48 protein-coding genes and 4 pseudogenes (2 of these 52 cut by a window edge) are annotated in these 57,671 nt (G+C 69.6%); 31 read left to right on the top strand and 21 right to left on the bottom strand.

Annotated features, from left to right (window positions below):
* Both PV734_RS16620 and PV734_RS16615 read right to left on the bottom strand, forming a co-directional pair.
* On the bottom strand, positions 1-631 hold the 5' portion of the coding sequence (locus tag PV734_RS16620) for a CBS domain-containing protein (RefSeq protein WP_319095701.1). Its footprint begins 35 nt before the window's first position; only the first 631 of its 666 coding nucleotides appear in the window; the start codon lies at positions 629-631; the stop codon falls past the left edge of the window.
* A 25-nt stretch (positions 632-656) separates the two neighbouring features.
* A complete protein-coding gene (locus tag PV734_RS16615) occupies positions 657-899 on the bottom strand; it encodes a hypothetical protein (RefSeq protein WP_319095702.1) in 243 nt (80 codons plus the stop codon).
* 392 nt (positions 900-1,291) lie between these two features.
* Between PV734_RS16615 and PV734_RS16610 the strand changes: the two genes are divergently transcribed.
* The 6 genes and pseudogenes from PV734_RS16610 to PV734_RS16585 all read left to right on the top strand — a co-directional run.
* Entirely contained in the window at positions 1,292-2,728 is a 1,437-nt protein-coding gene (locus PV734_RS16610; protein ID WP_319095703.1) for an MBL fold metallo-hydrolase, read from the top strand.
* A gap of 923 nt (positions 2,729-3,651) precedes the next feature.
* Positions 3,652-5,142 (top strand): APC family permease, encoded by a 1,491-nt coding sequence (locus tag PV734_RS16605; RefSeq protein WP_319290071.1) that lies wholly within the window; start codon positions 3,652-3,654, stop codon positions 5,140-5,142.
* Positions 5,143-5,174: 32 nt separating this feature from the next.
* Complete coding sequence (locus PV734_RS16600; RefSeq protein ID WP_319290069.1) at positions 5,175-6,389, top strand: arginine deiminase; 1,215 nt, start codon at positions 5,175-5,177, stop codon at positions 6,387-6,389.
* Positions 6,390-6,416: 27 nt separating this feature from the next.
* Positions 6,417-7,418 (top strand): ornithine carbamoyltransferase, encoded by a 1,002-nt coding sequence (gene argF / locus PV734_RS16595; protein WP_319290067.1) that lies wholly within the window; start codon positions 6,417-6,419, stop codon positions 7,416-7,418.
* A 4-nt stretch (positions 7,419-7,422) separates the two neighbouring features.
* Positions 7,423-8,348, top strand: a pseudogene (locus PV734_RS16590) (carbamate kinase).
* Positions 8,349-8,690: 342 nt separating this feature from the next.
* Positions 8,691-9,101: pseudogene (locus PV734_RS16585) on the top strand (universal stress protein); the annotation flags it as partial.
* 6 nt (positions 9,102-9,107) lie between these two features.
* Here the strand turns inward: PV734_RS16585 and PV734_RS16580 are convergent.
* From PV734_RS16580 to ppdK, 5 genes are all read right to left on the bottom strand, one after another.
* A complete protein-coding gene (locus tag PV734_RS16580; RefSeq protein WP_319290066.1) occupies positions 9,108-9,572 on the bottom strand; it encodes a pyridoxamine 5'-phosphate oxidase family protein in 465 nt (154 codons plus the stop codon).
* A 288-nt stretch (positions 9,573-9,860) separates the two neighbouring features.
* Positions 9,861-11,432, bottom strand: a complete 1,572-nt coding sequence (locus tag PV734_RS16575; protein ID WP_319290065.1) for an oleate hydratase — start codon at positions 11,430-11,432, stop codon at positions 9,861-9,863.
* A gap of 337 nt (positions 11,433-11,769) precedes the next feature.
* Positions 11,770-12,498 carry a CBS domain-containing protein gene (locus tag PV734_RS16570; protein ID WP_319290064.1) on the bottom strand — a complete coding sequence of 243 codons (729 nt, stop codon included), beginning with the start codon at positions 12,496-12,498 and terminating at the stop codon, positions 11,770-11,772.
* Between the two features lie 98 nt (positions 12,499-12,596).
* A complete protein-coding gene (locus tag PV734_RS16565; RefSeq protein WP_319095713.1) occupies positions 12,597-13,010 on the bottom strand; it encodes a hypothetical protein in 414 nt (137 codons plus the stop codon).
* Between the two features lie 115 nt (positions 13,011-13,125).
* Complete coding sequence (gene ppdK / locus PV734_RS16560) at positions 13,126-15,822, bottom strand: pyruvate, phosphate dikinase (protein WP_319290062.1); 2,697 nt, start codon at positions 15,820-15,822, stop codon at positions 13,126-13,128.
* A 224-nt stretch (positions 15,823-16,046) separates the two neighbouring features.
* Between ppdK and PV734_RS16555 the strand changes: the two genes are divergently transcribed.
* The 3 genes from PV734_RS16555 to PV734_RS16545 all read left to right on the top strand — a co-directional run bounded on the left by PV734_RS16555 (position 16,047) and on the right by PV734_RS16545 (position 19,851).
* The gene (locus PV734_RS16555) at positions 16,047-16,742 is read left to right on the top strand and encodes a response regulator transcription factor (RefSeq protein ID WP_319095715.1); all 696 of its coding nucleotides are present in this window, start codon (positions 16,047-16,049) and stop codon (positions 16,740-16,742) included.
* Positions 16,743-16,891: 149 nt separating this feature from the next.
* Positions 16,892-17,920 (top strand): type I glyceraldehyde-3-phosphate dehydrogenase, encoded by a 1,029-nt coding sequence (gene gap / locus PV734_RS16550; protein ID WP_319290060.1) that lies wholly within the window; start codon positions 16,892-16,894, stop codon positions 17,918-17,920.
* Positions 17,921-18,051: 131 nt separating this feature from the next.
* On the top strand, positions 18,052-19,851 hold the full coding sequence (locus PV734_RS16545; RefSeq protein ID WP_319290058.1) for a GAF domain-containing protein: 1,800 nt from the start codon (positions 18,052-18,054) through the stop codon (positions 19,849-19,851).
* Positions 19,852-20,140: 289 nt separating this feature from the next.
* Here the strand turns inward: PV734_RS16545 and PV734_RS16540 are convergent.
* Positions 20,141-20,593: pseudogene (locus tag PV734_RS16540) on the bottom strand (transposase); the annotation flags it as partial.
* Between the two features lie 345 nt (positions 20,594-20,938).
* Between PV734_RS16540 and PV734_RS16535 the strand changes: the two are divergent.
* Positions 20,939-21,730 carry a GntR family transcriptional regulator gene (locus PV734_RS16535; protein ID WP_319095718.1) on the top strand — a complete coding sequence of 264 codons (792 nt, stop codon included), beginning with the start codon at positions 20,939-20,941 and terminating at the stop codon, positions 21,728-21,730.
* Positions 21,731-21,953: 223 nt separating this feature from the next.
* Here PV734_RS16535 and PV734_RS16530 read toward each other — a convergent pair whose 3' ends face one another.
* Positions 21,954-22,313 (bottom strand): nuclear transport factor 2 family protein, encoded by a 360-nt coding sequence (locus tag PV734_RS16530; RefSeq protein ID WP_319095719.1) that lies wholly within the window; start codon positions 22,311-22,313, stop codon positions 21,954-21,956.
* An 11-nt stretch (positions 22,314-22,324) separates the two neighbouring features.
* Positions 22,325-22,672 (bottom strand): AtaL-like protein, encoded by a 348-nt coding sequence (locus tag PV734_RS16525; RefSeq protein ID WP_319095720.1) that lies wholly within the window; start codon positions 22,670-22,672, stop codon positions 22,325-22,327.
* Positions 22,673-22,827: 155 nt separating this feature from the next.
* On the opposite strand from PV734_RS16525, the gene PV734_RS16520 reads away from it, so the two are divergent.
* The 3 genes from PV734_RS16520 to PV734_RS16510 are packed head-to-tail and all read left to right on the top strand — an operon-like array spanning position 22,828 to position 25,051.
* Complete coding sequence (locus PV734_RS16520; RefSeq protein WP_319290056.1) at positions 22,828-23,187, top strand: SDR family NAD(P)-dependent oxidoreductase; 360 nt, start codon at positions 22,828-22,830, stop codon at positions 23,185-23,187.
* Complete coding sequence (locus PV734_RS16515) at positions 23,187-23,531, top strand: hypothetical protein (RefSeq protein WP_319290054.1); 345 nt, start codon at positions 23,187-23,189, stop codon at positions 23,529-23,531. The genes PV734_RS16520 and PV734_RS16515 overlap by 1 nt, the downstream gene beginning before the upstream one ends.
* Positions 23,532-23,554: 23 nt before the next feature.
* A complete protein-coding gene (locus PV734_RS16510) occupies positions 23,555-25,051 on the top strand; it encodes a sugar porter family MFS transporter (RefSeq protein WP_415924220.1) in 1,497 nt (498 codons plus the stop codon).
* A 420-nt stretch (positions 25,052-25,471) separates the two neighbouring features.
* Here the strand turns inward: PV734_RS16510 and PV734_RS16505 are convergent, their stop codons facing one another.
* The 3 genes from PV734_RS16505 to PV734_RS16495 all read right to left on the bottom strand — a co-directional run bounded on the left by PV734_RS16505 (position 25,472) and on the right by PV734_RS16495 (position 28,021).
* A complete protein-coding gene (locus tag PV734_RS16505; RefSeq protein WP_319095738.1) occupies positions 25,472-26,215 on the bottom strand; it encodes an amino acid ABC transporter ATP-binding protein in 744 nt (247 codons plus the stop codon).
* Between the two features lie 115 nt (positions 26,216-26,330).
* On the bottom strand, positions 26,331-27,203 hold the full coding sequence (locus PV734_RS16500; RefSeq protein ID WP_319290052.1) for an amino acid ABC transporter permease: 873 nt from the start codon (positions 27,201-27,203) through the stop codon (positions 26,331-26,333).
* Positions 27,204-27,304: 101 nt separating this feature from the next.
* Positions 27,305-28,021: an ABC transporter substrate-binding protein gene (locus PV734_RS16495; protein ID WP_319290050.1), complete on the bottom strand. Its 717-nt coding sequence runs from the start codon at positions 28,019-28,021 to the stop codon at positions 27,305-27,307.
* Between the two features lie 408 nt (positions 28,022-28,429).
* Between PV734_RS16495 and PV734_RS16490 the strand changes: the two genes are divergently transcribed.
* Entirely contained in the window at positions 28,430-30,049 is a 1,620-nt protein-coding gene (locus PV734_RS16490; protein ID WP_319290048.1) for a gamma-glutamyltransferase family protein, read from the top strand.
* A 53-nt stretch (positions 30,050-30,102) separates the two neighbouring features.
* A complete protein-coding gene (locus PV734_RS16485; RefSeq protein WP_319095724.1) occupies positions 30,103-30,801 on the top strand; it encodes a TetR/AcrR family transcriptional regulator in 699 nt (232 codons plus the stop codon).
* Between the two features lie 98 nt (positions 30,802-30,899).
* Here the strand turns inward: PV734_RS16485 and PV734_RS16480 are convergent, their stop codons facing one another.
* Complete coding sequence (locus tag PV734_RS16480; RefSeq protein WP_319290047.1) at positions 30,900-34,058, bottom strand: DUF1349 domain-containing protein; 3,159 nt, start codon at positions 34,056-34,058, stop codon at positions 30,900-30,902.
* 233 nt (positions 34,059-34,291) lie between these two features.
* Complete coding sequence (locus PV734_RS16475) at positions 34,292-35,059, bottom strand: FadR/GntR family transcriptional regulator (RefSeq protein WP_319095726.1); 768 nt, start codon at positions 35,057-35,059, stop codon at positions 34,292-34,294.
* Between the two features lie 128 nt (positions 35,060-35,187).
* Here PV734_RS16475 and PV734_RS16470 point away from each other — a divergent pair, with 128 nt between their 5' ends.
* The 14 genes from PV734_RS16470 to PV734_RS16405 all read left to right on the top strand — a co-directional run bounded on the left by PV734_RS16470 (position 35,188) and on the right by PV734_RS16405 (position 50,542).
* On the top strand, positions 35,188-36,303 hold the full coding sequence (locus PV734_RS16470; protein WP_319290045.1) for an enolase C-terminal domain-like protein: 1,116 nt from the start codon (positions 35,188-35,190) through the stop codon (positions 36,301-36,303).
* A 95-nt stretch (positions 36,304-36,398) separates the two neighbouring features.
* Positions 36,399-37,763: an ABC transporter substrate-binding protein gene (locus tag PV734_RS16465; RefSeq protein ID WP_319290043.1), complete on the top strand. Its 1,365-nt coding sequence runs from the start codon at positions 36,399-36,401 to the stop codon at positions 37,761-37,763.
* A gap of 12 nt (positions 37,764-37,775) precedes the next feature.
* Complete coding sequence (locus PV734_RS16460) at positions 37,776-38,696, top strand: sugar ABC transporter permease (RefSeq protein ID WP_319097665.1); 921 nt, start codon at positions 37,776-37,778, stop codon at positions 38,694-38,696.
* Positions 38,697-38,818: 122 nt separating this feature from the next.
* A complete protein-coding gene (locus PV734_RS16455) occupies positions 38,819-39,703 on the top strand; it encodes a carbohydrate ABC transporter permease (protein ID WP_319097664.1) in 885 nt (294 codons plus the stop codon).
* 175 nt (positions 39,704-39,878) lie between these two features.
* A complete protein-coding gene (locus PV734_RS16450) occupies positions 39,879-40,217 on the top strand; it encodes an L-rhamnose mutarotase (protein ID WP_319097663.1) in 339 nt (112 codons plus the stop codon).
* A 128-nt stretch (positions 40,218-40,345) separates the two neighbouring features.
* The gene (locus tag PV734_RS16445; protein WP_319290041.1) at positions 40,346-43,348 is read left to right on the top strand and encodes a right-handed parallel beta-helix repeat-containing protein; all 3,003 of its coding nucleotides are present in this window, start codon (positions 40,346-40,348) and stop codon (positions 43,346-43,348) included.
* 70 nt (positions 43,349-43,418) lie between these two features.
* Positions 43,419-44,270 carry a fumarylacetoacetate hydrolase family protein gene (locus PV734_RS16440; RefSeq protein ID WP_319290039.1) on the top strand — a complete coding sequence of 284 codons (852 nt, stop codon included), beginning with the start codon at positions 43,419-43,421 and terminating at the stop codon, positions 44,268-44,270.
* Positions 44,271-44,299: 29 nt separating this feature from the next.
* A complete protein-coding gene (locus PV734_RS16435; protein WP_319097660.1) occupies positions 44,300-45,067 on the top strand; it encodes an SDR family oxidoreductase in 768 nt (255 codons plus the stop codon).
* Positions 45,064-46,071 carry an aldo/keto reductase gene (locus tag PV734_RS16430; protein WP_319097659.1) on the top strand — a complete coding sequence of 336 codons (1,008 nt, stop codon included), beginning with the start codon at positions 45,064-45,066 and terminating at the stop codon, positions 46,069-46,071. Before PV734_RS16435 ends, PV734_RS16430 begins: the two co-directional genes overlap by 4 nt.
* A gap of 5 nt (positions 46,072-46,076) precedes the next feature.
* Complete coding sequence (locus PV734_RS16425; RefSeq protein WP_319290037.1) at positions 46,077-46,997, top strand: amidohydrolase family protein; 921 nt, start codon at positions 46,077-46,079, stop codon at positions 46,995-46,997.
* Positions 46,988-47,728, top strand: a complete 741-nt coding sequence (locus PV734_RS16420; protein ID WP_319097658.1) for a (Fe-S)-binding protein — start codon at positions 46,988-46,990, stop codon at positions 47,726-47,728. Before PV734_RS16425 ends, PV734_RS16420 begins: the two co-directional genes overlap by 10 nt.
* Positions 47,725-49,209 carry a LutB/LldF family L-lactate oxidation iron-sulfur protein gene (locus tag PV734_RS16415; protein ID WP_319290035.1) on the top strand — a complete coding sequence of 495 codons (1,485 nt, stop codon included), beginning with the start codon at positions 47,725-47,727 and terminating at the stop codon, positions 49,207-49,209. Before PV734_RS16420 ends, PV734_RS16415 begins: the two co-directional genes overlap by 4 nt.
* Positions 49,206-49,841: a LutC/YkgG family protein gene (locus PV734_RS16410; RefSeq protein ID WP_319097655.1), complete on the top strand. Its 636-nt coding sequence runs from the start codon at positions 49,206-49,208 to the stop codon at positions 49,839-49,841. Before PV734_RS16415 ends, PV734_RS16410 begins: the two co-directional genes overlap by 4 nt.
* Before the next feature lie 155 nt (positions 49,842-49,996).
* Positions 49,997-50,542 (top strand): YceI family protein, encoded by a 546-nt coding sequence (locus tag PV734_RS16405; protein WP_319097653.1) that lies wholly within the window; start codon positions 49,997-49,999, stop codon positions 50,540-50,542.
* Positions 50,543-50,804: 262 nt separating this feature from the next.
* On the opposite strand, the gene PV734_RS16400 is transcribed toward PV734_RS16405, so the two are convergent.
* The 6 genes and pseudogenes from PV734_RS16400 to PV734_RS16375 form a co-directional block, all read right to left on the bottom strand.
* Positions 50,805-51,791, bottom strand: a complete 987-nt coding sequence (locus PV734_RS16400; RefSeq protein WP_319097652.1) for an AMP-binding protein — start codon at positions 51,789-51,791, stop codon at positions 50,805-50,807.
* Positions 51,792-52,002: 211 nt separating this feature from the next.
* Positions 52,003-52,353: pseudogene (locus PV734_RS16395) on the bottom strand (FAD-dependent monooxygenase); the annotation flags it as partial.
* Between the two features lie 16 nt (positions 52,354-52,369).
* Positions 52,370-53,092, bottom strand: coding sequence for a maleylpyruvate isomerase family mycothiol-dependent enzyme (locus PV734_RS16390; protein WP_319290033.1), 723 nt, complete (start codon positions 53,090-53,092; stop codon positions 52,370-52,372).
* The gene (locus PV734_RS16385; RefSeq protein WP_319097650.1) at positions 53,089-53,613 is read right to left on the bottom strand and encodes a fumarylacetoacetate hydrolase family protein; all 525 of its coding nucleotides are present in this window, start codon (positions 53,611-53,613) and stop codon (positions 53,089-53,091) included. The genes PV734_RS16390 and PV734_RS16385 overlap by 4 nt, the downstream gene beginning before the upstream one ends.
* 204 nt (positions 53,614-53,817) lie before the next feature.
* Positions 53,818-54,930: an alcohol dehydrogenase catalytic domain-containing protein gene (locus tag PV734_RS16380; protein ID WP_319290031.1), complete on the bottom strand. Its 1,113-nt coding sequence runs from the start codon at positions 54,928-54,930 to the stop codon at positions 53,818-53,820.
* Positions 54,927-55,823: a fumarylacetoacetate hydrolase family protein gene (locus PV734_RS16375; protein ID WP_319097647.1), complete on the bottom strand. Its 897-nt coding sequence runs from the start codon at positions 55,821-55,823 to the stop codon at positions 54,927-54,929. Before PV734_RS16375 ends, PV734_RS16380 begins: the two co-directional genes overlap by 4 nt.
* Positions 55,824-55,947: 124 nt before the next feature.
* Between PV734_RS16375 and PV734_RS16370 the strand changes: the two genes are divergently transcribed.
* Positions 55,948-56,730 (top strand): GntR family transcriptional regulator, encoded by a 783-nt coding sequence (locus PV734_RS16370; RefSeq protein ID WP_319097646.1) that lies wholly within the window; start codon positions 55,948-55,950, stop codon positions 56,728-56,730.
* Between the two features lie 130 nt (positions 56,731-56,860).
* On the top strand, positions 56,861-57,671 hold the 5' portion of the coding sequence (locus tag PV734_RS16365) for a VOC family protein (RefSeq protein ID WP_319097645.1). 104 nt of this gene lie beyond the right edge of the window; 811 of the gene's 915 nt are visible here — the first part of the coding sequence; its start codon is at positions 56,861-56,863; its stop codon lies off the right edge, out of view.

The raw sequence follows: 57,671 nt of genomic DNA, 5'->3' as shown, positions 1-57,671 counted from the left end.
GGTCGCACTGGACGTCGACCACGCCCTCGACGGAGCGTACGAGGCGGGCGGCCACCGGTACGAGCGAGGTGTCCCTGATCCGCCCGGTGAGTGTGACGACTCCCTCGGCGACCTCGACCCGGATGGGTTCGACGGGGGCCGGGAACAGGGACGTGACGATCTCTCGGCGGACCTCCTCGGCGATGTCGTCGTCTTCCCGCAGGAAGACCTTCAGGAGATCGGCCCGGCTGACGACGCCTTCGAGCAGGCCCTCGGCGTTGACGACGGGCAGTCGCTTGACCTTGCGCTGCGCCATGATGCGGGCGGCCTGGGCGAGGGTGGCGTCGGCGTGGACGGTGACGGCCGGGGCGTTCATCAGGTCCGCCGCGGTCAGCCCGCCCGCCTTGGCCAGGTCGGAGAGGCGGCTCAGCTGGGTGAACCGGTCGGGGTCGCTGTCGCGGAACTCCTCCTTGGGCAGCAGATCCGCCTCGGAGACGACGCCGATCACCCGGCCCTCTCCCTCCAGGACGGGAAGGGCGCTGACCTTCCACTGCTCCATGAGCTTCACGATGTCCTTGAACGAGGCGTCGCGTCCGACGGCGACGACGGTGTGCGTCATCACGTCGCTCACGCTGCGCGGGCTGCTGCTCATGGTGTCCGTACCTTCCTTCTCGGGTTCAGATGCGTTCGACGGCCAGGTCGAGGAAGAGCGGGCGGTGGACGTACACGTCGATGATCCGCAGCGCGGTGCGCTCGGCGGCTATCAGGAACGCACCCTGACAACGCTCCTGATAGCCGCTGAACTGGTAGCGGCCCCCTGGTCGGCACCCGTTCCCGGATCGCGACGGTGCGCAGATCGCAGGGGCGAACGCAGCGGAAGGCGTACGACGGCCGCACCGGACGTTCCTCAACCGGACCATCGATCCCGTCCCTGTCGAGGACGCTGCTCGTGCGGATGTCTGCCATCGCTCCCCTCCGGAATGCCGTAGGGCTGCTGATCCCAGCCTGTGCCCTGGCGGCGTGCGGGACCACGGGCCGCCCGGACCCGATCGAGGGTCTTTCGGCCCATGCCGTCCCGCTCGTGTCCTCGCAGGCTGGAGGCACACGGTTGGTTCGCGCTCTCTCGGCGGGGCCGTGGCACGACAGGGCGGAAAGGACGCCACCCACTTCTCGCGGATCCTGATTGCGCGGTGCGCGGCTGCCGGCCGCTTCTCCGCGCCTCCTACGGGTCCTTTCCGCCACCTCCAGCACACCACAGGGGCCGCGAGGCCACCAGGGCCGACGGGCCCCGACTCTCGAGGAGACGGACGCCATGACAACAGCGGAAGCACACCCGACGGAGCGCCCGCCGGCGCGTCCCCGGCCCGCGCTGCTCACCTTCCTGGGCGGCGTGGGCACGGTCACCGGCAGCAAGTTCCTCGTCGAGAGCGACCATGCCCGCGTACTCGTCGACTGCGGCCTCTTCCAGGGCCTCGCCGACCTGCGAAGGCGCAACTGGCGGCGGCTGCCCTGCGACGCCTCGGACATCCACGCGGTGGTGGTCACCCACGCCCACCTCGACCACTGCGGATACCTGCCCCGGCTGGTGCGTCAAGGCTTCCGGGGCCGGATCGTGACCACCGAATACACCGCCCGGCTCATGGAGATCGTGCTGCGGGACAGCGCCAAACTGCAGACCGAGGCCGCCCGGCACGCCAACGACCACGGCTGGTCCAAACACCGGCCCGCGCAGCCGTTGTACGACGACTCCGACGTCGACCGCACCATGAAGCTGGTGGACGCCGTGCCGACCGGCACCACGACCGACCTGGCCACCGGCACCACGCTCACCCTGCACCCGGCCGGCCACATCCTCGGGTCGGCCTGGGCGCGGCTCACCCTGGAGGACGGGCACACGCTGGCCGTCAGCGGTGACCTCGGCCGCCCAGGGCACCCTCTGCTGCGCCCGCCCGAGCCGTTCTCCGGGGCGGACGTGCTGCTCATGGAGTCGACGTACGGCAACCGGCGCCACGAGGAACAGGCCGGGCGGACCCACTTCGCGGACGTGCTGACCCGTACGCTCGCCCGCGGCGGCAGCGTCGTCATCCCGGCCTTCGCTCTCGACCGCACCGAGGTCGTTCTGCACGAGCTCGCCGAACTCCGCCGCGAGGGCCGCCTCCCGGCCGCGGTGCCGGTGTACGTCGACAGCCCCATGGCGCTGGCCGCCCTCGACGTCTACCGGGACGCCGTTCTCGGCCGGGCACCCGAACTTCGCCCCGAGGTCACGGCCGCCGGCACGGCCGCGCTGAGCCCCGAGCCGTTCCTCGCCGTACGGTCCGTCCAGGAGTCCGTCGACATCAGCCGCGCGGGCGGACCCGCCGTCATCGTCTCGGCATCCGGCATGGCCACCGGGGGCCGCGTCCTGCACCACCTGCGACGCCTGCTGCCCGACCCGCGCAACGCCGTCGTCGTCGTGGGCTTCGCGGCGCGGGGGACCCGGGCCCGCGATCTCGTCGACGGTGCCAAGGCGCTCAAGATGTTCGGCGAGTACGTCCCCGTACGCGCCACGGTCGCCGACGTACCGCACTTCTCGGCCCACGCCGACGCCGCTCAGATCATCGAATGGCTGCGCGGTGCTTCCGCCCCGACGACCACCTACCTGGTGCACGGCGAGCCCGACGCGGCGGACGCCCTGTGCGACCGCGTCGACCGGACGCTGGGCTGGACCGCCGTCGTACCGCGCTCGGGCGAACACGTACTCGTCCGGTAAGGGCGCGACAGGGGCCACGTCTCAGTAGGGAAGAGGCCGTCCGGAGGGCGTCCTGAGGTCTGGGGGCGCCGGTTCGCGCGGTGTCCGGGGACGCCTGGACATCTGTATCCGCTTCATGGTCGTCGCCTCCTGGACGGTGCTCCGCAGGTCTGCCAGTCGCTCCGGCTTCCTGTGCACGACGACAGCCTCCGCCTCGGCCGCGTACCGTACGGCCACGCCCTGCCCAGGCGCCCGGTGGCGGAGGTGCTCAAGCCGAGCGGCTCGCAGGGCCGTTCGGCGGGATGAACGGGGTTGTTCGTCCTCTGGGCGTGGGCGTGGGCGGCCGGCACCGGGCACGGACCACCGGACGGAGTGCGGTGTGTGTCTCCGGTGGTCGCGCATCCCGACGACGAGTCGTCCGGGCCGGGCGGCCTGCTGGTCCTGACGCCCATTACGACGTGCGGATCTTCGAGCGGGTCGCGGTGACCGAAGCGGGCCGACCGACCGCTGTTCGCATCTTGTCGGAGCCGAGCGAAGCCGGCCTGAACGAGGTCCTGAAGGCGGGGCGCACGGTCGAGGCCGACGGCATCGCCGCGCCGATCAGGACGCTGTCCGGACCCACGGCCCCGGACGTGGTCCAGGTACACAGCGACCTGCTCGTGGCCTCGGAGCGGCACCAGGCGGCTTTCGAGCGCCGAGCCTTCGACGAACAGCCGAACACGGGACCGCGGAACGGCCGTTCTCGATTCCGGTCAAGCTGCGAAGGAGCGCTCGGCGACGTCAATCAGCGGGTGACCACTCTGAGCCGGGGCTGCTCGGACCTCCTGGACCGGGACCTTCGGCACCCCTGCGGGCCGTGTGGCCGCTGCCCCTGACCCGGCGTGGCGCAGAAGCATTGTCGGCGGATCGCACCACCCGTACCGAACCGCACAAGGAGCACAACCATGTCCAGGACCACGACCAGTGGGGAGCGAGCGGCGCCCAAGGCCTCACTCGGTCTGCCCGCCGCGTCCTCGCTCGTGATCGGCACCATCATCGGGACCGGTATCTTCGCCCTTCCATCCGCACTCGCTCCGTACGGACCCGTCTCCCTTGTCGCCTTCGGCGTCGTGACATTGGGTGCGCTGGCGCTCGCGTTGACCTTCGGGTCCCTGTCGAAGCGGGTGCCGGCGAGCGGCGGTCCGTACGTCTACGCCCGGGAGGCGTTCGGCGAGTTCGCGGGATTCCTCAACGCGTGGTCGTACTGGATCACCGCGTGGGCCGGCAACGCGGCGATCGCCGTGGCGTGGGTCGGGTACGTCGAGGTGTTCGTCAACACGGGTCACAAGCCGTGGATCTCCATGAGCATCGCCCTCGGCGGGCTCTGGGCGGCGGCCGCGATCAACCTCACCGGAGTCCGCAACATGGGCGCGTTCCAGGTGATCACCACGGTGCTGAAGTTCGTGCCGCTCGTTTTCATGGCCACCATCGGGCTGCTGTTCATCGACCCGGACAACTTCGGCGCCTTCAACTCCAGTGGCCAGTCGGCGCTGGGTGCCATCTCGGCCGCGGCTGCCATCGCGCTGTTCAGCTACCTCGGTCTGGAGGCCGCGTCGGTGGTCGCCGGCCGGGTACGCGATCCCGAGCGGAACGTGCCACGAGCCACCGTGTACGGCACCCTCCTGTGCGCCGTCATCTACATCCTGGGCACGCTCGCGGTCTTCGGGACCGTCTCGCACGGGGCGCTGGGCGACACCGTCGCGCCGTTCACCGACGCCGCGAACAACATCGTCGGCGGCACCTGGGCGGGAGACGTCGTGGCCGTCGCCGCGATCATCTCGGGCATCGGCGCCCTCAACGGCTGGACCATGCTGTGCGCCGAGATGCCCTACGCCGCCGCCCGCGACGGGCTCTTCCCCGACGCCTTCGCGAAGCTTCGCGGACAGAGCGGCGTCCCGGTCTTCGGCATCATCGCCTCCACCGCGCTGGCCTCGCTGATCACGGTGTTCAGCTACACCCGCTTCGACGACGTCTTCACGAAGATCGTGCTGCTGAGCGTGTTCACCGCGGTGGTCCCGTACCTGTTCTCCGCCGCCGCCCAGCTGTACTGGCTGCTGGTGCGCGGACGGGAGACCCTCAGCCCGCGGCGCCTGGCCCGTGACGTCATCGTCGCCGCGCTGGCCCTGGCCTTCTCCTACTGGTCGATCCAGGGCAGCGGCTACCAGACCGTCTACTACGGACTGTTCGTGCTGCTGCTCGGCGTGCCGGTCTACGTGTGGTTGAAGCGGGACCAGGGCGAGTACGGCGACACGAGCGCGGTGATTCCCGCCGTAAGCGCCCCGCGTGAGGAGCGCGCCCCCGAGACTCCGGCGCCGCCCAAGCGGCTGACGCGCGGACCGGGCACCAAACGCGTAAGCGGCACGCACAAGCACGACACCCACCGCCGCCAGGACTGACCACCGTCGACCTCAACAGAGGAAGCAACGCCATGAACACGTTCCACGTCGACTCCGAAGTGGGCCGCCTGCGCCAGGTGATCCTGCATCGCCCCGGCATCGAACTCTCCCGCCTCACCCCGCGCAATGTCGACGCCCTCCTCTTCGACGACATCCTGTGGGCCAAGCGCGCCCGTGAGGAACACGACGCCTTCGCCCAGGTGCTGCGCGACCACGGCACCCGTGTCCACTACTTCGCCGACCTGCTCGCCCAGACCCTCGACGGCGACGAAGCCCGCGACTGGCTGCTCGACCGGGTGATCACCCCGGCCACCGTCGGGCCCGCACTGGTCGACCCGGTGCGCGAACTGTGCGCCGAGCTCGACGGGGAGACCCTCGCCGGACACCTGACAGGCGGACTCCTCAAGAGCGACCTGCCGTTGGCCACCCCGCACAGCCTGGTCTGGAACGCGCTGGACGCCGAGGACTTCGCCCTCGCCCCGTTGCCCAACCACCTCTTCCCACGCGACAACTCCTGCTGGGTGTACGACCGTCTGTCGGTCAACCCGATGGCCAAGACCGCCCGGCGGCGCGAGAGCCTGCACGCCGAGGCCATCTACCGCTTCCACCCGATGTTCGGCGACGCCGCCGCGGAACCCCTCCTCGACGGTGCGGTGGGCACCCTCGAAGGCGGTGACGTGCACGTCCTGGGCAACGGCGCCGTCATGGTCGGTATGGGCGAGCGCACCACCGCGCAGGCGGTGGAGAACCTGGCTTCCCGGCTGTTCGCCACGGGCACGGCACAGCGGCTCATCGCCGTCCAACTGCCCGCCACCCGTGCCTACATGCACCTCGACACGGTGCTGACCATGGTCGACCGGGACGCCTTCACCATCTACCCCGGCCTCGCCGACTCACTGCGCTCATGGACGCTGCTGCCCAGCACGGCCCGCGAGACCGGCTTCGACGTCACTCCCGACTCCGACCTGGCGACCGCCCTGGCCGAGGCCCTGGACCTGGACAAGGTGCGGATGCTGTCCGCGCCGCAGGACATCCGGGGCGCCGAGCGCGAACAGTGGGACGACGGAAGCAACTTCCTCGCCGTCGCCCCGGGTGTCGTCGTCGGCTACGAGCGCAACGTCACCACCAACACCTACCTCCGCAAGCAGGGCATCGAGATCGTCACCATCGCCGGCGCCGAACTCGGCCGTGGACGCGGCGGCCCACGCTGCATGAGCTGCCCCATCGAGCGCGACCCGGCCGCCTGACCGCCCTACCCGGCAAGGGGAACCATCATGACCGTCGACCTGCGAGGCCGCTCCTACCTGAGCGAACTCGACTTCACCGCCCCCGAGATCCACTATCTCCTCGACCTGGCAGCCACCCTCAAGGCGGCCAGGCGCGCAGGCACCGAGCAGCCCCGGCTGACCGGAAAGCACCTCGCACTCATCTTCGAGAAGACCTCCACCCGCACCCGCTGCGCCTTCGAGGTCGCCGCCGCCGACCAAGGCGCCGCGACCACCTACCTGGGCCCCGGCGACACCCACATCGGCGCCAAGGAGTCCATCGCCGACACCGCCCGCGTACTCGGTCGCATGTTCGACGCCATCGAGTACCGGGGCTCGGCCCAGTCGCTGGTCACCGATCTCGCCGCCTACTCCGGCATACCCGTCTACAACGGCTTGACCGACACCGCGCACCCCACCCAGAGTCTGTGCGACGTCCTCACCATGCGCGAACACAGCCGCAAGCCGCTGCCCGACATCGCCTACTGCTACCTCGGAGACGCCCGCAACAACATGGGCAACTCGCTGCTGACCATGGGCGCCCTGCTCGGCATGGACGTCCGCATCGCGGCCCCCGCCCGGCTGTGGCCCGACCCCGAACTGATCACCACCTGCCGGGACCTGGCCGAGCGCAGCGGCGCCCGGATCACGATCACCGAGGACATCGAGACCGCCGTACACGGTGCCGACTTCCTGCACACCGACGTCTGGGTCTCCATGGGCGAGCCCGCCGACACCTGGCGCGAGCGGATCGAGCTGTTGCTGCCGTACCAGGTCAACGACAAGACGCTGGCCGCCACCGGTAACCCGGACGTCCGGTTCATGCACTGCCTGCCGGCCCTGCACGACCGCAGTACCCGCCTCGGCCAGGACCTCTTCGAGGCCTATGGCCTGGACGGACTCGAAGTCACCGACGACGTCTTCGCCTCACCCGCGTCGCTGGTCTTCGAGCAGGCGGAGAACCGGCTGCACACCATCAAGGCCGTACTCGTCGCCACCTTGGAGGACTGAAGCCATGCGCATAGTCGTCGCCCTGGGCGGCAATGCCCTGCTCCACAGGGGCGAACGTCCCGACGCCGCCGTCCAGCAGGCCAACATCGACCGCGTCGCCACCGCGCTGGCTGCCCTGGCCCGCGAGCACGAAATCGTCATCACGCACGGCAACGGCCCCCAGATCGGTCTGCTCGCCGTGGAGAGCGCGGCCGATCCCGACCTCAGCGTCCCCTACCCGCTGTACCTGCTCGGTGCCCAGACCCAGGGCATGATCGGCTCGCTGCTGGCCTGCACCCTGCATGACGTCCTGCCGGGCCGCCGCATCGCCACCCTCGTCACCCACACCCTTGTCCGGGCCGACGATCCCGCGTTCGCACGGCCCACCAAGTTCGTCGGCCAGGTCTACCCCCGAGACGTGGCCCGCTCCCTCGCCCACCAGCGAGGCTGGCACATCGCGCAGGACACCACCACCGGCTGGCGCCGCGTCGTGCCCTCACCCGTGCGGAACGGATCGTGGAGACCGACACCGTCCATGAGCTGCTGAACAGCGGCACGTTGGTGATCTGCGCGGGCGGCGGGGGCGTCCCCGTCACCGCGGACAACGACACCGGCGCGCTGACGGGAGTGGAGGCCGTCATCGACAAGGACCTCACGGCCGCCCTGCTGGCCGAGGACCTGAAGGCCGACTTCCTGCTCATCCTCACCGACGTCCCTTGCGTGTACGAGGACTACGGGACAGCCGCTCAGCAACCCGTCCTCGACGCCACCCCCGCCGAGCTGCGCCGCCGGGGCTTCCCGGACGGCTCTATGGGGCCCAAGGCCGAGGCCGCCGCCCGGTTCGTCGAACGCACCGGAGGCCTGGCCGCCATCGGCGCCCTGGACGCGGCGTACGAGATCGTGCACGGCAGGTCGGGCACGTTGATCCGCCCGGAACTCACGGGCGGCTGAAGACCCGGAAGGGAAGGAGCGACCGGGTCGTCCGGTGTTCCCCGCGACGACCACGAACCACAGACACGCGAACCGCAGGACATGCATGATCCGAGGTACGGAACTCTCCCGCCACAGGGACCGCCTGGTCCGCACTCAGGGACCTACGGTCCCTCGTGCCGCAGGCGCGGGGGACACGAGAGTGGGAGCACATTCCCGAAGGAGGCCCACTCATGTCCCGTACCGTCACCGTTGGTCTGGACGGCTCGAACGAAAGCCTCGCCGCGGCCTGGGGGTACCACCCACGCCTTTCAGACAGTGGGGGAGGGCCGCGTGTGAGGCCGCGCTGTACGAGATTCCCCTCCGTACCGTGACGTGGTGCTGGGGCTGGACCTGCGCGCTCCCGACGACGACGTTCTGGAATTCGCGTTCGACGCCGCGTCCAGGCGCGCCACCAGGCTGCGTGTGATCCACGGCTGGGGCGCCGAGACCTCCCCCTCCGCTCCTGCGGATGACGCCGGCCCGGCCCAGGACGGGCCGACATCGGAAGGCGTGCTCCGCCCCTGGCAGGACAAGTTCCCGGGCGTCGAGGTGACGGAGGAGGCCGTGGTCGGGGACGCCGGTGCGCACCTGGTGGACGTCTCGCGTGACGCGTCACTGATCGTCGTCGGGCGCCGCAGCCGAGAGGGCTCGCTCGGCTCGCACGTCGGTCCGGTGGCCCGCACGGTCCTCCAGCACGCGGTCGCACCGGTCGCGGTGGTGCCGCACGACTGACGCCGCTCAGGGGAACGGGGGCGGGGCGTGGTCCGTGAGACGGAGCCCGGTGATCAGATCGGGGTGGATGCGGATGGCGTGATCCATCCGCTGCGTCACCCAGGGGCGCAACAAGGCCCGGTAGCGGGCCAGTTCCCGCGGATCGGTGACCAGCCACGCATAGCCGGTGACGACCACGCTCCACCCGGTGTGTGTGCCGGGGTCGATGTCGTCGGCCTCGTAGGCGACGACGGCCCCCGCACCCCCGGGCTGCCGGGCGTACCGGGCCAGCGCGGCGTCACCGTGGGTTCGGATGACGATGTCGCCGTCGACCAGGACGTGGTTGACCGGGCGGACGGTCGGCAGCGCGTGCCGGGTGAAGACGACCCGCCCCAAGGACACACTGCCCAGCAGCCGCAGCGCTTCGTCCCCGTCCAACTCGACACTCGTGTGCGCTCCTGAGGAGCTCGACGGGTCGTTGTCGTCGGCCATGGCAGGTTTCCGTATCGATGGGTCACTCACAGTTCACTGTCTCCCAGAGCCACGCGTGGGCCTGATCGGGTCATTCGAGCCGCGCGGGAGCATCTCGCACCAGGGCCGTTCGGCCTCGGTCGGCGTCCGGTGGTCCCTGCTTCGCGCGGCTGAGGGCGTATCAACCTGTACGGAGCGGCACCGCGGGGGATCGGTGCCGCTCCTGTCTTCACTGTCTCTCGGACCACGCTGTTCCCGTGGGTGCCGATGGTCCCGACCGGGGACCGGTCGTCCCTCGAACCGGGTGGTCTACCGGCGGTGCATGGTCTCCAGGGCGGAGGCCAGTACGTGGGGGTCGTGGTGGCCCTTGTAGACCTCCGGCGGCTGCTTGCGCAGCTTCAGGAGCTGCGCGACCGCCGTCCAGGCGGTGCGTACGGAGTACTCGACGGTGAAGACGACATCGTCGGGCACCTCCGCGAACTGGCCGATGAAGGCGAGGTTCACCGATCCCTCGGGGACGACCCGGGGCCGGTCGTCGCGGCGACGGGCCAGGAACTGGCTGGTGATGTACGGCATCACACAGGGCACGACGGTGGACGTCTCCAGGATCCGGGCTGCTGTCCGCTCGTCGAACGGGAGATGGTGCAGGACCTCTTCGAGGATCTCGCGGCCGGAGCACATGGTCATCGGCTTGGGCGTGTGGTTGCCGGTGCGGCCGGGGAACAGGCCGTAGCCCCACCAGACGGACACGTCCTCCGGCTGGTCGCGGTAGACGGGCTGCCGGTTGGCGACGATGCTGAGCAGCCAGTTGGAGTCGGTGAAGGTCATCAGACCGCCCTTGCCGGCCGGACGGCCGCTGAACTCCTCGAGAGCATCGAGGAACGCGGAGCCCTTCGTGGTGACCGTGAACGACTCCCAGAGAGACTCCTTGACGTGCTTGTCGAAGACGGCGGGATCACCGAAGTCGTCACGTCCGCGGGCCAGCCGGTGCCACAGCAGCCAGGCGTCCGAGCGGTGCGGGGCCGGTGGCGGCGCGGAGGTGTGCGAGCCGAGGCCGGAGGCGTCCGTCATGGAGCCGTTCGTGACGAGGACCAGGTCCTCGGGCGCGACGGTGATCTCCTCGTCGAAACCGTCCCGGTTCAGGTAGATGGTCTCGACCGTGCCGTGCCCGACGCCCGGGGCGAACCCGAGGTCGGTGACGTGGCAGCCGGTGCGCACGGTGACGCCTTGCTCGCGGAGCCAGGCGGTCAGGGGGCGGACGATGGAGTCGTACTGGTTGTAGCGGGTCCGGTGGATGCCCGACATGGAGGCGAACTCGGAGAACAGGTGGACGAAGCGCCTCAGGTAGCGGCGGAACTCGATGGCGCTGTGCCAGGGCTGGAAGGCGAACGTGGTGCACCACATGAACCAGAAGTTGGTGGTGAAGAAGTGTTCGCCGAAGCAGTCGGTGATCTTCTTGCCGTCCAGGTGTCCTTCCGGGGTGGCCAGGCAGCGGACCAGTTCCAGCCGGTCGCGTTCGGAGAACCCCATGGAGGTCACGTCGACGATCTTGCCGTTCCCGTCGACGAGCCGGGCGATGTCGTCCCAGGCGAAGTCCTCGTGTCCGGCCAGGATCTCCTCGGTCACGGAGACGGCCGGGTCGTCGAGGGTGGGGATGCCGGACAGCAGGTCGTAGGTGCAGCGGAACTCGGCCTCGAACATGCGCCCGCCGCGCATGGTGTAGCCGGTGTCCGGCGTGCCGCCCGCGTCCAGACTGCCGCCAAGGGTCCGCTGTTCCTCGAAGAGGTGGATGTCGGAACCCTTGAAGCCGCCGTCCCGGATCAGGAACGTGGCCGCGGCCAGCGCCGCGATTCCGCTGCCCACCAGATATGCCTTCGCCATCACACAACTCCTCGTGCTCGCCAGTCGATCGGTAACCGCGCATCCACGGTTTCCTGTGGGGCGGGGTCCTGTCTGTGGGCCGTTGGGCCGCCTCGCCGGTCCGGACGGCCCTCTGCGCGGGACCCGGCGGTTGTCCGTGTACCTCCGGCATGAGGGCGCGCGACCGCGCGGGAACACGGTGACGCTGCCCGGGAGTTCGATGTCGCTCAGCTCCGTCGGACCCGTCGGACGCCGGTCATGTGGTTGTGCGGACTACGGCTGAGCTGACCCCGGGTCCCGGTCAGGGCGGGCCGAGCGGCCCCCGGGCCGAACTGCTTGTACGGCGGGCCGGTGCGCGTCAATGCCCGGTGATCCCCCGGGAGGGGCCCTTCTCGGCCGGACGGTCGCCGTCGAGGCGGAAGGTCAGGCCGCTGAACACCCCGACGACCCCGCCCACCTGCCAGGTCGACCGGACGGCGTGAGCGATGTCGGTACGGTGTTCCAGGCGCCCTTCGAGCGTGACCAGGCCGTCGCGTACCGAGACGACGACGGCGTCGGGCGGCAGGCCGGGAGCGGCGCCCAGGATCTCGTCGGTCACCTGCCGGCGGATGTCCTCGTCCGTGCGCAGGAAGACCCGTAGCAGGTCCCGGCGGGTGGCGATGCCGATGAGCCGGTCCTCCTCGTCCACCACGGGAAGCCGCTCGATTCCGTGGCGCTCCATCACCCGCGCGGCGTCCGGGACGGGTTGCTCCGGATGCACCGTGATCGCGGGTGTGGACATCAGTTCGCCGGCGGTGCTGGCAAGCGCCCCGGGAGCCGCTCGGTGCCCCGGACGTCGCAGGCGCGGCAGCCGGTAACTGCGGTCCCGGCGTCCACCGGCCCGGGCCGCCTGACCGCGCACCAGGTCGGTCCCGGAGACCACCCCGATCACTTTGTCGTCGTGGTCGACGACAGGCAGCCCGCTGATCCGATGGGCGTCCAGCAGTCGGACCACGTCCTTGAACGGGGTCTCGCGGTGCGCCTGAACGACCTCGTCGGTCATCACATCGCCCACTGTGTGGATCTTCACGGTGTGTTCCTCCGTCATCGGCGGGAGAAGGGGCGGAGTCCTTGCCGGATGCGCCGGGTGACGGGGCTTCGCCCGCACTCACCCGGCGCATCCGGGTCCATGGCGCCCCGGCCTCTTCAGCCGTCCGTCGCTTCGGTCTGTGTCGGCCCGACGGGCGGCCCGCCCCGCCACGGCGGCGGTGTGGCCGACCTGCGGGCCGCGTCTCCACGGTGCGCGACCTGGTCGGCCTGGCTGCGCAGCCGCTCCTGCAGCCGGTCGGCAAGCTCGTGCGCGCTCGCTTCCCGGGCGTGCACCACCACGAGGGTGCTCCCCACGGTGATCTCGGCCCCGGCGGACCACGGCTGATCGCTGTGGTGCGCCTGGGCCCTGGTGATCCGCACCTCGCCGCTGACGGCCGGAAGTCCCGGCCGGCCCAGAGCCGCGTCGACCTTGGCACGGACGTAGGCGAGGGCTTCCTCGTCCACGTCGCCCTCGGCCCGTACGAGCACCGTGTCGGTGGTGACGCGGGTTCCGGTGTCCCTTGCGGTCATGTGCTCCACTCCTTCGGGTCTTTCTGATCGTTTGGGCTGTGGCTCCAGACTGCTCTGCGCGCCCGCCTCGGCCCAGGGCCGCCCGGCCCCGGATCAGGGACCGGACGGGCTTGCCTCACCTGCTGTCGCTGCCCTCGGACCCCGTCAGCGCCGCCCGTCCGGCCTCCAGACGGGCGACCGGGACGCGGAACGGCGAGCAGGAGACGTAGTCGAGTCCCGCGGCGTGGAAGAAGTGGACGGAGTCGGGGTCCCCGCCGTGTTCACCGCAGACGCCGATCTTCAGGTCGGGGCGGGTGGCGCGGCCTTCGGCGACCGCGATGCCGACCAGTCGGCCGACGCCCGCACGGTCGATCGTCTCGAAGGGGGAGGTGGCGAAGATGCCCTTGTCGAGGTAGGCGGAGAAGAAGGCGGCCTCGACGTCGTCGCGGGAGAAGCCCCAGGTGGTCTGGGTGAGGTCGTTGGTGCCGAAGGAGAAGAACTCCGCCTCCTCGGCGATGCGGCCGGCGGTGAGGGCGGCCCGTGGCAGCTCGATCATCGTGCCGACCGGGCAGTGCACGGGGACGCCGGTCTCCTCGGCCACCTGGGCCAGGACGTGTTCCACCACCTCGCGTTCGATGCGCAGTTCCTCGACGGCGCCGACCAGCGGCACCATGATCTCCGCCTCGGGGGAGCCTCCGGCCCGGACGCGTTCGACGACCGCCTCCGCGATCGCCCGTACCTGCATGGCGACCAGACCGGGGATCACCAGGCCGAGGCGTACGCCGCGCAGGCCGAGCATCGGGTTCTCCTCGTGCATACGGCTGACAGCCGCGAGGAGTTCGGTGTCGTGCGGGTCGGGCGCGGCACCCTGGGCGTCGGCGGTGGCGATACGGACAGCGAGGTCGGTGCGGTCGGGCAGGAACTCGTGCAGTGGCGGGTCGAGGAGACGGATGGTGACGGGCAGGCCGTCCATCGCCTCAAGGATCCCGGTGAAGTCCTGGCGCTGGAGCGGGAGCAGGGCGTCGAGTGCACGCTCTCGGGCGGCGTCCGTGTCGGCCAGGATCATCTCCTCGACCAGCTTGCGGCGTTCGCCGAGGAACATGTGCTCCGTGCGGCACAGGCCGATGCCCTGGGCACCGAACCGCCGGGCCCGCGCGGCGTCCTCGGGGGTGTCCGCGTTGGCGCGCACCTCCAACCGCCGTACGCCGTCGGCCTGTTGGAGAGCGCGGGCCACCGCGTCGACCACACGGGCGGAGTGCTCCCCGCGCTCACCGGTCTCCAGGTGGCGGATGACCGCGGAGTCGACCAGCGCCGCCGCACCGGCGTACACGGCACCGGTGGAGCCGTCCACCGAGATGACTGTGCCCTCCTCGACGACGGTGCCGTCACGGGTGGTGAAGCGGCGGGCGTCGATGTCCACGGTGATTTCCTCGGCACCGCAGACGCAGACCTCGCCCATGCCTCGGGCGACGACGGCCGCGTGGCTGGTCTTGCCTCCGCGGCTGGTCAGCACGGCCTGGGCGGCGACCATGCCGGGCAGATCGTCGGGAGTCGTCTCCTGGCGGACCAGGACGACCTTCTCGCCGGCCGCGGCGCGCCGTACGGCCTCGGCGGAGTCGAACACGGCCGCGCCGACGGCGGCACCGGGCGAGGCCGGCAGGCCGTGGGCGAGCGCGTCGCCGGTCGCGGAGGCGTCGAAGCGGGGGAACATCAGCCGGGCGAGCTGCTCCCCGCTCACCCGCGCCAAAGCCTCGTCCGGGGTGACGATCCCCTCGTCGATCAGTTCGGCGGCGATGGCGAACGCGGCCTCGGCGGTGCGCTTGCCGACCCGGGTCTGCAGCATCCACAAAGTGCCGCGCTCGATGGTGAACTCGATGTCGCACAGGTCCCGGTAGTGCCGCTCCAGTGTCCGCATGTGCTCGCGCAGCTGCCCGTACGACGTCGGGTCCAGCCGCTCCAGCTCGGCCAGCGGCACGGTGTTGCGGATGCCGGCGACGACGTCCTCGCCCTGTGCGTCGGCCAGGTAGTCGCCGTACAGGCCGGGACGGCCGGTGGCCGGGTCCCGGGTGAAGGCGACACCGCTCCCGGAGTCGTGGCCCAGGTTGCCGAAGACCATGCGCTGCACGGTGACCGCGGTGCCCAGGTCGTCGGGGATGTGCTCGCGGCGCCGGTAGAGGCGGGCGCGTTCGCCGTTCCACGACTGGAAGACGGCGAGGACGGCACGGCGCAACTGTTCGGCGGGGGACTGCGGGAAGGCCTCGCCCGTCTCGTCGACGATGAGGTTCTTGTATTCCTCGACGAGTTCGGCGAGGTCGCTCGCGTCCAGGTGCAGGTCGTCCGTGACGCCCCGGGTTTCCTTCAGCGCTCCCATGGCCCGCTCGAACAGGGCGGAGTCGACACCCATCACCGTATTACCGAACATCTGCACGAGTCGGCGGTAGGAGTCCCAGGCGAAGCGTTCGTTCCCGGAGACCTTGGCCAGGCCCAGGACGGATTCGTCGTTCAGGCCGATGTCGAGGACCGTCTCCATCATGCCGGGCATGGAGAAGCGGGCGCCGGAGCGGACGGAGAGCAACAGCGGGTTGTCGGGCTGCCCCAGCAGCCGTCCGGCAGCTGATTCCAGCCCGGTGAGATGCCGGGAGATCTCCTGGGACATGCCGTCCGGTTCCGCACCGGTGGTCAGGAATGCCCGGCAGGCCTCCGTGGTGATGACGAACCCCGGCGGGACGGGGAGGCCCAGCCGGGTCATCTCGGCCAGGTTCGCGCCCTTGCCGCCGAGCAGGCCGGCCAGGTCACGGCCGCCCTCGTGGAAGTCGTACACGTAACGGACCATGACGCCGTGCTCCTCAGCTTCGTACGATGGCTGCGTGGGCTTCCTGCCCTTTCCACCGTCGGTCGGGCGCCGACCGGGCGGCAGGTGCCTGCAGTCCCGACCTGGTCCGGAATCAGGGCCGACAGGCCCTGGTCCTTCGGCCCCGGGTCGAGAATGATCTCGGGTGGTGAGGCTGGTTCCGCGATGGACGGGCATCGGCACGGACACATGACGAGGAGCGACTGATGGCGGACAGTGAGCGGCCTGGCACCGACGACGGCGCGATCCGGGTCTTCCTGCTGGACGACCACGAGGTGGTACGGCGCGGAGTGCGCGACCTGCTGAACGACGAGCCGGACATCACCGTGGTCGGTGAGGCCGGCACCGTCGAGCAGGCCCTGGTGCGTGTCCCCGCGCTGCGTCCGCAGGTGGCCGTCCTGGACGTCCGTCTGCCCGACGGCGACGGAGTGACCGTCTGCCGGGAACTGCGCTCGCGCATGCCGGAGCTGGCCTGCCTGATGCTGACCTCGTTCGACGACGAGGAGGCGCTCCTCGACTCGATCATGGCGGGGGCGTCCGGGTACGTGCTGAAGCAGATCCAGGGCTCCGACCTGGTGTCCGCGGTGCGCACGGTGGCCCGGGGCCAGTCCCTCCTCGACGCGAGCGCCACCACCAAGCTGATGACCCGTCTCCGCGAGGGCCAGCAGCCGGCGGAGGCCCCGGAGGCGCTGCCGGGCCTGACCGACCGGGAGCGGGAGATCCTGGCTCTGATCGGTGAGGGACTGACCAACCGTCAGATCGGGCAACGGCTGTTCCTCGCCGAGAAGACGGTGAAGAATCACATCTCGCGCCTGCTGGCGAAGCTCGGCGTGGAGCGTCGCGTCCAGGCCGCCGTCATCGCCACCCAGGCCGAGGACCGGCTCAAGCACGAAGGCCACTGAGCCCCCTCCGGCTCATGGCCACGGCGAGCCGCCCGGCCCGAAGGTCCCTCAGTTCGTCCCCGTAAGGCCCAAGTGCCGTCCGGTGCGCCACCAGCAGGCTGTGCAGCGCACCCGGACTTCACCGGGCACCGATCGGGAGGACGACGGACATGACCGTGCGCGTGGGAATCAACGGCTTCGGGCGCATCGGGCGCAACTACCTGCGCTGTGTGCTGGAGCGCGCGGAGACAGCGGCCGGCACCCCGGTCGAGGTGGTGGCGGTCAACGACCTCACCTCCCCGGCCGCGCTCGCCCATCTCCTGGAGTACGACTCGACCTACGGCAGGCTGCACCGCACGGTCGAGCATGACGACACCTCGATCACGGTCGACGGCCACCGCGTCGCCGTGACCGCCGAACGCGACCCCGCCGCCCTGGACTGGACCGGCCTCGGCGTGGACGTCGTCATCGAGTCCACCGGACGTTTCCGCGGCCGCGAGGACGCCGGACTGCACTTGAAAGGCGGCGCCCGCAAGGTGCTGCTGTCCGTACCGGGCAAGGGAGTCGACGCCACCATCGTGATGGGCGTCAACGAGGGCACGTACAACCCGGAGAGCGACCACGTCGTCTCGAACGCCTCGTGCACCACCAACTGCGTGGCGCCGATGGTGAAGGTCCTCGACGACGCCTTCGGTATCGACAAGGGTCTGATGACCACCATCCACGGCTACACCAACGACCAGGTCGTCCTGGACGGCCCGCACAAGGACCTCCGACGTGGCCGGAGCGCCGCCGTGAACATCATCCCGACCAGCACCGGGGCGGCCCGCGCCGTGGGCCTGGTCCTGCCGGAGCTGGCCGGCACCCTCGACGGCATCGCTGTCCGCGTCCCCGTCGAGGACGGCTCCCTCACCGACCTGACCCTCGTACTGGACCGGGAGGTGACCGCCGACGAGATCAACACCGTGTTCCGGACGGCCGCCGACGGACCACTGAAGGGCATTCTGCGGGTGTCCGACGCCCCGATCGTCTCCCGTGACGTCATCGGCGACCCCGCTTCCTGCGTCTTCGACGCCCCGCTCACCCAGGCCCACGGAAACCTCGTGAAGGTGTTCGGCTGGTACGACAACGAGTGGGGGTACACCAACCGGCTCCTCGACCTCACTGAGTACGTGGTCGACCGCCTTCCTCAGCGATGACTGTCAGCGACAGCTCGGGCCCCGACTGTTGTATGTGATCCAGTACCGCCCTCTCCGACGGACCGATACGGTGTCACCCAGAGCGCTGCGGCCGGTTGCCGGCGCGTTGTAGGGGACCTGGAGGAACGTCGGTGGGAAGCCCCAAGCAGCCCAGGGAAGCCCGCGTCAAGCTCCCTCAGTTGAGGCTGGACGAGCTGCTGGAGGAACTCCAGGCCCGTCTGGACGCTGCTCGCGGCACCCGCGACCGAGTGCACAGCCTGCTGGAGGCAGTGCTCTCGGTCGGGCGTGAACTGGACCTCGAACAGGCGCTGCGCAGCATCGTGGAGGCCGCGGCGGTGCTGGTCGAGGCTCAGTACGCGGCCCTGGGCGTGATCGGACCGGACGGCAGACGGCTGTCGGAGTTCCTGACCGTCGGCTTCACCGAGCAGCAGATCGCGGCGATCGGGCCCTACCCGGAGGGCCACGGCATCCTCGGCGAGGTGATCCGTCACCCCGAGCCCCTGCGCCTGACGAAGATCTCCGAACACCCCAACTCCTACGGCTTCCCGCCCCACCACCCGCCGATGAACTCCTTCGTCGGAGTGCCGATCCGGGTGCGGGAGCAGGTTTTCGGCAACCTCTACCTGACCGAGAAACGGGACGGCGCGCAGTTCGACGAGGAGGACGAGTCGGTCCTGTCGACGCTGGCCGTCGCGGCCGGCGTGGCGATCGACAACGCCCGCCTGTACGAGGAGTCGAGGCTGCGTGAGCGCTGGCTGCAGGCGAGCGCCGAGATCACCCACACCCTGATGTCGGGCAGTGACCGCGGCGAGGTCCTCGCCCTCATCGCGGAACGGGCCCGGGAGATCACCGGTGCCTCCCTCGCGGTGGTCGCCGTACCGATGGAGGGCACCGACTCCCTCACCGTGGAACTGGCCATCGGGGAGGCGGCGGAGGCACATCGCGGGCTGGTCCTGCCCGTGGACGACAGCCTGATCGGCAAGGCATTCTCCGGCGCCGCCCCCGTCACCAGCCCGGATGTCTCCCGTGACGAGCCGGTGGCTTTTCCGGGCGAGAGCACCGAAGACACCGAAGACACCGAGGGCGCAGAAGGCCAGGGGAGTGTTCCGGCCGGAGGTCCCGCGCGGTACACCGGGCTCGGCCCGGCCGTTGCCGTGCCCATCGGTACCACCGGCGGGGTACGAGGCATCGTCCTGCTGGTCCGCGAGGCGGGCCGCACGGTCTTCACCGAGAAGGAGACCGAACCGCTCCAGGGCTTCGCCGCCCAGGCCGCGGTCGCGATGGAGCTGGCGGAACGCCGCGCCGACGCCGCGCAGATCGCCGTGCTCCAGGACCGCGACCGGATCGCCCGCGACCTCCACGACCTGGCGATCCAGCGACTGTTCGCCACCGGGATGACGCTGCAGAGCGCAGGCCGCTTCATCGACCACGCGGAGGCCTCGGAGCGGGTGCTGAGGGCGGTGGACGACCTGGACGAGACCATCAAGATCATCAGGTCGACGATCTTCGGACTACGGGCGCGCGACGGAGTCTCCGAACCGGGCCTGCGCGCCCGGGTGGTACGCGCGGTCGGCGAGGCCGCGCCGGTGCTGGGGTTCGCGCCCGGACTGCGCATGGACGGCCTCCTGGACACCCATGTGCCCAAGGAGACCGCCGAGCACGTCGTGGCGGTGCTGTCCGAGGCGCTGACCAACGTCGCCCGTCACGCCCGCGCAGACCGGGTCGGGGTCGCCCTGGAGACCGACGGCCGTGAGGTGCGGCTGACGGTGACCGACAACGGGGTGGGGATTCCGGCCGACGGTCGGCGCAGCGGCCTGAGCAACATGGCCGAGCGGGCCCAGCAGCTGGGCGGAGAGCTGGAGTTGAGCAGTCCGGCGAGCGGGGGCTGTGCCTTGGTGTGGCGAGTGCCGGTAGCGGAGGGTGAGAGGTAGGGGCGCGTCGCTGCCGGCGAAGTGCGAGATCTTGCCCGGCGGGACCCCTTGCAGCCATGCACCGGTCGGCCCGAGCGCGTCCAGGCCGGCAAGATGCGCCAGGCGGACCTTGAACTTGCCGATCGTGGCGGCCCTCGCCGGGTCCTTCAGCCGGTCGACCCGGCCGCGCCGGCTGGACGGGTCCACCACCAGCAGCCCGCGCTTCTTGTACCGCTCCTCGTCGAAGCCCGGTGGCCGTCCGCCGCTTGACCTTTTGCGCCTGGCTGTCGGTCTTCTCGGGAATCGTGTGCCGGATGCCCCGTTGCCGCAGATAGCCGCGGCAGGGCCCGTTGCTGTACGCCTTGTCGGCCGCGACGCCGTCCGGCGTCTTGCGCGGCCGGCCCGGCCCGAGCTTCGGGACGCGGATCTTCTCCAGAACCGGCTTGAACTGCGTGCAGTCCGCCCGCTGACCTGGTGTGACGACCAGGGACAGCGGGCGGCAGCGGCCGTCCGCACTCAGGTGGAGCCTGGTGGTGAACCCGCCGCGCGAGCGGCCCAGACCCTCACCTCCCGCACCACCTCCACCAGGTGGGCGTGCAGGCTCTGCCACGGCGTTTGCAGCGCGGAGTGCGACCCGCTCAAGTGGGCTCGGTGCTGGGGCAACAGGTCGACGAGCGGACCCGTCGAGCGCTTTCCGAGCACGTTGAAGAAGTCCTCGGTGTGCGAGCAGACGTGCAGCGGCAGGCTGGCGGGTCTCGGTCATGCCCTCCAGGACGGACTGTGCCCGCTGCTGACCCGCGCTCGCCACCACTCGCGCGACTGGCGCCTGCGGGGGCGGAGCTCCGTAGGCTGTTCGATCACGATCCGGGCGACGTCTGTGCGCACGGACTCTACGGCCGGACCCTGGAGCGCCACGGTCGGCAGCGGGCCCGTTCCCCGTCTCCGGGTGGTGGACGTCGTCCGACGGCGCGGTTCAAAGGCAGGAGGCGTGTGAGGTGGATACAGTCACCGAGCCGGAGTGGACCTGATGGCGGCCCATGGGCAGGTCATCGCCCGGGATCTTGCCCTTCCCCGTACTGGCTGCATACACCTTGGGTAGACTCCCGGCGTGAGCAGGAGTGATTCTCTCGAGGACCAAGTGTCCGGCGACGGCGACGGCGACGTCTCGTCCGTACCACGGGACGCTGTCCCGGCAGCGGCTGTGGGCGGACGCCGTCTCGCCCTGGACATGCATGAGCGGCTACGCACCATGATCCTCAGCGGCGAACTCCCTCCGGGCTCGGTGCTGCTCCAGGCCGAGATGGCCCGGAAGCTGGGCGTCAGCCGTACGCCGATGCGTGAGGCGTTCCGGCTGCTTCAAGAGGAAGGGCTCATCGACGCGAGCCCGGACCAGCGGGCCCGGGTCAGAGGAGTGGACCCCGCGGACCTTGACGGGGTGTACGGCGCGCGCATCATGCTGGAGACGCTCGCCGTCAGCATGACAGCCAAGCTGCTCACCCCTGCGGACGTCGAGCGCATGGGGGAAGTCCTGCGGCGGATGCAGGAACTGGCGGGCAACGACAGGCCGGAGGAGTGGTACGCCGCGCACAAGGAGTTCCACGGCATCGCGACCCGCGGGGTGGGGCCGCATCTGCAGCGCATGCTCGTGTCACTGGCCGAACAGAGCGAGCGCTACATCCGGCTGGCCCAACTCGGGGTGCCCGGATCATGGGCCCGCGCGCACAGGGATCACGAGGCGCTGTTGGAGGCAGTGCGTACGGGCAGCCCGGCGGAGGCCGCGAGCGTCATCGCCCGCCATCTCGCCCGCACCGCTCTGAGCGTGTTGGCGGACGTCGCTCCGGAGTACGAGCCCACGGCTACGCGGACCGCGCTGGGTATCGCCGGCGGCACTCAGCCCTGACGACTGGCACGCCCGCCCGGCGATATGTCCCTGTTCGTGGCGAGTCGCAGCGAGGTGGAGGTGCCGCAGTGGTCCGCGTGCCCCGTGCCGGACGACGCGCCGCAACCTGTTGTTGTCGCGGAACCAGGCCCGGGCTTCGACGGTCGCTCGGGCAGCCGGCTCCCCCGATCCCCTCACCTTCACCGTCGACGTCTGGTGGTCGCCGGAACTGGTTCTGCCGAGGTCAGGCGTAGACCGGGGCGAGGTCGAAGTAGACCCGGTAGTCGTCGATGAGCCCGGACTCGTCGACGCGCCAGATGCTGACGACGGGAACGGTGACCGTGCCGCCGTCCGACCGGTGGTAGTCGACGGAGAGTTCGACGATCGTGTCGGAGCCGTCGGCCCACTCGTGCAGCACCGTGTGTTCGAGGCCCTTGATGGTGGTGAAGAACCCGTTCACCCCGGCCTCTATGGCTTCGGGCCCCGTCATGGGCTCGTTGTTGGCGAACCGCAGACGACCCTGGGGCGCGAACAGCCGACTGAAGCCCGCCGCGTCGGTGGTGTCGACCAGGGCGAAGACTCTGCTGGTCAAATCACTGGCCATGGCCGATCCACTCATTCCGAGGTGTTGGAGGCGACGCGGTCGCGTACCGCCTTCAGAGTCGTCCGCACCGCGTCCAGGTAGTCCGCCTCCATGCGGTCGGCGAACTCCTTCTCCACCGGGCTGCCCGGCTCGACACCGTCCACCACGATGCGGAACGTGAAGGTCAGCTCCGGCTGACCGGTGTCACCGAGCTCGATCTCGTTGTCGATCGTGCCGCGGGCCGTGCCGTGTGTGCGCACGAAGTGCACGCGCTGCTCGGGGTAGAACGTGACGACCTCGCGCACCGGTCGGCCGACGTGCACGATGTCGCGCACCAGACCGCCGTCGAACCGCTCGGTCACCGTGCTCACTTCGATCATGGTGCTCCTCCACGGATCCGGTATCCGTCGACCATCGCTGCGTGCCCCGTCATCGAGGGCGTGCGATTTATTGAAGTGTGCACACTATGGCTGGTTGGGTAAAGAGGCTGACGCGAACTGCCCCGGCTGTATAGATCATCTGGTATCTGTTGTGTATGCAGTTAGAGAGAGGCGCCACGTCCAGGGCGACCGGTCCCGCCGTCATGGTCGTCGCCGGTGGCACCGGCAACATCGGCGAAGGCATCGTCCGGGCCGGGCTGCGCTCAGGCGCCACCGTCGTCGTACCGTCCCGCGGACCGTCGCGCCTCGACGACCTGCGCCGTTACGTCGCGGAGTTCGGTGTGGACGACACGAAGCTCGATACGCGCGTCACAGACGTGGGCGACTTCCGTCAGGCGTACGAACTGCTCGCTCAGGTCACGGCCGACCACGGTCGAGTGGATCTGACGGTCGGCTCGCTCGGCGGTTACTGGTCGGGTCCCGCACTGCTGCAGACCGAGGAGGGCTGTCGCTGATGGCGGCCCAGGGGCACGGCACCCACGTCCTGATCGCCGGGCCGGGAAACCTGCTGTTCAACCGGCACGCCGGCCTCGTCACCATCGCGGGACACGCACAGCTCGCCATGGCCCAGATCCTCGACGCGGAGGCGCGCGAGCATGCGGTGCGCTCCTATCAGCTCTTCGTCGGACATGTTCAGGACCGTCAACGAGGCGGGGGCGGCGGCCCTGGCGTGGTGACCCCGGACCGGATCGGCGAGCGGGTGCCGGCTCTGTACACACAGCAGCCGGAAGGAACCGTGCACACGTTGACCGCCCGTGCCATCGCCGGATTCCCCTTCCCCGCAGAGGCAGGTGACTGACTTGGGCGCACTGCCCAAATCCGCTGCCGAACCGCCCTGTTGTCACACCGGCTCCTGAACGGAAGGCCACCACCATGAGCAAGAGCACCGACCCCGACCCGCTCGCCGGTACGGCCGCCCCCTCACCCGGCGAGCTCGGGCGCATCGTCTTCATCGCGGCTGTGGCCGCGATCGGCGGCTTCCTGTTCGGCTACGACAGTGCTGTCATCAACGGCGCGGTGATCGGTATCCAGCACCACTTCGACGTGTCCTCCACGGAGACGGGCACGGTCGTGGCCGGCGCGCTGCTCGGCTCCGCCGTGGGAGCCGCCGTGGCGGGCCGGTTCGCCGACCGGCTGGGTCGGCTGCGGGTGATGCACACGGCCGCGGCCCTCTTCGCCGTCACCTCCGTCGGCTCCGCGCTCGCGCGGTCCGTCTGGGACCTGGGCGGCTGGCGCGTCCTGGGCGGCGTCGCCATCGGCCTGGCCTCGCTCATCGGCCCCACCTATATCGCCGAGATCGCCCCCGCCGCCTACCGAGGCCGCCTCGCCTCGTTCCAGCAAGGAGCCATCGTCCTCGGCATCACCGCCTCCCAGCTCGTCAACTGGGGCATAGCCAAGGGCGCCGGCGGACGTAGCGAGAGCTCCTTGGGCCCCCTCGACGCCTGGCAGTGGATGCTCCTGGCCGCCGTCGTACCCGCGGTGCTCTACTACGTCCTCACCTCGCGCATCCCGGAGTCCCCATACTACCTCGTCGCCCGCGGCCGCACCGACGAGGCCCGACGGGCCGTGGTCGAGGTCCACGGTGCGGCGGCGGACGCACAGGACGTCGAGACCCGTCTCACGGAGATCGAACACGCGCTGCGCCACACACACAAGCCCCGAACAAAGGACCTGTTCGGCGGCTCCTTCGGGCTGCTGCCGATCGTGTGGGCGGGCATCGGGCTCGCCGTCTTCCAGCAGCTCGTCGGCATCAACGTCATCTTCTACTACTCGTCCATCCTTTGGCAGTCGGTCGGCATCGACCAGTCCGGCTCGCTGCTGATCAGTCTCTCCACCTCGATCGTCAACATCGTCGGCACCGTGGTGGCGATGCTGTTCATCGACCGTGTCGGACGCAGACCGCTCGCCCTGATCGGCTCGGCGGGCATGGCCGTGTCCCTCGCCCTGGCGTCCTGGTCCTTCTCGTACAAGACCGGCTCGGGCGACGGCATCTCCATCCCCGACACTCAGGGCACGGTGGCACTCGTGGCGGCCCACACCTTCGTCTTCTTCTTCGCCGTCTCGTGGGGCGTCATCCTGTGGGTCATGGTCGGCGAGATGTTCCCGTTCCGGATCCGGGCCGCCGCGATGTCCGTGGCGACGGCCTTCAACTGGCTCACCAACTGGGCAGTCACCGAGAGCTTCCCGCGCATGGCGGAGTGGAACCTGTCGGCCACGTACGCCTGTTACGCCGCCTTCGCGCTGCTGTCCGGCGTCTTCGTGCTGACCGTGATCAGCGAGACCAAGGGCAGGCAGTTGGAGGACACGGCCGCGGTGTGAGGGAGGACGGATTCGAGCGGGCCTTGCCGCCGGAGACAGCTCATCGAGGTACTCCACGGCTGCTGTTCGACGAGGTACGTGAGGGCGGGCCCCCCACACCTACGGTTCGCCCTTGAGTGCCGCGATGCGACCGCCGTGCGGCAACAAGGCCGCCGAAGTGGATGGTTCTCACCTTCGGCCGCCCACTCGGAGCCGGGAGCGGTACGTGGTTCTCAACCGGGGGAGGCCCGTCGTGTGTGCCTGCCTTGTTCACGACTGCTCGGCGCCGGGCCCGCTGTTGTGGGGACGCCGCGTTCCGGCGCGTCAACAGCGGGCCCGGGCACGACCGGGCAGTGGGTGTTCGGCGACCGGCGTTCACCGGCACGAACACGCCGGTCACGACTTCTCGGCCGCCGATCCGGCGGGACTGCCCCTCGTCACTCAATGGTCCCCGTCGATGCGCCGAAGGAACGCGCGCGTGCGCTGGTGGCCGGGGTCGGTCATGAGCTTTGCGGGTGTCCCCTCCTCCAGTACGACCCCCTGGTCGAACATGACGAGCCGGTCCGCGGCCGACCGTGCGAAACCCATCTCATGGGTGACGACGATCATGGTCAGCCCGTCCTCGACCAGCTCCTTCATCACGGTGACGACCTCGCCGACCATCTCCGGGTCGAGCGCGCTCGTGGGCTCGTCGAACAGCATCAGCTCCGGCTTCATGGCGAGGGCGCGCGCGATGGCGACCCGCTGCTGCTGGCCTCCGGAGAGGACGGACGGCCGCGAGGACGCCTTGTGCGCGAGGCCGACCCTGGCCAGCAGGGCGTGCGCCTGTTCTCTCGCCTCGGCCTTCGGCACGCCCAGGACCTTCACGGGGGCGGCGGCCACGTTGTCCAGGGCTGTGAGGTGCGGGAAGAGGTTGAAGCGCTGGAAGACGAAGCCGATGTTGCGCCGGCGTTCCGCGATCGTCCTCGGTCGCTCCTCGATCAGTCGGTCCTGACCGTCCTTGTATCCGACCCGGCGTCCGTGGACGAGGATCTCTCCCTCGTCGATGCTCTCCAGATGGTTGAGGCACCTCAGGAACGTCGTCTTCCCCGAGCCGGACGGTCCGACGACGACCACCACCTCGCGGGCCCGGACGTCCATGGAGACACCGTTCAGTACCCGTACGGCACCGAAAGCCTTGACCATCCCGCGCGCCGACAGCACCGCCGACGGATCCGCGGGGCCGGTCGGGCCCGTGCGCCCGTCGGCGGCACGGTCGTGCGCGTCGTTCGCCGCCGCTGTACTCCCGATCGGTTCCACGTCAGTTCGCTTCCCTGCTTGTGAGTGCGTGTTCCTTGCCGACGAGCTCTTTCGCGGCGTGCCCGGAACCGCCGCCCCTGCCACCACCGCCGACGAGTCGCTCCCGTAGCGAGGGGCCGGGCGGCGGGACGGAACCGGGGTCCGCGAGTCTGCGCTCGATGAACCGCTGGACGAACGACCAGACCGTCGTCAGGGCGAGGTAGTAGCACGCGACGACGGCGAAGATCTCGAACGTCTTGAAGGTCGCCGAGTTGATCGACTGAGCCGTCAGGAACATCTCCTGGAGTCCGATGACCGACAGCAGAGACGTCGATTTCATCATCAGGTTGAACTCGTTGCCCAGCGGAGGAACGATGATCCGCAGCGCCTGAGGCAGCAGTACCACCCGCATGGTCAGTGACGGGGTCATACCGAGCGCCTGTGCCGCCTCCGTCTGCCCCCGGTCGATGGCGTCGAGCGCCGCGCGGATGATCTCGGCCATGTAGGCCGCCTCGTTCACCGCGAGTGTCAGGACGGCCGCCTGTACGACGCCGAGAAGGACGAGGCCACCCAACTGGATGTCGCTGAAGCGGTAGACGCCCGCCGCGGCGAGGCCGTTGTAGACGAGGACCAGCTGGACCAGCAGGGGTGTGCCCCGGATCAGCCAGACGTACGTCCTACCGCCCCAGCGCAGTACGGCGAAGCGGCTGCGCTGGGCGAGCGCGATGACGAGACCCAGCACTACACCGAGCAACTGTGCGACGACCGAGATGTAGACAGTGCGCCAGAGTCCCTCCAGGAAGATCCCGGAAGGGGACGTCAGGTAGTGCCAGAAGAACGACCAGTCGAAGCCGGCCACCTGTGCCGAGTCGGCGAGCAAGGACGTGTCAGCCACGTCATCCTCTCCCTGCGTGTGTGCGGATGCGGTCGGGCCGGACCACTGCCGACGCGGGTGTACGGCGGTCGAGCGGTCCCACCGGTCGTTCGGGCGGAGGGCTAACCCGCGATGTCGTCACCCGTCAGGTTCCACTTCTTGAGGATGGCGGCGTACTCGCCGTTCTTCTGGATCGCGGCGAACGCTGTCGTCAGTGCGTTGTGCAGAGCGGTGTCGTCCTTGCGGGTGGCGGCGCCCACCTTGATGCGGTTGAACGGCTCCCCGGTGAGCTCGAAGGTGCCCGGCTGCTGCTTCAGCACGTACGCGGCGGTCTCCAGGGTCGTTCCGTAGCTGTCGACCAGCCCGAGGCGGAGTTGCTGAAGGGCGTCGGTGTCCTTGTTGAACAGCCGGATGTCGACCTTCTGCTTCCCGTCCGCCTGGCACTTCTTCGACTGGTCGGCCAGGTAGTCGGCGACGGTCGTGCCCGTCTGGGCCGCCGCCTTGTTGCCGCACAGGTCGGACGCGCTCTTGATGCCCTTGTCGTTCTTCTCCGACACCACGAGGGTGTTGGAGGCGTACATGTACGGGACGAAGTCCACGACCTTCTCCCGCTCGGGCTTGATGTAGAGCTGGGTGATGATCGCGTCGCACTGTCTGGCCTTCAACGCCGGGATGATGCCGTTGAAGGCGGTGTTGGCCCAGTTCGCCTCGACGCCGAGCTGGGCCGCGAGCGCGTCGCCGAGTTCGATCTCGGCGCCCACCGGCTTCTGCGCGGCGTCGTAGTACGTCAGCGGCGGCGCGCTGATGTCCGAGCAGTAGGTGATCTGCCCGTCTTTCACGAGTGTCCCCGCAGGTACAGCGACCGCGGGCGAGGCCGCGGACGGTGCCGCCGTCCCCGTGGAGCCACCGCACCCGGCGAGCATGGCCGCTGCCGCGACGAAGGCGCAGGCCGATGGGAGTGTCGTGCGACAGGCGCGACGGAATGATCTTGCCATTGCCGGACCCCTTCAGGAGTTTCCGTGGTTGCGTGGGCTCATAGTCAATGCGATAGTCGATGACGTTGACTATGAGGGGAAGCTAGGCCGGACGCTCCAGAACTGTCAAGGATCTCCCGTTACGGGGCGGTTAAAGACGATCTGACCGGAGAGTGGAGCCTAACCGCCGTATCCGGCATCACGGCCGCGTCTGTGCCGGGAAACACATGGCACCCCTCAGACGATTCGCGTTGGTGAGCTGGGAAGGGAACCATGTCCGTTTTCACTGATCGTCGCCTCTCCGCCATGGGCGGTGAGTGGGCCGTCGCGACGCCGCACACGACGGCGAGCGACGTCGCCGCCGACGTACTGCGCGGCGGCGGCAACGCGGTTGATGCCGCACTCGCGGCCGCCGCCATGCTGGCCGTCGTCTACCCCAACCAGTGTTCGGTCGGCGGCGACGTCCTCGCGCTGGTGGGCACCGCCGACGGCGAGGTCCGTTTCGTCAACGCCGGCGGCCGGGCACCGCGGGCCGTCGACGTCAGTGAGGTGACGGCACGGTACGAGAGGATGCCCGTCCTCGGTGCGCTCCCGGTGACTGTCCCCGGTGCGGTGGCCGGCTGGGCCGCGCTCGCCGACACCTGGGGGACCCGTCCGCTCTCGGCGGCACTGGCCCCTGCCGAAGCAGCCGCCCGCCAGGGCGTCCCCGTCGCCCCCGGACTGGCCCTGGACCTGCGCAGGGAGCGACAGAACCTGGTCCGCGACCCCGGCATGCGCGGTGTGTTCTTCGCTGACGGGGATGTCCTCCAGGCCGGCCAGACCCTTCGGCAGCCCGCCCTCGCCCGTACGCTCGCGTCGATCGGCGCGTACGGCCCGTCCGCTCTGTACGCCGGAGACGTCGGCATGAGCCTGGTGAAACTGCTCGCCGAGCAGGGATCGGCCATGACGGTCGAGGACCTCGCTGAGCACACGGTACGGGTGTCGGGGGCCCACAGTGCGGTGTACGACGGCGTCGAGTACCTCTCGGGCGGCGACAACTCGCAGGGGCTGTACTTCCTCCAGGGACTGCGCGCACTCGACGTGGTGCGCACCGTCCGCGGGACCCTCGATCCGCTGGGCCGCGACGCGGGCGTGGTGGCGTCCGTGCTCGCCCAGGCCGCCGCCGAGCGAGACCGGTTCTGTTGCGACCCGGAGTGGGAGGAGACCGTCCCCGCCGAGGAGTTGCTGTCCGGCCCGTACGTGCGGCGCATCGCCGAGCAGGCGATGGCGGCCGCACCGTTCGAACTGCTCGGACAGCGCAAGGCGTCCGGTGACACCGTCGCGGTCGTCGTGACGGACCGGGACGGTACCTGGGTCTCGTTGATCCAGAGCGTGTTCCACTGCTTCGGTGCCGCGCTGCTCGATCCCCGCACCGGTGTCGTCCTGCACAATCGCGGTGCGTCGTTCTCGCTCGACCCGGCGTCGCCGAACCGGCTCGCCGGCGGCAAACGTCCCCTGCACACACTCATGCCCGTGCTGGTCCGCGAGGCCGGCGAACTCGTCGGGGCGCACGGTGTCATGGGGGGACGCGCGCAGCCGCAGGTGCACACCCACATGGCCCTCCACCTCGCTGCCGGCGCCTCCGCGAGGCGTGCCGTGTCGGCGCCGCGCTGGGTCCTCGGTGCCATGGAAGCCGGGGTGAGGGAGGGTGCCGGTACCGTCAAGGCGGAGCGGGACGTACCCGCCATCGGTGTCCGTGCGATCGGGGACGCGGGATTCACCGTCGACCTGATCGACGCACACGACGATGGTGTCGGGCACGGCCAGTTGGTCCGCCGCGCGGGCGGTTCCGACGGTCCGCGCCTGGTCGCGGCCAGTGACCCGCGGGCGGACGGCTCGGCCGTGGCGGGCTGACCCGGCGGCAGCGGTGCACCACGATGGAAGGCAACCGATATGAGGAAGGACATATGGCCACGAGTGACGCCAGTACGACGAAGGGCGCGGGTCGAAGCCGGTTGCCCCGCGGCACACTGAGCCAGGAGATGATCGTCGAAGCCGCGTTCCGGGTCGCCGACTCGTCCGGCATGGACAAACTGACCTTCTCGGCGCTCGGCCGCGAGCTGAGCGCTCATCCGACGGCGATCTACCGGCATTTCCGTAACAAGGACGAGCTGCTGCTGGCCCTGATCGACGCCCTGCACGAAGAGGCGCTGGCGAACACCCCGCCGCCGACGGACGACTGGGCCCACGACCTGATGCAGATCGCGGTCCACACACACCAAGCGTTCCTCCGGCACCCCAACGTGGGAGCCCTCGCGGCCGCGCGCACCGCCCGCCGGGAGAACGAGTTCCGGACCGTGGAACGCAAGCTGGACTGCATGCTCCGCGCGGGCCTCGACGGCGACGACGCGACCCGCTACTACCGCGTCTTCGCCGACCTGGTGCTGGCCTACAGCGCCATGGACGCGAGTCTGGCGTCCTTGTCCCCGGAGATCCGGGACGCGGACCTGCGGGCGTGGAAGACGGACTACCTCAACCTGCCGCCGGAGAAGTTCCCCAACATCGCCCGACTGGCATGGACGTTCCGGGCGTTGGACGACCCCGAGAACTTCGTCACCGCCGTCCAGGCAGTCATCGACACGATCAGGGCGAAGGCGAAGCAGTAGGTCGACACCCTGTGGACGACACGCCTCTCGGCGTGGTGGTGCGGAGGCCGCACCACCACGCCGAGGTCGTTTCGGAAACCGTGACCCGAGCCGCTCCGTCAGCTGACGGAGAACTGGCTGAAGGTCGCGGTGCCGGGACTTCCGGCGTGGGCCGTGGAGAACATGCCCGCGTCCAGGGTGGTGTTCGCCCCGGTCAGTGTCGCGGTGCCGACAGTGGTCCAGGTGGTGCCGTCGGCGGAGTACGAGCCGGTGACCGACGTGCCGCTCCTGACCAGTCGGAGCCAGACCGGGGCGATGGCGCTGCTTCCGGTCTTGAGGACGTTGGCGTCGAGGTAACCGTCACTGTTGGAGTCGTACGACAGGGCGATTCCGTTGGCGGGGGTGGCGGCGAGGACGACGTACCCGGTGGACGAACCGGCGGAGGTGACGCTGTTGCGCAGCATCAGACCGGCCTTGGACCAGCTGTTGGTCCTGTCCTGGCCGTCGACGTGGACGGTGACGGTCGAGGAGGATCCCGCGGCTCCTGGCTGGTACGCGGCGGCATAGTCGTCGTCGTACGCCGCGCCGGAGCGCCACACGTCGATGCCCGCACTGGTCAGGGAGGTAACTCCGCCGTGCTGGTCGACCGCGGCCGGAACGGAGCTGTATGCCTTGTAGGGAGAGGTGACGATCTGCAGGTTGCTGAATGTCGCGCTGCCGGGAGTGGTGCTGTGGGCGGTGTGGATGACCCCGGCGTCCTGGGTGGCCGCCATGGACGGCAGGGTCACCGTCGAGCCGACCTGGGTGAAGGTGGATCCGTCGGTGGAGTAGTAGGCGGACACCTGGGTGGCGGTGCGGGTGAGCCGCAACCAGACGGGTGCCTTGACGGTGGCGGCGGTGTTCGTGAGCTGGTCGAGGTAGCCGTCGGCGGTTGAGTCGCGCTGGAAGCTGACGCCGTTGTTCGGGGTCACCACCACAGCCGCGTATCCGGCGGAGGAGCCGTCGTCCGTGAGGTCGTTGCGCAGGACAACGCCGGCCTTGGCCCAGCCGTTGCTGTTGTCCACGTTGTCGACCCGGGCGGTCACCGAGGTGCCGTCGGTGGCAGCCCCGTTCTGGAAGACAGTGCCGTAGGCGTCGTCGTGCTGTCCGCCGGCGCCCCAGATGTCCGCGCCCGCGTCGGTGATGGTGAAACGGCCACCGCTCTGGCCGGTGTTGGCCGGGGTGGAGGAATAGGAGCTGAAGGGCGAGCCGACGGGGTCGGTGGTCAGCGGACGGTAGAGCGCCTGGATACCGGCGCTGTCCATGACCGTCCGGGCGCCCGACGGCCAGTTGCCGTTGCTGACGACGACGGTGCCGCTCACCACGTCACCGCGGCCGCTGGTGCTGGTGATGTTCGTGGAACTGTTGCTCGTCCAGTTGTTGGTCAGGGTCAGGGCCCCGCTGTTGTTGGTCGAGGTGCCGTTCTCGTTGGCCCAGCGGCCGGTGTTGCGGAAGACGTTGTTGGTGTCCGTGAAGTTCCGGGAGCCCTCGTCGTGGTAAAAGCCGAACCAATCGCCGTTGTTGTGGCAGTAGTTGCGTTCGAAGGTGCTGCCCGGCGACGCCGACAGGGTGTACATGCAGCCGCCGTCGGTCATCTGCTGCATGATGTCGTGGATGTAGTTGTCGGTGATGTGGTTGTTCGCGGCGGTGGTCGCGGTCGTGTAGGTGGGCTGGTAGTTGTACAGGCCCCGGTTGACGTAGTCCTGGCTGCCGCCGACGTCGTTGGTGCCCCAGCCGTAGCCGATGGTGAGGCCGGAGTAGGGCAGGTTGTAGACCTCGTTGTGCGAGACGGTCGCGCCGTTCACGTAGGTGACGAGGATGGACGACATGTCACGGTAGTCCAGTGCCACGTCATGGATGAGGTTGTTGCTCAGCGTGATGTTCTTGTTGGTCATCCGGCTGTCACCGGGGTGGTGCGCGTCCGCCTGTATACCGCCGACGACGATGCCGCCGCCCGCGTCCTGGGTGAAGACGTTGCCGGTCGCGGTGATGGTGTCCGCGCCGAGTCCCACGCCGGTGGTGTGGGCGTTGGCGTCGTTGCCGATGCCGAGGCCGCTCTGTCCGAGCTGGGTGAACCGGTTGCCGGTGAACGTGATGTGGTCGGCGGCCGAGACCTGGACGGCGGAGGGCATCTGCTCCCAGTGCGGGCGTGTCGCCTCGAAGAGCGGGCAGCCGCTCTGGCACGAGGTCAGCGCGTCGGACGGGCGGTCCCAGGTGCCGGTGAGGTAGGCGCCGGTCTGCTGGCTGGCGTAACCGTGGGTGGTGGGGTCGAGCCAGCTGGTGCCCGAGAACCGCAGTCCTGAGAAGGCGATGTGGGTGGCGGGGGAGGAGTAGGTCCCTCCGACGCCGATGAGTGACTGCAGTTTCGGCACCTCGACGTCGGCCGTGCTCATGTCCTGCCCGGCGAGCGGCTTGTAGTAGAGGGTGCCTGTGGCGGTGTCGAGGTACCACTCACCGGCCGCGTCGAGGAATTCGTAGGCGTTCTCGATGTAGAGCGGGCCGGAACGGTAGGGGCTGGTCAGGGTGTCGTAGCCGAACGTGTTGTTGTTCCACGAGGGCTGGGCCACGGTGATGGTGCCGCTGCTGATGCCGGTCACCGGGGCGTAGCGGTCGGTGAAGGATCCGATGCCGTGGATCTCGGTCCGGCCGGGCTGCGCAAGGCTGTTGAGGTAGTTCAGCGAGCTGTTGGTGAAGGTGTAGCCGCTGGTGGTCGCGGTCAGGTAGGAGCGGGTGAGCGCGGTGCGGGCCCTGGTCGCCAGGACGCCGTCGACGTACAGCTGGCGCGTGTCGAACCCGGTGCCGACGTCGGCCTTCCAGATGTTCTTGGCCGAGTCCTGCACGGTCCAGCCGGTGGCCTTCTCGGCGCCGGTGATGACGGGGTGGGCACCCAGTGCGGCCTTCCAGTTCACCGTGTAGCCACCGGTGCCGGAGTCCGCCGAGGTGAACGCGAGAGGCGCGGAGAGCCGATAGGTGCCGTCGGCGAGCTCGACGGTGATGTCTGCCGTCATGGAGCTGCTGATCGCCCGCACATTGGTCTTGGCCTGGGTGACGGAGCACGGCTGGCTCACGGAGCAGGCGGTGCCGGAGCCGTTCGGCGAGGCGTAGAGCGTCGTACCGGCCGCGAAGGCGGGACCGGCCTGGACGAGGACCGCGGCGGTCGAGGCGGTGAGGACGGCGGCTGTGGCCAGCCATGATCTGACACGGCCAGGAGCCGCGGGGCGGATACGGGTTGTTCGCACGTGAGACCTTCCGGGTGGTTCAGAGGGGCCTGCGGTGCCCATGGCGGGCGGGGGAGAGCCCAGTGGCGCAGGAGGGGAAGGGAAATTTGGCTGTAACATTAGACGTCATATGAATTTCGTCAAGAGATTGCGCACGCGGACTCGGTCGAGTCGGCCGGAGGGGGCCGGAGTCGGCCCGGGCATGCGAACGCCCCCGGCCTGACGGCTCGGGGGCGAGGTCGGTGCGGTTCCTCTCAGGAGGCCGGGGAGCTCACGTTGGGCAGACGGCGGCGGCTCCACGCGGTCTGGATGTGTGCCGCCATGGCCTGCGCGGCGCCGTCGGGGTCCCGGGCCAGCAGGCGCTCGGCGACCGCGCGGTGCTCCTCGTTGGCCCGCTCGCACGCGGTCGCGTCCGGTGTGCCGTTGTACAGGAACGTCGTGCGCGCCTGGGCGTGCAGGATCCGGATGATGGAACGGCCGAGCCTGTTGTGGGACGCCTGCAGGATCCGGTCGTGGAAGGCCACATCCGTCTCGATGAAGCGTGCGGGGACGGCCGTCTCCTCGTCGAGCCGGGCCAGCAGCCGCTCGATGGCTCGCAGATCGTCGTCGGTGGCCAGCTCCGCGGCCTGGGCAGTCATCTGGGCCTCGAGCGTCGAGCGGATGTCGACCAGCTGGTCGAGGACGACGAGCTGGTCGTCGTGCTGGACGGTCGCGGCCAGCACGACGGGGTCAAGGAGGTTCCATTCCTCGGGCGGGGTGACGGTGGTGCCGTAGCCCTGCCGGGCGAGGACCAGTCCCTTGGCCTCAAGCGACTTGACCGCCTCACGGATGGTGATGCGGCTGACGCCGAACGTCTCGCACAGCTCGGGTTCCACCGGCAGGGTCGATCCCGGAGGAATGACGCCCGACACGATCGAGTCGGTCAGGCTCTCCATGACGGCCTGTGCCAGTCGGGCCGGACGCTTGGGCCAGGGCTTGAGAACGGGCGGCTCTCCGGCTCTGCCGGTGCTGTCCTTGGCCATGTGTGTCCCCCTTGCTGATGCGGATGGCGGCGAGTCTACTGCGCGGGACTCCTTGACAGCATTCGTATGACGACTTACGTTACACGAAAATTTCGCAGCAGTACTTCCCGTTACAAGGGGTGCAAGCCGTGCGTATTACCGAAGTCGAGTGCCATCCGGTCCGGGTGCCGGGAGCCAGTCCGCCCTTCGTCTGGCGGGACGGACTCCTGGGCAGCCCGTCCGAGGGCGAGGCCGCGGTGCTGCGCATCCGTACGGACGAAGGGGTCGAGGGGGTGGCGATGTCCCCTCGGCGGGGCAGCGGTGTCATCCTGGCCGACCTGCTGGACCGCGTACTGCGCAACGAGTTGGTGGGGCAGGATCCCCTGCAGCGGGAATGGCTCTGGCACCGCATGTGGGAGCTGGACCGCACGGAGGAGCTACCGCTCTATCTGCTCGGGCTGGTCGACACCGCGCTCTGGGACCTGGCCGGACGGCTCGCCGACCTGCCGACCTGGCAGCTGCTCGGCGGTTACCGCACCTCGATACCCGCCTACGCCTCCACCGTCACCTACTCCTCGGTGGAGGAGTACCTGGACATCGCCGACCAGGCACTGGAGCTCGGCTACCCCGCCATCAAGCTCCACGCCTGGGGTGACGCCCGGCGCGACGCCCGCCTGTCGGTGGCTCTGCGCGAGCATGTGGGGGACGACATCCCGCTGATGTTCGACGGGTCGGCGGGCTTCGACCTCCCCGACGCGATCCACCTCGGGCACGCCCTCTCGGACGCCGGCTACCTCTGGTACGAGGAGCCGATGAGGGAGTTCAGTGTCACCGCGTACAAGCGCCTCGCCGACGCGGTGGCCGTCCCGCTCCTGGTGGCCGAGACCTCCGACGGGGCGCACATGAACTCGGCCGACTTCATCCAGGCCGGCGCCGCCACCTTCGGAGTCCGCGCCTCCACCCAGCTGCGCGGCGGCTTCACCGGCGCGATGCGCACAGCCCACCTCGCCGACGCCTACCGGCTGCGCGCCGAGGTGCACGGGCCGGAGATCCCCAACCGGCACCTGTGCATGGCCATCTCGAACACCACCTACTACGAGTCGCTGGTCATGGGCAACCCCATCAGCCGCGAAAGTGGCATCGACGCCCATGGTCTCGTCCATGCCCCCACCGGCCCGGGCGTCGCCCTCCCGGCGGGCCTGGACTACCCTCCCGTCCTTCAGGGATTTGTCGACAAGGAGACTGTCACCCCGCCCCGGGCCTGATGACCGGAGCCCCAGGCCCCTACCGCCTGTCTCGAACTCCCCGAACGCGGCGCCTCTCCCCGTTGTGCGCCATTTCCCAAGATCTGAGGTCAGTCATGAACGACGACGTTCCGGTTTCCTCCCGCCGCCCGCTCAGACACACTGCTGTCGCCGTGCTGGGCGCCGTCTCCCTGCTCGCACTCGCCGCCTGCGGCAGCGCGGACCCCACACCCGCGGCGACCGCCGCGCCGGCGGCCTTCAAGCCTGTGGCGCAGAAGGCCGGCAGTGAGATCACGGTCTGGGCGGACGCCGGCCGCGTGCCCGGCGTGGAGGCGTACCAGAAGGCTCACCCGGACGTGAAGATGAAGATCGTCACGTACAGCGGCGACGCCAACGGCGCCAACGACCTGCAGACCAAGGTGCAGTTGTTCGACCGGGCCGGCAGCGGCTGGCCCGACGTTGCCTTCAGCGCCAACGTCAACGACGGCAGCTGGGCCGCACAGGGCAAGACGCCCTACGCCGCGCCCGTCGACAAGGGCCTGGTCCCGCTGTCGACGCTGAACGGTTTCGCGTACGGCGCACTGAACCCCTGCAAGTTCAGCGGCGGCACCTACTGCCTGCGCAACGACCTTGCCCAGAACGTGCTCTGGTACAACAAAACGCTCATGGACAAGTGGGGCTACACCGCCCCGACCACCTGGGAGGAGTACCAGGCGCTCGGCGAGAAGGTCGCCAAGGAACACCCCGGGTACCTGGTCGGAACCGCCGGGGACGCCTGGACCCCTGAGGTGTACTTCTGGGCGAGCCAGTGCACCGCCAGCACCACGACCGGTGCCCGGAAGGTCACGGTGGACCTCCAGGACGCCAAGTGCACCCGGATGGCCAAGCTGCTCGACACCCTGATCGCCAAGGGCTCGGTCTCCAAGGACACCGTCTTCAGCGCCGGGTTCATCAAGAACCAGGCGGCCAAGGTCCTCATGCTCCCCGGGCCGTCCTGGTACGGACAGGTGCTCTTCAACTCCACGTTCAAGATCCCCAAGGGGCAGATCGCCGCTGCCGCACCGCTGAAGTTCGAGGGTGACGACAAGAACTACACCGGCAACGTCGGCGGCGGGTTGTGGTTCGTCTCCTCCCACAGCAAGAACCTCAAGGCCTCCTCCGACCTGGTCACCTGGATGACGACCTCCGACGACTACCAGGCCACCGCGGGGACCTACCCCGCGTACAAGCCCGCGGCCACCAAGTGGCTCGCCGGGCAACTGGACACCGGCTACTTCGCGGGCGACATCGGCCCCGCCTTCGAGGAAGCCGCGGAACTGATCTGGCCCGGCTGGTCCGCCACCCAGTACAGCCAGGAGGCGATCTACTCCTCGACCGTGATCCCGGCCCTGAACTCGGGCAAGACACTCACCGAAACCCTGGGCACCTGGCAGACGGCCATCACCGACAAGGCCAAGTCCCTCGGCTACACCGTCAACTAGCGAAGCGGACCGATGACCACCCACCTCGCACCCGAGCGGAGCGGCCGCCGTGGCGGCCGCTCGGCCCGCAACCCGGCCGGACGCGCCGGATACGTCTTCGTCTCCGGCTACGTCCTCCTCCTGCTCGCCTTCGGCGTCCTGCCCACCGGTTACGCGGTGTGGCTGGCACTGTCCAACTCCCGCAACCAGCTCGTCGGGATCGGCAACTTCACCCGGACGTTCACGGACTACCGCTTCGGGCCGGCCTTCCTCCACATCGGCCTGTACCTGGTGGTGTGGCTGGCCAGCCTGATGATCCTGGTGGTGCTGCTCTCCCTGATGCTGCACGGCCGTATGCGCAGGGCATCCACCAGCCTGCGGTTCCTGTTCTACCTGCCGGGAGCCCTGGCCGGGGTTGCGAGCGTGCTGCTCTTCCTGATCCTCCTCGACCCGGCCGCCAGCCCCGTCGGCTGGCTGCTGAAGAGCTTCGGCTGGAACACCCTCGCCCAGGTCAACGCACCCGGCCACCTGCCTGTGCTCTTCACCGTCATCGCCTTCTGGACCGGGGCCGGCGGCTGGATCGTGGTCATGTACGGCGCGCTCAACAGCATCCCGGACGAGATCCTGGAGGCCGCCCGCATCGACGGCGCGAGCACGCTTCAGATCGCCCTGCGCATCCAGATCCCGATGATCACCAAATGGATCGCGTACATGCTGATCCTGGCCTTCGCGGCCGGCACCCAGCTCTTCGTCGAACCACAACTGGTCTCCCTCGCCAGCTGGGGCATGATCCCCGACAGCTGGTCACCGAACCAGCTCTCCTACCAGTACGCCTTCCAGGCCGGCGACTTCAACGGCGCGGCGGCGCTCTCCGTCGACCTCCTCATCCTGGGCCTTGCCTGCGCGGCGCTCGTCGTCTTCCGTACCGGCCTGTTCGACAGGGACGAAGGATGACGACAGCTCCCACGACCACGACTCCCACAACCACGACTCCCACAACCACGACTCCCGCGACCACAGCCCGCCGAACCCCGCCGCGTCACAGTGCCGGCGCCCGCACCAGCCCGAGGAAGCCCATGCGCCGGACGCGCCGCCCACGCTCACTGGCCGCCCGGCTGGCCTGGCTCATCGTCATGGGCCTGGCCGTGCTGTTCTTCTGTGTGCCGGTGGTGTGGCTCCTGCTGGCCACGACCAAGACCGACGGCCAGATCGTGCGGGACAACCCGTTCTCCTTCGGTTCCCTCACCGCCGTCGCCGACGCCTGGAAGCACCTCTACGCCTTCCAGGACGGTGCGATCCTCACCTGGCTGCGTAACTCGGCGCTCTACACGTTCGGCGCGCTGGCCCTGACCCTGGTGACGTCGATCCCCGCCGGGTACGCGCTGGCTCTCACCCGGTTCATCGGGCGCCGGATGCTGCTGACCATCACCATGCTCGTGATGGTCATGCCGACGGCCGCGATGGTGCTGCCCCTGTACCTGGGGATGAACGCCGTGCACCTGGACGGCACGATCTGGTCGGTGATCCTGCCCTTCTCGTTCTTCCCGTTCGGGGTCTACCTCACCTACATCTACTTCTCCTCCAACGTCCCCTCCGACCTGCTGTCCGCCGCTCGCATCGACGGCTGCTCGGAGTGGCAGGTCTTCCGGCTCATCGCGATGCCGCTGGCCAAGCCAGTGATCGCCCTGGTCGGGTTCTTCAACTTCGTCGGCAACTGGAACAACTTCTTCCTGCCGTTCGTGATGCTGCCCGACAGCTCGCAGTACCCGGCGCAGGTGGGGCTCAACAACCTGCTCGCCGCCTCGCCGCTGTTCAACACCTCCAGCGGCACGGGCAACCAGATCATGCGGCCCGAACTGGCGCTGGCCACGCTGGTGACCATCGTCCCCGTGCTGATCGTGTTCCTCTTCTCCCAGCGCGCCCTCGTGGCCGGCATGCTCGCCGGCGCGACGAAGGAGTGAGGGGGCGGCAGCCGCTTGGTCGGCGCCGCCTTCGTCCAGCCATGGCCCGTCGACAGGGAACTGACTCAGGGGCCGTCCCGAACCCACGTCGTGCGAACGGCATTCGCCGGTTCGCCGCGACGCATGACCATGGCGGCTGTCCGGCAACGCCGCCCGCACTCTCCGGAGGACCTCGATGAAACGCGTTGCTCAGACGATCCGCCTCCGGCCCGAGCACCGTGAGCTGTATCTGCGGCTGCACTCCGCGGTCTGGCCGGGCGTCGAGGCCGCGCTGCGGGCCGCGAACATCCGCAACTACAGCATCTTCCTGCGCGAGGACACGCTGTTCGCCTACTTCGAGTACCACGGCGACGACTTCGAGGCCGACATGGCCGCGATCGGCGCCGACGCGACCACCCAGGCCTGGTGGAAGCTCACCGACCCCTGCCAGGAGCCCTGGGCCGGCACCGGCGCCGGGGGCAACTGGTCGGACCTGACCGAGATCTGGCATCTCAGCGAGCTCGGTACGCCGTGACGATCGTCTGCACTCCCATCGCCCCTACACGGCTCGCGGGGATCGGTGAACGGTGTGTGCCTTCGCCTGACCCTTCGCGCTGCGGATCGCCGATCGCGCAGGAGCCCTGACCCTCTCGAGGAGCATCAATGCGGCTGTTCCGCTCAAGAACCGTCGGCCGTCTTTTCGGCGCGATCGGCGCGGTTGTGTTCGCCACCGTGGCACTGCCCGATTCCGCGTCCGCCGCCACCCCGACGGTGTTGTACGCCGCCCCTTCCGGGGCCGGCAGCGCCTGCTCGCTGAGCGCGCCCTGCAGTCTGGACGGCGTCAAGAGCAAGACGGAAAGCCTGGCCCCCGGTATGGCGGCCGACATCGACATCTACCTCCGCGGTGGTGTCTACCGTCTGTCCCAGACGTTCGCCCTGGGTGCGTCCGACTCGGGGCAGAACGGCCACCAGGTGGTCTACGCCGCCTATCCGGGTGAGAAGCCCGTCCTCAGCGGGGCGACGAAGATCAGCGGGTTCTCGCTCCACGACAGCGCGAAGGGCATTTACCGTGCCGCTGTGCCGGCAGGCACACAGAGCCGGCAGTTGTTCGTCGACGGCGTGCGTGCCCAGCGAGCACGCGGTCCGCTGAACCCCTCGGGGTTCACCCTGGCCGGATCCAGCTTCACCACGGGTGACTCCTCGTACGCGTCCTTCACCAACGCCTCCTCGGTGGAGGTCGTGGACAACAACAACTGGAAGCAGATGCGCTGCCCGCTGGCGAGCATCACCGTGCCCAGCGGCGGCGGGTCCAGCCTCAACCTTGATGCGGCCTGCTTCGCGAACAACAGCACCTCTGTGCCCAACCGCGGCTTCCCGTTCAACGGGAACGGACTACCGAAGCTGAACGCGATCAGCTACGTGGAGAACGCCTACCAACTGCTCGACACGGCAGGGGAGTTCTATCTCGACAGCACGGCGGGTCACCTCTACTACAAGCCTCGGGCCGGTGAGAACCTCAGCACGGCCGACGTGGAACTTCCCACCCTCGAGACGCTGCTGAACGTGAGCGGTACCCCAGGTCACCTCACGCCGGTCAACGACACCGACACGTCCTTCACGTACACCGGCTCCTGGTACCACTCCAGTGGGCGGTCCCTGGGCGACCTGCGCGACGATGTGCACTACACCTCGTCCAACGGCGCCTCGGTGAGCTACACCTTCACCGGTACCGGGATCGACGTGCTGTCGGAGACCAACAGTGACCAGGGCGGCATGGACGTCTACGTCGACGGCGCCAAGGTCCGGAGCGTCTCCGCCTCCGCCTCCTCCCGCCTCGCCCAGCAGGTCGTCGCCTCCGTCAGCGGCCTTCCCAAGGGGCAGCACACCATCAAGCTGGTCAAGACCGGCGGGACCTACATGGTTCTCGACGGTCTCACGGTCGTCCCCGACCCGATCACGCCCGTGCACGACATCACCTTCCGGGGCCTGACGTTCGTCCACACCACCTGGATGCTCCCGTCGACGGCCGGATACATCGACAACCAGGCCGGTGTGCTGTGGGACGCCACCACCCAGGCGCCCATCCGCATACCCGCCGCCGTACAGGTACACCGGGGCGCGAACATCACCTTCGGCGGCAACGAGATCACCGGCACCGGCGGCACGGGCATCGACCTCGCCGACGGCACGCAGAACTCCGCGATCACCGGAAACCTCATCCACGACACATCCGGTGGCGGAGTCTCCGTCGGTGAGGCCGACGACTACTACCTCACCGACACCACGCGCATGACGACGGGCGACACCGTCTCCCAGAACTGGATCTCCCACGTCGGCCAGGACTACTCGGACGCGGTCGGCATCTGGGCCGGCTACACCCGGAACCTGACCGTCTCGCACAACGACGTCGGCCACATCCCCTACACGGGCATGTCGATCGGCTGGGGCTGGGGCTTCGCCTCGTCGTGCTCCACACAGTCCGCCCAGGGCCTGGCCACCTGCGCACGCGGCACCATCTACGCCGGCGGCAACCAGATCCTGAACAATCATGTACACGACGTCATGAGCACCCTCCACGACGGCGGCGCGATCTACACCAACGGCGGCCAGGGCAACGGAGACGGCTCCGTCACGTCCGTGCTGGCGGGCAACCTGGTGGAGAGCATCAACCAGACGAACGGGATCTACCACGACGAGGGCAGCTCGTACTGGGACACCCACGACAACGTGATCCGCGTCAAGGTGGGCCAGTGGGTCGGCATGTGGACGCCGACCATCCACGACATCAACCTGCACGACAACTACTCCGACCGCTCCAACTACCAGAACAACGGAACCAGCATCACCTTCAACCAGGCCACGATCGTCTCCGGCGGTGCCTGGCCCTCCGCCGCCCGGTCCGTCATCGCCGCCGCCGGCCCCGAAGCCGCCTACCGGCCGCTGTCCGGCAGGCTCGACGACGACAGCACGGATATCTCCTACACCGGCAGCTGGCTGGCGAGCGGCAACCGGGGGTACGGCGACTACGAGGACGCCGTGCACTACACGACCGTCAACGGCGACACCGCATCCCTGACATTCACCGGCACCGCCGTCTCGGTGATCGGTGAGAAGCACAGTGACCAGGGCCAGGTGGAGGTCTTCCTCGACGGCACCTCCCAGGGCCTGTTCGACACCTCCGCCGCCACCCGCCAGGTTCAGGCCGTCATCTACAGCACCAGCGGACTGACCGTGGGCAGCCACACCGTCCAGTTCGTCAAGCGCAGCGGCAACTACGCCACCCTGGACGGCTTCGAGGTGACCGGCGTGGCCAACGACACGGATCCCTCCCTGACGTACACCGGCGGCACCTGGCGCACCTACGCCAACCGCGGCTACGGCGACCACCAGGACGACGTCCACGCTGCGACGGCCAACGGCGACTCGGTCACCGTCACCTTCACCGGCACCGGGATCAGCCTCGTCACGGAGACCAACTCCGACGAGGGAACCATCGCAGTCTCTGTCGACGGAACCTCTCAGGGCACCGTCAACGCGAACGCGACCAGTCGGCATGTCCAGCAGACCCTCTACACGGTCGACGGGCTGTCAGCAGGACGGCACACGCTCACGCTGACCAAGACCGGCGGGTCCTACCTGGTGGTCGACCGGTTCGACGTGCAGTGACGGCCGACGGCCAGGCGCTCGCCCTCCCGTGATCGCCACCTCCACAGCCCCGTACGACAAGGAGAACCCAGTGAAACTGCTACGAGTCGGCGCGCCCGGCGAAGAGCGGCCCGCCACCCGTACCGAGGAGGGCCGGCTGCTTGATCTGTCCTCCGTGACCAACGACATCGACGGCGCCTTCCTCGCCGGGGACGGGGTCGCGCGGGCCCGTGCGGCGGTCGCGGCCGGAGAGTTGCCCGAACTGGACCCGGACGGACTACGGATCGGTGCGCCTCTCGCCCGCCCCGGCAAGGTCGTCTGCGTCGGGCTGAACTACCGCGACCACGCCGCCGAGACAGGTGCGGCGATCCCCGCACGGCCGGTGGTGTTCATGAAGGACCCGGGCACGGTGGTCGGGCCGTACGACGAGGTATTGATCCCCCGCGGCTCCGTGAAGACCGACTGGGAGGTCGAGCTGGCAGTCGTCATCGGACGGCGGGCCCGCTACCTCGACGGGCCGGAAGCGGCTCGGAGCGTGATCGCGGGCTATGCGATCAGCCACGACGTCTCCGAACGCGAGTTCCAGCTGGAGTACTCGTCGCAGTGGGACCTGGGCAAGTCCTGCGAGACCTTCAATCCGCTCGGACCGTGGCTGGTCACCGCCGACGAGGTCGGCGATGCGCAGGACCTCGGGCTGCATCTGAGCGTCAACGGCGTGAAGCGCCAGGACGGCCACACCGGCGACATGATCTTCCCGGTCGGTCACATCGTGTCCTACCTGAGCCAGTACATGGTCCTGGAGCCGGGCGACGTGATCAACACCGGGACGCCCGCGGGCGTGGCCCTTGGTCTTCCCGGCGCTCCCTACCTCCGGTCCGGCGACACCGTCGAACTCTCCGTCGACGGCCTCGGCGCCCAGCGCCAGACCTTCGGTCAAGCGTGAAAGGCACCCCCTTGAGCAAGTCGAGCAGCATGAGCAGCGTGAGCGGTCTGTCGGGGCTCAAGGCCGTCGTCACCGGTGGCGCGTCCGGCATCGGCCTGGCCACGTCCCTGATGCTGGCCGAGCACGGTGTCGCGGTGGCTGTCATCGACCTCGCCCCCTCCGGCGTCCCCGAGCCGCTGATCGCCATCAAGGCCGACCTCGGCGACGACGCCTCGGTACGTGTCGCCGTGGACGCCGCTGCCGAGCAGCTCGGTGGCCTGGACATCCTGGTCAACAACGCGGGCATCGGCGCCGTAGGGACCGTCGAGGACAACCCGGACGAGGAGTGGCACCGCGTCCTCGACGTCAACGTCCTCGGTGCGGTGCGCACCACCCGCGCCGCCCTGCCGTATCTGCGGCGGTCGTCGCACGCGGCGGTCGTCAACACGTGCTCCATCGCGGCCACCGCGGGCCTTCCCCAGCGCGCCCTGTACTCCGCCAGCAAGGGCGCGGTGCTGTCGCTGACCCTGGCGATGGCCGCGGACCATGTCCGTGAGGGCATCCGCGTCAACTGCGTAAACCCGGGCACCGCCGACACCCCCTGGGTGACCCGGCTCCTGGACGCCGCCGACGACCCGGAGGCGGAACGGGCCGCCCTCGACGCACGCCAGCCCCTGGGCCGCCTGGTCACCGCGGACGAGGTGGCGGCGGCCGTGGTCTACCTGGCGGGCCCCGCCGCGGCTTCCGTCACCGGCATCGCCCTCGCCGTCGACGGTGGCATGCAGGGGCTCCGGCTGCGCCCGGCGGCCGGCTCATGAGAGCGACCACGCTGGGCGGTACCGGCGTCCGGGTCACCGAGCTGTCGTTCGGGGCCGCCGCCATCGGCAACCTCTTCCGTCCGGTCACCGACGAGGCCGCGTACGACACGGTGGAGGCGGCCTGGGACGCAGGCGTACGCGCCTTCGACACCGCCCCGCACTACGGACTCGGCTTGTCCGAGCGTCGCCTGGGCGCCGCACTGCGCGACCACGACCGCGACACGTACACCGTCTCCACCAAGGTCGGGCGGCTGCTCGAACCCCACCCGGAGGGCGGCCGCGGCGACGATCTCGTCCACGGCTTCGCCGTGCCCGACACCCACCGGCGAGTCTGGGACTTCAGCTCCGACGGAGTCCTGCGCTCCCTGGAAGCGAGCCTGGACCGCCTCGGCCTGGACCGAGTGGACATCGCCCTCCTGCACGACCCGGACCACCACGCCGAGCAGGCCCTCGCCGAGGCCTACCCGGCGCTGGAACGGCTGCGCGGCGAGGGCGTCGTCAAGGCGATCGGCATCGGAGTGAACCAGTGCGCGCTCCCCGCCCGCTTCCTGCGTGAGACCGACATCGACGTCGTGCTGCTCGCCGGCCGCTACACCCTGCTGGAGCAGGAGGGGCTCGCTGAGGTACTGCCGGAGGCCGCCGCCCGCGGCAGGAGTGTCATCGTCGGCGGGGTGTTCAACTCGGGTCTGCTCACCGACCCCAAGCCCGGCGCCACCTACGACTACGCGCCCGCCCCACCGCACGTGCTCGACCGGGCCCTGCGCATGAAGGCGGTCACCGAACGCCACGGCGTACCACTGCGCGCGGCCGCTCTGCGCTTCCCGCTCGGCCATCCGGCGGTCGCGAGCGTGCTGTCCGGCGCGCGTTCCGCGGAGGAGGTCCGCGACACGGTGGACCAGTTGCGGCGAACGGTTCCGGCGGCGGTCTGGGACGGGCTGCGGGACGAGGGACTGCTGCCCCCACACGTACCCGTCCCAGCCGCCACACCGGAGTCGTCAAGGTGACCGCCATGGACACGGAGGACACGGAGGCGAACACCGCTGAGGGTGTCATCGACGCACACCACCACGTGTGGGACCTCTCCGTCCGCGACCAGGACTGGATCACCGGACCCGAACTCGCCCCGCTGCGCAGCGACTTCGCGCTCGCCGACCTGGAGCCCGAGGCTCGTGCCGCAGGTGTCAGCGCGACGGTCCTGGTCCAGACGATCGACGTTCCGCAGGAGACGCCCGAGTTCCTGGCCCTGGCCCGGGACAGCGACCTGGTGGCCGGCGTCGTGGGCTGGACCGACCTGACCTCCCCGGATGTCGCCCACGCACTCGCTGCACTGCGGGAGGGTCCGGGCGGCGAGTACCTGGTCGGCATCCGCCACCAGGTGCAGGGTGAGGCAGATCCCCGCTGGCTGGTACGGCCCGACGTACTGCGCGGACTCGCCGCCGTGGCCGGGACGGGGCTCGTGTACGACCTGGTCGTCAGGCCCCACCAGCTCGCGGCGGCTCATGAGGCCGCCCAACTGCTTCCCGGCCTCACCTTCGTACTCGATCACGCGGGCAAACCCCCCATCGCCTCGGGCGAGTTGCGGCCGTGGGCGGACGCGGTGCGCCTGCTGGCCTCGCTGCCCAACACCGTCTGCAAGCTCTCCGGCCTGGTGACCGAGGCCGACTGGGACCGGTGGAGTGTCGAGGATCTACGGCCGTACGCGGACACGGTGCTGGACGCTTTCGGACCGCGGCGGCTGATGTTCGGATCCGACTGGCCTGTCTGCCGCCTGGCCGCCACCTACCCCGAAGTCGTCTCCGCAGCAAGGGAGTTGACGGCCGCACTCCGTCCCGCCGAACGCCACGAGGTCTTCAACCGAACCGCCCTGCGGACCTACGGCCTGACCGTCACCGGCTCCTCCCGAGCCGCTCAGGAAGCACCATGCGCATAGCTCTCTTCATCACCTGCTTCAACGACATGATGTTCCCCAGCACCGGCCGCGCGGTGACCGAACTGCTCGAACGGCTCGGCCACACCGTGGAGTTCCCGCAGGGCCAGACCTGCTGCGGTCAGATGCACTTCAACACCGGCTACCGCCCCGAGACCCTGCCCATGGTGCGCCGTTTCGCGGAGGTCTTCGCGGGTTACGACGCCGTGGTCACTCCTTCGGGCTCCTGCGCGGGCATGGTGCGCGACCAACACCGTCTGGTGGCCGCCCAGTTGGGGGACCCCGCGCTCACCGAGGCGGTCGAGCGGGTGGTGCCGACGGTGTACGAGCTGTCGGAACTCCTCGTCGACGTCCTCGGCGTCACCGACGTCGGCGCCCACTTTCCGCACCGGGTCACCTACCACCCGACCTGCCACTCCCTGCGCATGCTGCGGGTCGGCGACCGGCCGCTCAGGCTGCTGCGCGCGGTGAAGGGCATCGATCTGGTCGAACTGCCCGCCGCCGAGTCCTGTTGCGGCTTCGGCGGCACCTTCGCGCTGAAGAACGCGGACGTGTCCAACGCGATGCTGGCCGACAAGATGCGCCATGTCCTGGACACCGGCGCCGAGTACCTGTGCGCGGGCGACAACTCCTGCCTGACGCACATCGGCGGCGGCCTGTCCCGGCTGCGCACCGGCGTCGGCACGATGCACCTGGCCGAGATCCTGGCCTCCACGGAAGGGAACGTACGGTGAGCGGCGCCGACAACGTCGTATGGCTGGGCACCCCGGCCTTCCCCGAGGCGGCGCGTGCCGCGCTCGCCGACACCCGGCTGCGCGCGAACCTGCGCCGGGCCACCGGCACCATCCGGGACAGGCGGCTGGCGGTCGTCGCCGAACTCGACGACTGGGAGGACCTTCGGGAGACCGCGGCGGCGGTCAAGCGCCGCACCCTGCGTCACCTCGACCGCCATCTCCTGCGGCTGGAGGAGACGGTGACCGCAGCCGGCGGCACGGTCCACTGGGCGACGGACGCGGCCGAGGCGAACGCCATTGTCACGCGGCTGGTGCGGGCGACCGGCGAGAGCGAGGTCGTCAAGGTCAAGTCGATGGCGACCCAGGAGATCGGCCTCAACGAGGCGCTCGCCGAAGCGGGCATCCGCGCCTACGAGACCGATCTCGCCGAACTGATCGTGCAGTTGGGCAGGGACCGGCCCTCGCACATCCTCGTACCGGCCATCCACCGGGGCCGCTCCGAGATCCGCGAGATCTTCCGCCGGGAGATGGGGGAGTGGGGCCGGTCGGCCCCCGAGGGACTCACCGACGACCCGCGCGACCTGGCCGAGGCGGCCCGGCTCCATCTGCGGGAGAAGTTCCTGCGGGCCAAAGTGGCCGTCTCCGGAGCCAACTTCGCCGCCGCCGACACCGGAACGGTGGTGGTCGTGGAGTCCGAGGGCAACGGGCGGATGTGCCTGACGCTGCCGGAGACCCTGATCACCGTCATGGGCATCGAGAAGGTCCTGCCCTCCTTCGCCGACCTGGACGTCTTCCTGCAGCTGCTGCCCCGCTCGTCCACGGGCGAGCGCATGAACCCGTACACCTCGCTGTGGACCGGCGTCACAGAGGGAGACGGGCCGCAGGACTTCCACCTGGTCCTCCTCGACAACGGCCGCACCGCGACCCTGGCCGACGAGGTGGGCCGCCAGGCCCTGTCCTGCATCCGCTGCTCGGCCTGCCTGAACGTGTGTCCGGTGTACGAGCGCACCGGCGGCCACGCCTACGGCTCGGTCTACCCCGGCCCGATCGGCGCTGTGCTCACCCCGCAGCTCGTCGGCGTGGAGAACGCGGCCTCGCTGCCCTTCGCGTCCACTCTGTGCGGGGCGTGTTACGACGCCTGCCCGGTCAAGATCGACATTCCCGAGGTGCTGGTCCATCTGCGGGCGAAGGCAGTGGAGGCCAAGCGTCGGGACCGCCTGCTGCCCACCCCCGAGGCGCTCGTAATGAAGGCCGCAGGTGTGGTGCTGTCCTCCCCGAGGCGGTTGGCGGCGCTCCAGCGACTCGCCGTCCTGGGCAGCCGTCTGGTGGCCCGCGACGGTCGGATCGGAGTTCTGCCCGGCCCGTTCGCTCGCTGGTCGGGCACCCGTGACACCCCCGCGCCGGCCCGCGAGTCCCTGCGCGCCTGGTGGCGACGGACGAGAGAAGAAGACCGTACGACGACGGAAGGGAAGGGCCGATGAGCGGCCGCGACACCGTACTGCGCGACATCCGGAGCGCGCTGGCCGACGTGCCGGGCCCTGAGAGCCCCGACAGCGACCCCGTCCCGCACGATCCCCGCTCCCAGCAGGCGGGACCGGACGTCGTCGAGCTGTTTGTCGAACGTGCCGCCGACTACCGAGCCACCGTCGTCCGCGTTCCGGCGTCCGACGCCGTGGCCGCCGTGGCCCGCGCGCTGACCCGCACCGGAGCGACATCCGTTGTGGTGCCGCCGGGTTTCCCCGAAGACCTGGTACCCGCAGGGCCCTGGTCCCGGCTGGAGGACAGCCCCCCGCTGACGGTCCGGCAGCTCGATACGGCGGACGCCGTGCTCACCACCGTCGCCGCGGCGATCGCCCTCACCGGCACGATCGTCCTCGACAGCGGGCCCGGACAAGGACGCCGCGCGCTGACCCTGCTGCCGGACCAACATGTCTGCGTGATCAGGGCCGACCAGATCACCGCCGACGTACCCGAGGTGATGAGCCTGCTCGTCCCGCGCCGACCACTGACCTTGATCTCCGGTCCCTCGGCCACCAGCGACATCGAACTGGACCGTGTGGAGGGCGTGCACGGACCGCGAACGCTCGACATCGTCGTGATCGCGGACGAGTAGGTGTGGAACCCGAAACCCTCCATGGACGCATCCAATATGTGGATGCACTTTGCGGTGAGCGCGACTCGGTAGTGACATAAGTCCGTGGTGGATTCTCTAAGTGGATACACTTGTGGTCCGTCTGTGCCCAGCCTGCTTACCGAGAGGAATCCCCCATGGAATGGAAGATCGACCCCGCCCACTCGTCCGTCGAGTTCTCAGTCCGGTATCTCGTGTCGACCATCCACGGCCGCTTCACCGGTCTGCGCGGCCCGGTCCGGCTCACGGACGTCGCTGAGGGCGAGACACCCGAACTGGTCTCCTTCGAGGCCGACTTCGACGTCACGAGTGTCGAGAGCGGGGCACCGCTGCGCGACAAGCACATCAAGGGCGAGGAGATTCTCGACGCGGCCACTCACCCCGAGGCCACGGTGCGCCTCGTCTCCTTGAGCAAGGACGTGGCGTCGAAGTACCTGATGACGGTCGAACTCACCCTGCGCGGCATCACCCGCGCAGTCGACCTCGTGGCCGACACCGCAGGCCCGTTGCCCGATGCCTACGGTGTCCCGCGCGTCGGCGCCACCGCCACCGGGCGGCTCAAGCGCGGGGACTTCGGCATCTCCGCCTTCCAGGGCTTCATATCCGACGACATCGAGTTCACCGTCAACGTCCAGGCTGTGCCGGCCTCGGTGCCCGACGAGCAGCTGCCGCCGGCCAAGTAACCGGCCCGAAGCGCCCTGGGATCACCTCATGAGCCCGTCGGCCGGTCACCAGGGCGCGTTGACAGGGTGTCCGGCTCCTGGGCGCGGGCCCACGAGGAGAGCGAGGAACATGAGGCGTTGCTGCGGACGCTGCGGGCCAAGGACGTGGTCGTGACCTTGGCCCGGGCAGGCGGTCGCCCGCCATCTGGCGCGGACGGCGTTGAGCGGGCCGGCGGACGTGGCGCCGAAGTACGAGCCGACCGTCACCCGTACCGCACCGCGCTCAGTTGTTGTCGGACGCGCCCTGGACCGGAGTCGTCCGCCGCGCCGACGTCTCCTCCGGGTCGCCCCGGACCAGCTCCCGCAGGGCCTTCTTGTCGATCTTGCCGACCTTGGTCAGGGGCAACTCATCGACGATCAGGAGATGTTCGGGCAGCTTGTAGCGGGCCACCTCCATTCCGGTGAGGGCCGTACGAACCGTCTCCAGTGTCAGTTCGGCCCCTTGCTCGGTGACCACCACGGCGCACACCCGCTCGCCGAGTTCCGGATCCGGCTGTGCCACGGCGGCGACACGGGAGACGCCTGGCAGGCGGTAGACGAGGTTCTCGACCTCCTCGGCGGAGATCTTCTCGCCGCCACGGTTGATGAGGTCCTTGTCCCGGCCCTCGACGACCAGATTGCCCGAAGGGAGCAGCCGCACGATGTCTCCCGTGCGGTACCAGCCGTCGCCGGTGAAGGCCCGGGCGTTGTGTTCCGCGGCCCGGTAGTAGCCCCGGGGAGTGTACGGGCCGCGGGTGAGCAGAGCTCCCATGTCACCGGGCGCCACGGGGGAGTCCGACGCGTCGACGACGAGGATCTCGTCGTCGGGACACATCGGACGGCCCTGGGTGGTGATCCTCAGTTCCTCGGAGTCGTCCAGACCTGTGTAGTTGAGCAGGCCCTCCGCCATGCCGAAGACCTGCTGCAGAGTGCAGCCCAGAACAGGCTCGACGCGGCGGGCGACCTCGGGGGCCAGGCGGGCGCCGCCGACCTGGAGCAGCCTCAGCGCGGCCGGGGCGGGGTGCCGGCCCGCGGCGACGGCGTCGATCCACCGCTGGGTGACCGCGGGAACGGCGGCCGTCGCCGTCACGCCTTCGGCGGTCATGAGCGGCAGCACCTTGTCGGGATCGGGAGTGCGGCACAGCACGACCCGGCCACCGCACATCAGCGCGCCCAGGATGCCGGGGCAGGCGAGGGGGAAGTTGTGCCCGGCGGCTGATCGGGTATGCATGAGCGGCGAACACCCCGTGCGGACCGTCCTGATGGACGAAGGTGAGCCCGTCGAACATGTACGGCGTCCCGAACCAGATGAACTTGGCGGTCGCCACATCGGTGCTGGGGCCGAAGTCCTCGGCGAACAGCTCCCGGAAGCGGCTGTTGGCGCCGTCGCAGACCACCACCAGGTCGAAGTCGTCCAGCTCCGCCGGATCGCTGATCTCGTGCTGGAAGCGCATGGTCACGCCCTCGGCGCGGGCGTGGTGCTGCAGCAGGCTGAGCAGCGTCCTGCGGACCACCGCCGCCATGCCCATGCCCCCGACCCGCTCCCGGGCGCCGTGGACGCGGACCTCGATCTCGTCCCAGTGCCGGCCGTGTTTCTCCAGTGCTTCGCTCAGTACCGGATCGGCCGCGTCGATGGCGTCCAGGGTGGCGTCGGAGAAGACGACACCGAAGCCGAAGGTGTCTTCGGGGCGGTTGCGTTCGAACACGACCACCTCCGCGCCCGGCCGGTTCCGCTTGAGCAGCGTGGCGAAGAACAGTCCTCCCGGTCCGCCGCCGATGCAGGCAACTCTCATCGTGCTTCCTCCGGTCTCACAGCCACGCGGGCAGCTTCGGTAGGGATCCTCGGGCACCGCGGAGCGGGCCGGACACGGGTCGCCCGGTCGCGTAGGCCGCCAGGCTGGGCAGGTCGCCACAGACCACGGCCGGGCACATGGTGCCGGGAGCACCCAGAACCCAGGTCCGGCCGCTGTTCCCGGCCTGCAGCCTGACGGGCGGGAAGTCCGTACGGGTGTGGAAGGTGCCGGCCACGTCGTCGATGAGGGCCGCGCACACCTCGCGGGGGATCGCGGCGAACGAGGTACCCGCGGCGAGGTCGACGGCGTGTACCCAGACCTCCCGCAGGCGCATCCAAGGCACCTCGGAGGCAAGCACCCGGCGTCCCCGTGCCGTCCGTACGACCTCTTCCCAGGCCTCGTCCGGCAGGGTGTCGAACGCCAGGGCGAGCCGTTCATGTGCCGTGCGCAGGTCCGTGCGCAGGTCCGCGACCGGCTGGGCGGCGCCGGCCTCGATCTCCTCGGCCCTGTGCTCGGCGTCGGCGTACATGGGAGTCACCACCCCGGTACGCGCCCACGCCACCAGATTGCCGATCGCGTCGGCGTTGCGGGCCACATGGGCGACGACGTGGGCGCGGTTCCAGCCCGGCAGCCGCGAGGGCTGTGCGAAGTCCGGGTCGGTCAGCCCCTGGACCACGGCCTCGAAGGCGGCCGTGCCCTCGGCAACCCACGCGAGAATGGCGTCCGGGCGTCCGCTCACCGGGACTCCCGTCGGCAGGTGTTGCGGCACTCGCCGAGCCCCTCGATCCGGGTGACCAGGACCGAACCGTCCTGTAGGTAGCGGGCGGGCTTACGGGCGTGCCCCACGCCGCCCGGAGTGCCGGTGGCGATCACATCGCCGGGGACGAGCGTGATGATCTCCGACAGGTAGGCGACAAGTGCGGCCGGGTCGAAGACGAGGTCACCGGTGTCCGCCTTCTGGACGGTGTCGCCGTCCACCTCGCAGCTCAGAGCCAGGCCCTCGGCGGCGACGGCGGGATCGTCGGCCGTCACCAGCCAGGGACCGATGGGAGTGGTGTCCTCGAAGGTCTTGCCCTGGTGCCACTCGATCGGCAGCAGGTCCGACCATCGCCACAGGTGTGCGACGGCGGCGGGCTGCGGGGTCGTCGGCATGAGGTCGTCGCGCTGGGTCCAGAGTGGAATGAGCCCCGCGTCCTCAAAGTCTGCATACAGTTCTTCGAGCAGCTTCTGTTCCACGTACTCATCGACGGTTTGGGACATGGGCCATCTCCAGTTGAGGCGCTGGGGAGGTGATTGACATCAGCATGAAGTGTGTGCAGTTATGTCATCGAGGTCGACATTACGTGCTCGTTTCGCTAAGGGGAATCGCCGCGAGTGTAGATTCCTCTATGCGGAATTCTTCCCGTCCGGCCAGCGAGGCCGCGTCCGAACAACCGTGGCCTCGCGATCGGTTCGGCCGCGCGATCAGGTCCAGTGCTCGGACCCGAGGACGAGCGCGACGCGACCCACGTTGCTGTCCTCCTCCAGGTAGCGGTGGGCGTCGGAGGCCCGGGAGATCGGGAACGTCCGGTCGACCACCGCACGAAATCCCCGGTCGACCTCCGACCACAGCGCCGTACACGCCGCGGCGTTTCCGGTACGCACGCCCAGCACCCGCTGGCAGTTCGAGTACAGCCGCAGCAGATCCAGCCGTACCTTGCCGCCGAGGAACGCGCCGGAGGTGACCACGGTGCCGCCGCGGCCCAGTACGTCCAGCGAGGCGTCCCAGATCGCCGGGTCGCCCAGGTTGTCGACCACTATGTCCACGCCCGCGCCGTCGGTCGCCTCACTTACCTGCTCGGCGAAGTCCGCGCCGGTGGCGTCGAGAACGACGTCCGCGCCCGCCGCGGCCGGCGCCTCACGCTTGTCGGCCGAGCGTGAGGTGGCGATCACCCGGGCGCCCAGGTGCCGGGCGAGGGCGGCGGTCGTGGAACCGAGCGCGGAGGCCGCTCCCTGCACCAGGACCCACTGCCCAGGGCGCAGCCCGGCCTGTGAGAGCTGGTTGGCGCCGACGGCGCCGACCAGGGCAAGCGCGGCCACCATGTCGGGGGAGATTCCCTCGGGAACCCGGTGGACGTTGCGAGCCGGCGCCACACAGAACTCGGCGTAGGCCCCTGGCCGGTGTGTGCCTATGAGAGACAGGGAGGGACAGGCCTCCTCCCGCCCCGCGACACACTGCGGACAGGCGCCGCACGTGATGACCGGGAACACCGCGACGCGATCACCGACCCGGACGGAGTCCACGTCCGGTCCGACCGCCGCGACGGTTCCGGCATGGTCCGCTCCGAGGATGTGGGGGAGCCGGAAGTGAGCGTAGGGATGCTTGCCGGAACGCGCGGCCAGGTCCAGCAGACGTCCGATGCTGACGGCCGCGACCTGGACCAGCACCTCCCCGGGCCCGGGGCACGGGGTGGCGACGACTGCCTGTTCCAGGACGTCGGGCGGACCGAAGGCGCGGAAGACGACGGCCCGCATCGTGGCGCCGACGGCGACGGGTTCGGGCCAGGTGGGCGAGGTGTGGGTCAGAGCGCTGTTCATGGCGCGACCACCGTGTTGTGCAGACGACCGACGTGCTCGATCTCGACCACGACCTCGTCTCCGGCCGCCAGGAACTCACCCCGGGGCAGTCCGCACCCGGCCGGTGTGCCGGTGAGGATCAGGTCTCCCGGTTCGAGGCTGGTGAGCCGGCTCGCCGCGGCGACGACCTCGGCGACCGGGACCATCATTTGGCGCGTGCTGGAGTCCTGTTTGACGACCCCGTTGACCGTGAGCCGGATCCGCAGGTCCTGCGGGTCGGGGATCTGCCACGCCGGGACGAGCCCTGGGCCGATCGGGCAGAAACCGTCCTGGCCCTTGTGGCCGAGCCAGTCGTAGGTGAAGGGCGACGCCACCGGCAGTTTCGCGGTCAACCGGTCACGGGCCGAGATGTCGTTGGCGGCCACATATCCGGCGACATGGGCGAGGGCCTCTCCCGTGGTGAGGTCACGGCCCGGACGGCCGATGACGACGCCGAGTTCGGCTTCCCAGTCCACCCGTGCCCCCTCATAGGCCGGCAGGCGCACCGGGTCACCCGGACCGGTGACCGTCGTCGTCGGCGGCTTGAGGAAGAAGAACGGGTCACCGAGTTCCGTCGGCCGTTCTATGCCCATCTCGGCGATGTGGTCCCAGTAGTTGGCCCCGGCGCACAGCACCTTTCCGGGGTAGGTCAGCGGAGCGGCCAACCGCGCCCCGCAGACCGGAGCGGCCTGCTGCGGGGACCAGTCCAGCAGTGCCGGCACCCACTTGTCCCAGTGGCGCAGTACATCGAGGAGGGACAGCCCCGCGAAGTCGGCGGGCCCCTCGTACACGTCGTCTCCGGCCAGGATGCCCACGGCCGGGCGTTCCGTCGCACTGTCGCGGTACTGCACCAGCGACCAGTCGGGCAACGTCATCGTTTCCTCCACTGTGCGGCCCCGCGGAGACCAGCAAGGGCATGTGTATACACATTACGCCCGCCAGAGTAGGCTCTCGACAGCGTGATGGCCAGGTTCGGAAGGGCCCGAAGAGGAGACGAGGGTGCGGACTGTGGACGGGGCGGACGTTTCGGAGCAGCTCCCTGGAGTGTCGCGGCCGGTCATCTCGCATCCCCGGCGTACGAGCGTCGAGATCCACGACCATCTGCGGCGGCTGATCCTGGAAGGCGTCCTGCCCGTGGGATCGGAGCTGCGGCAGGCGGAGCTGGCCCGCAGGTTCGAGGTCAGTCGAACCCCGCTGCGCGAGGCGTTCCGGATGCTCCAGGAGGAGGGTCTGATTGATGCCGACATCAACCACCGCGCCCGGGTCGCCGGGCTGGACGCGGCGGATCTGGACTGTCTGTACGCGGCCCGGATCGCTCTGGAGAGCGTGGGGGTGCGGCTGAGTGCGGGGCGGCTCACGCGTTCGGAGGTGCAGGAGGCGTCCGCCCAGCTCCATGACATGGACAGGGCCGAAGTGGGCGGGGATCCGCCGGCCTGGCACGAGGCGCACCGCATGTTCCACCGGCTGCTCGTCGTGCGCTGCACCCCCTCGGTCCTGCGGACGATCACGTCGTACGCGGAGCGCAGTGAGCGCTATGTGCGGGCTGCCCAGGCCCGGCGCCCGGACGCCTTCGTGCGGCGCCGTCAGGAGCACTACGACCTGTTCACCGCCGTCGTGGCGGGGCAGGCCGAACGGGCGGCGCGGCTGAGTGCGCGGCATCTGGCGCGGACGGCCGGCTGGGTCCTCGGCGACCTCGCCCCCGACCGTGCCTCGCACGATGTCGCGCAGGCCCTGGCCATGGTGTGCGGGCCCGAGGCCGTCCCCGATGGTGAGGCGGCCTGAGGTCCCCAAGTCTGCTCCGAGGTGCGGATTCTCGGGGAGCCTCTGGACTTCACGGCCACTAGGTGTACACACTTGTTGCGGAGTCGGTTGCAGGGACGCACGCCGGCGCCGAAATCCCGAGGAGTAACACATGCTGCGTGTGAAAGGCCTTGTGCACTACGGGCTCCAGGTTCCCTCCCTGGACGTGGGCGAGAGCTTCTACCGGACCTTCGGCCTGGAGACGACCGAGCGCGGCAGTTCCGTGGTGGTCCGATGCGAGGGACGTGAGCAGGACCAGACGGTTCTCGTCGAGGGGCCGGTGAAGAGGCTCCATCATGTCGCTTTCGCTGTGGAGGAGGGCTCGCTTCCGGAGTGGCGGCGCCATCTGGAGGGGCTGGGGGTGAGGCTGGTCGACGGGCCGGCCGAATTCGCCGAAGGACTGTGGTTGCGCGATCACGAGGGCAACCTGATCAACCTGCGTGACGAGCGGCTCGCGCCGTGGCGCGACTTCGGCACGACCGACGCCCACGACGTCAACTTCGGCGACCGGATCCGGCGTGTCGACCAGGCTCGATGGCTCAACGCCGACGAGGCGCCCAAGCCCCGTCGGCTGGGACACATGCTGATCTTCAGCTCGGACCTGGACGCGTCCGAGGCCTTCTACGCCCGCACGCTCGGACTGCGTCTGTCCGACCGCATCCGGGGAATGGCCACCTTCATGAACTCCGGCCCCGGAGACCACCACGTCTTCGGATTCGTACCCGGCACACACCCCGGCCTGCACCACTCCAGCTGGGAGGTCGCCGACATCGACCAGATCGCGATGGGCGCCCGGGCCATGGCGGCGGCCGGGCATCAGCGGGGCTGGGGGCTGGGCCGGCACACCCTCGGTTCCAATCTCTTCCACTACGTCAGGGACCCGTGGGGCAGCTGGATCGAGTACTCCAGCGACATGGACCGCA

Origin of the sequence: Streptomyces sp. AK08-02 (assembly GCF_033795085.1) — a bacterium.
Lineage (GTDB): Bacteria > Actinomycetota > Actinomycetes > Streptomycetales > Streptomycetaceae > Streptomyces > Streptomyces echiniscabiei.
Note: the sequence above shows the minus strand (reverse complement) of the source record. Positions and strands in the feature narration are given on the sequence as shown.

Coding starts and splice junctions, on each gene's coding strand:
- PV734_RS16615 (WP_319095702.1), bottom strand. CDS start 899: ATGGTCCGGTTGAGGAACGTCCGGTGCGGCCGTCGTACGCCTTCCGCT.
- PV734_RS16610 (WP_319095703.1), top strand. CDS start 1,292: ATGACAACAGCGGAAGCACACCCGACGGAGCGCCCGCCGGCGCGTCCC.
- PV734_RS16605 (WP_319290071.1), top strand. CDS start 3,652: ATGTCCAGGACCACGACCAGTGGGGAGCGAGCGGCGCCCAAGGCCTCA.
- PV734_RS16600 (WP_319290069.1), top strand. CDS start 5,175: ATGAACACGTTCCACGTCGACTCCGAAGTGGGCCGCCTGCGCCAGGTG.
- argF (WP_319290067.1), top strand. CDS start 6,417: ATGACCGTCGACCTGCGAGGCCGCTCCTACCTGAGCGAACTCGACTTC.
- PV734_RS16580 (WP_319290066.1), bottom strand. CDS start 9,572: ATGGCCGACGACAACGACCCGTCGAGCTCCTCAGGAGCGCACACGAGT.
- PV734_RS16575 (WP_319290065.1), bottom strand. CDS start 11,432: ATGGCGAAGGCATATCTGGTGGGCAGCGGAATCGCGGCGCTGGCCGCG.
- PV734_RS16570 (WP_319290064.1), bottom strand. CDS start 12,498: ATGACGGAGGAACACACCGTGAAGATCCACACAGTGGGCGATGTGATG.
- PV734_RS16565 (WP_319095713.1), bottom strand. CDS start 13,010: ATGACCGCAAGGGACACCGGAACCCGCGTCACCACCGACACGGTGCTC.
- ppdK (WP_319290062.1), bottom strand. CDS start 15,822: ATGGTCCGTTACGTGTACGACTTCCACGAGGGCGGCCGTGACCTGGCC.
- PV734_RS16555 (WP_319095715.1), top strand. CDS start 16,047: ATGGCGGACAGTGAGCGGCCTGGCACCGACGACGGCGCGATCCGGGTC.
- gap (WP_319290060.1), top strand. CDS start 16,892: ATGACCGTGCGCGTGGGAATCAACGGCTTCGGGCGCATCGGGCGCAAC.
- PV734_RS16530 (WP_319095719.1), bottom strand. CDS start 22,313: ATGGCCAGTGATTTGACCAGCAGAGTCTTCGCCCTGGTCGACACCACC.
- PV734_RS16525 (WP_319095720.1), bottom strand. CDS start 22,672: ATGATCGAAGTGAGCACGGTGACCGAGCGGTTCGACGGCGGTCTGGTG.
- PV734_RS16520 (WP_319290056.1), top strand. CDS start 22,828: ATGCAGTTAGAGAGAGGCGCCACGTCCAGGGCGACCGGTCCCGCCGTC.
- PV734_RS16515 (WP_319290054.1), top strand. CDS start 23,187: ATGGCGGCCCAGGGGCACGGCACCCACGTCCTGATCGCCGGGCCGGGA.
- PV734_RS16505 (WP_319095738.1), bottom strand. CDS start 26,215: ATGGTCAAGGCTTTCGGTGCCGTACGGGTACTGAACGGTGTCTCCATG.
- PV734_RS16490 (WP_319290048.1), top strand. CDS start 28,430: ATGTCCGTTTTCACTGATCGTCGCCTCTCCGCCATGGGCGGTGAGTGG.
- PV734_RS16485 (WP_319095724.1), top strand. CDS start 30,103: ATGGCCACGAGTGACGCCAGTACGACGAAGGGCGCGGGTCGAAGCCGG.
- PV734_RS16475 (WP_319095726.1), bottom strand. CDS start 35,059: ATGGCCAAGGACAGCACCGGCAGAGCCGGAGAGCCGCCCGTTCTCAAG.
- PV734_RS16465 (WP_319290043.1), top strand. CDS start 36,399: ATGAACGACGACGTTCCGGTTTCCTCCCGCCGCCCGCTCAGACACACT.
- PV734_RS16460 (WP_319097665.1), top strand. CDS start 37,776: ATGACCACCCACCTCGCACCCGAGCGGAGCGGCCGCCGTGGCGGCCGC.
- PV734_RS16455 (WP_319097664.1), top strand. CDS start 38,819: ATGCGCCGGACGCGCCGCCCACGCTCACTGGCCGCCCGGCTGGCCTGG.
- PV734_RS16450 (WP_319097663.1), top strand. CDS start 39,879: ATGAAACGCGTTGCTCAGACGATCCGCCTCCGGCCCGAGCACCGTGAG.
- PV734_RS16445 (WP_319290041.1), top strand. CDS start 40,346: ATGCGGCTGTTCCGCTCAAGAACCGTCGGCCGTCTTTTCGGCGCGATC.
- PV734_RS16435 (WP_319097660.1), top strand. CDS start 44,300: ATGAGCAGCGTGAGCGGTCTGTCGGGGCTCAAGGCCGTCGTCACCGGT.
- PV734_RS16430 (WP_319097659.1), top strand. CDS start 45,064: ATGAGAGCGACCACGCTGGGCGGTACCGGCGTCCGGGTCACCGAGCTG.
- PV734_RS16425 (WP_319290037.1), top strand. CDS start 46,077: ATGGACACGGAGGACACGGAGGCGAACACCGCTGAGGGTGTCATCGAC.
- PV734_RS16420 (WP_319097658.1), top strand. CDS start 46,988: ATGCGCATAGCTCTCTTCATCACCTGCTTCAACGACATGATGTTCCCC.
- PV734_RS16410 (WP_319097655.1), top strand. CDS start 49,206: ATGAGCGGCCGCGACACCGTACTGCGCGACATCCGGAGCGCGCTGGCC.
- PV734_RS16405 (WP_319097653.1), top strand. CDS start 49,997: ATGGAATGGAAGATCGACCCCGCCCACTCGTCCGTCGAGTTCTCAGTC.
- PV734_RS16400 (WP_319097652.1), bottom strand. CDS start 51,791: ATGCATACCCGATCAGCCGCCGGGCACAACTTCCCCCTCGCCTGCCCC.
- PV734_RS16385 (WP_319097650.1), bottom strand. CDS start 53,613: ATGTCCCAAACCGTCGATGAGTACGTGGAACAGAAGCTGCTCGAAGAA.
- PV734_RS16380 (WP_319290031.1), bottom strand. CDS start 54,930: ATGAACAGCGCTCTGACCCACACCTCGCCCACCTGGCCCGAACCCGTC.
- PV734_RS16375 (WP_319097647.1), bottom strand. CDS start 55,823: ATGACGTTGCCCGACTGGTCGCTGGTGCAGTACCGCGACAGTGCGACG.